The sequence below is a fragment of the Enterobacter sp. J49 genome (assembly GCF_002148625.1).
GTDB classification, from domain to species: Bacteria; Pseudomonadota; Gammaproteobacteria; order Enterobacterales; family Enterobacteriaceae; genus Enterobacter; species Enterobacter ludwigii.
This window is the reverse complement of sequence record NZ_MWPY01000031.1, coordinates 1-57671: the sequence shown is the minus strand read 5'-3', so window position 1 is coordinate 57671 and position 57671 is coordinate 1. Positions and strand designations below refer to the sequence as shown.

General features: G+C 50.5%; 51 protein-coding genes and 7 pseudogenes (1 of these 58 running past the window's edge). 14 read left to right on the top strand and 44 right to left on the bottom strand.

Annotated features, from left to right (window positions below):
• The 19 genes from traD to BJP35_RS11985 all read right to left on the bottom strand — a co-directional run.
• A protein-coding gene (gene traD / locus BJP35_RS12075) for a type IV conjugative transfer system coupling protein TraD (protein ID WP_086463177.1) crosses the window boundary here: on the bottom strand, positions 1–758 show its 5' end (the start). Its footprint begins 1318 nt before the window's first position; only the first 758 of its 2076 coding nucleotides appear in the window; the start codon lies at positions 756–758; the stop codon falls past the left edge of the window.
• 495 nt (positions 759–1253) lie between these two features.
• The gene (traG, locus tag BJP35_RS12070) at positions 1254–4118 is read right to left on the bottom strand and encodes a conjugal transfer mating-pair stabilization protein TraG (protein ID WP_086463176.1); all 2865 of its coding nucleotides are present in this window, start codon (positions 4116–4118) and stop codon (positions 1254–1256) included.
• Entirely contained in the window at positions 4118–5485 is a 1368-nt protein-coding gene (gene traH / locus BJP35_RS12065) for a conjugal transfer pilus assembly protein TraH (RefSeq protein ID WP_086463175.1), read from the bottom strand. The genes traG and traH overlap by 1 nt, the downstream gene beginning before the upstream one ends.
• Before the next feature lie 108 nt (positions 5486–5593).
• Entirely contained in the window at positions 5594–6139 is a 546-nt protein-coding gene (gene trbB, locus BJP35_RS12060) for a type-F conjugative transfer system pilin assembly thiol-disulfide isomerase TrbB (protein ID WP_179193660.1), read from the bottom strand.
• Between the two features lie 27 nt (positions 6140–6166).
• Positions 6167–6952, bottom strand: a complete 786-nt coding sequence (gene traF, locus BJP35_RS12055; RefSeq protein ID WP_256971751.1) for a type-F conjugative transfer system pilin assembly protein TraF — start codon at positions 6950–6952, stop codon at positions 6167–6169.
• Positions 6949–8808, bottom strand: coding sequence for a type-F conjugative transfer system mating-pair stabilization protein TraN (gene traN / locus BJP35_RS12050; RefSeq protein ID WP_086463174.1), 1860 nt, complete (start codon positions 8806–8808; stop codon positions 6949–6951). The genes traF and traN overlap by 4 nt, the downstream gene beginning before the upstream one ends.
• A complete protein-coding gene (gene trbC, locus BJP35_RS12045) occupies positions 8805–9368 on the bottom strand; it encodes a type-F conjugative transfer system pilin assembly protein TrbC (protein WP_086463173.1) in 564 nt (187 codons plus the stop codon). The genes traN and trbC overlap by 4 nt, the downstream gene beginning before the upstream one ends.
• 9 nt (positions 9369–9377) lie before the next feature.
• The gene (gene traU, locus BJP35_RS12040; RefSeq protein ID WP_086463172.1) at positions 9378–10367 is read right to left on the bottom strand and encodes a conjugal transfer pilus assembly protein TraU; all 990 of its coding nucleotides are present in this window, start codon (positions 10365–10367) and stop codon (positions 9378–9380) included.
• 93 nt (positions 10368–10460) lie between these two features.
• Positions 10461–11087, bottom strand: coding sequence for a type-F conjugative transfer system protein TraW (traW, locus tag BJP35_RS12035; RefSeq protein ID WP_046889144.1), 627 nt, complete (start codon positions 11085–11087; stop codon positions 10461–10463).
• Positions 11088–11225: 138 nt separating this feature from the next.
• Entirely contained in the window at positions 11226–11666 is a 441-nt protein-coding gene (trbI, locus tag BJP35_RS12030) for a type-F conjugative transfer system protein TrbI (protein WP_086463171.1), read from the bottom strand.
• On the bottom strand, positions 11642–14245 hold the full coding sequence (gene traC / locus BJP35_RS12025) for a type IV secretion system protein TraC (protein ID WP_086463170.1): 2604 nt from the start codon (positions 14243–14245) through the stop codon (positions 11642–11644). Before traC ends, trbI begins: the two co-directional genes overlap by 25 nt.
• A complete protein-coding gene (gene traV, locus BJP35_RS12020; protein WP_179193659.1) occupies positions 14242–14685 on the bottom strand; it encodes a type IV conjugative transfer system lipoprotein TraV in 444 nt (147 codons plus the stop codon). Before traV ends, traC begins: the two co-directional genes overlap by 4 nt.
• Positions 14686–14846: 161 nt before the next feature.
• Entirely contained in the window at positions 14847–16187 is a 1341-nt protein-coding gene (locus BJP35_RS12015; protein ID WP_086463168.1) for a TrbI/VirB10 family protein, read from the bottom strand.
• Complete coding sequence (gene traK, locus BJP35_RS12010) at positions 16174–16944, bottom strand: type-F conjugative transfer system secretin TraK (RefSeq protein ID WP_086463167.1); 771 nt, start codon at positions 16942–16944, stop codon at positions 16174–16176. The genes BJP35_RS12015 and traK overlap by 14 nt, the downstream gene beginning before the upstream one ends.
• Positions 16925–17497, bottom strand: coding sequence for a type IV conjugative transfer system protein TraE (gene traE, locus BJP35_RS12005; protein WP_086463166.1), 573 nt, complete (start codon positions 17495–17497; stop codon positions 16925–16927). The genes traK and traE overlap by 20 nt, the downstream gene beginning before the upstream one ends.
• 21 nt (positions 17498–17518) lie before the next feature.
• Positions 17519–17824 carry a type IV conjugative transfer system protein TraL gene (gene traL, locus BJP35_RS12000; RefSeq protein ID WP_086463165.1) on the bottom strand — a complete coding sequence of 102 codons (306 nt, stop codon included), beginning with the start codon at positions 17822–17824 and terminating at the stop codon, positions 17519–17521.
• 17 nt (positions 17825–17841) lie between these two features.
• Positions 17842–18246, bottom strand: coding sequence for a type IV conjugative transfer system pilin TraA (locus BJP35_RS11995; RefSeq protein ID WP_086463164.1), 405 nt, complete (start codon positions 18244–18246; stop codon positions 17842–17844).
• 550 nt (positions 18247–18796) lie between these two features.
• A complete protein-coding gene (locus tag BJP35_RS11990) occupies positions 18797–19534 on the bottom strand; it encodes a helix-turn-helix transcriptional regulator (RefSeq protein ID WP_179193658.1) in 738 nt (245 codons plus the stop codon).
• Positions 19535–19576: 42 nt separating this feature from the next.
• The gene (locus BJP35_RS11985; protein WP_086463162.1) at positions 19577–19957 is read right to left on the bottom strand and encodes a relaxosome protein TraM; all 381 of its coding nucleotides are present in this window, start codon (positions 19955–19957) and stop codon (positions 19577–19579) included.
• Positions 19958–20342: 385 nt separating this feature from the next.
• On the opposite strand from BJP35_RS11985, the gene BJP35_RS11980 reads away from it, so the two are divergent.
• Together BJP35_RS11980 and BJP35_RS11975 are read left to right on the top strand one after the other, a co-directional pair.
• The gene (locus BJP35_RS11980; protein WP_086463161.1) at positions 20343–20807 is read left to right on the top strand and encodes a transglycosylase SLT domain-containing protein; all 465 of its coding nucleotides are present in this window, start codon (positions 20343–20345) and stop codon (positions 20805–20807) included.
• 471 nt (positions 20808–21278) lie between these two features.
• Positions 21279–22175 (top strand): LysR family transcriptional regulator, encoded by an 897-nt coding sequence (locus tag BJP35_RS11975; RefSeq protein ID WP_086463160.1) that lies wholly within the window; start codon positions 21279–21281, stop codon positions 22173–22175.
• A gap of 90 nt (positions 22176–22265) precedes the next feature.
• Here the strand turns inward: BJP35_RS11975 and BJP35_RS11970 are convergent, their stop codons facing one another.
• Complete coding sequence (locus BJP35_RS11970; RefSeq protein ID WP_086463159.1) at positions 22266–23222, bottom strand: ArdC family protein; 957 nt, start codon at positions 23220–23222, stop codon at positions 22266–22268.
• A 356-nt stretch (positions 23223–23578) separates the two neighbouring features.
• Between BJP35_RS11970 and BJP35_RS24235 the strand changes: the two are divergent.
• Positions 23579–23710, top strand: a pseudogene (locus tag BJP35_RS24235) (transposase); the annotation flags it as partial.
• Positions 23711–24105: 395 nt separating this feature from the next.
• Here the strand turns inward: BJP35_RS24235 and BJP35_RS11965 are convergent.
• From BJP35_RS11965 to BJP35_RS11940, 6 genes are all read right to left on the bottom strand, one after another.
• A complete protein-coding gene (locus BJP35_RS11965) occupies positions 24106–25410 on the bottom strand; it encodes a type II toxin-antitoxin system HipA family toxin (RefSeq protein WP_086463158.1) in 1305 nt (434 codons plus the stop codon).
• A complete protein-coding gene (gene hipB / locus BJP35_RS11960) occupies positions 25410–25679 on the bottom strand; it encodes a type II toxin-antitoxin system antitoxin HipB (RefSeq protein ID WP_086463157.1) in 270 nt (89 codons plus the stop codon). Before hipB ends, BJP35_RS11965 begins: the two co-directional genes overlap by 1 nt.
• 249 nt (positions 25680–25928) lie before the next feature.
• The gene (locus BJP35_RS11955; protein ID WP_179193657.1) at positions 25929–26651 is read right to left on the bottom strand and encodes an ABC transporter ATP-binding protein; all 723 of its coding nucleotides are present in this window, start codon (positions 26649–26651) and stop codon (positions 25929–25931) included.
• Entirely contained in the window at positions 26638–27648 is a 1011-nt protein-coding gene (locus BJP35_RS11950; RefSeq protein ID WP_086463155.1) for an iron ABC transporter permease, read from the bottom strand. The genes BJP35_RS11955 and BJP35_RS11950 overlap by 14 nt, the downstream gene beginning before the upstream one ends.
• A gap of 34 nt (positions 27649–27682) precedes the next feature.
• Positions 27683–28804, bottom strand: a complete 1122-nt coding sequence (locus BJP35_RS11945; protein ID WP_256971748.1) for an ABC transporter substrate-binding protein — start codon at positions 28802–28804, stop codon at positions 27683–27685.
• Complete coding sequence (locus tag BJP35_RS11940) at positions 28804–30213, bottom strand: MFS transporter (protein ID WP_256971747.1); 1410 nt, start codon at positions 30211–30213, stop codon at positions 28804–28806. The genes BJP35_RS11945 and BJP35_RS11940 overlap by 1 nt, the downstream gene beginning before the upstream one ends.
• Before the next feature lie 538 nt (positions 30214–30751).
• Here BJP35_RS11940 and BJP35_RS11935 point away from each other — a divergent pair.
• The 3 genes from BJP35_RS11935 (at position 30752) to BJP35_RS11925 (ending at position 34225) form a co-directional block, all read left to right on the top strand.
• On the top strand, positions 30752–32029 hold the full coding sequence (locus BJP35_RS11935) for a porin (RefSeq protein WP_256971746.1): 1278 nt from the start codon (positions 30752–30754) through the stop codon (positions 32027–32029).
• A 225-nt stretch (positions 32030–32254) separates the two neighbouring features.
• Positions 32255–33067 (top strand): N-acetylmuramoyl-L-alanine amidase, encoded by an 813-nt coding sequence (locus BJP35_RS11930; RefSeq protein ID WP_086463153.1) that lies wholly within the window; start codon positions 32255–32257, stop codon positions 33065–33067.
• Between the two features lie 108 nt (positions 33068–33175).
• Positions 33176–34225 carry a porin gene (locus BJP35_RS11925; RefSeq protein WP_373419694.1) on the top strand — a complete coding sequence of 350 codons (1050 nt, stop codon included), beginning with the start codon at positions 33176–33178 and terminating at the stop codon, positions 34223–34225.
• A 132-nt stretch (positions 34226–34357) separates the two neighbouring features.
• Here BJP35_RS11925 and BJP35_RS11920 read toward each other — a convergent pair.
• From BJP35_RS11920 to BJP35_RS24230, 3 genes and pseudogenes are all read right to left on the bottom strand, one after another.
• Positions 34358–34656 (bottom strand): annotated as a pseudogene (locus BJP35_RS11920) (integrase core domain-containing protein); the annotation flags it as partial.
• Between the two features lie 16 nt (positions 34657–34672).
• Positions 34673–35749: an IS110 family transposase gene (locus BJP35_RS11915; protein ID WP_086463151.1), complete on the bottom strand. Its 1077-nt coding sequence runs from the start codon at positions 35747–35749 to the stop codon at positions 34673–34675.
• A 326-nt stretch (positions 35750–36075) separates the two neighbouring features.
• A pseudogene (locus BJP35_RS24230) lies at positions 36076–36197 on the bottom strand (IS3 family transposase); the annotation flags it as partial.
• A 15-nt stretch (positions 36198–36212) separates the two neighbouring features.
• On the opposite strand from BJP35_RS24230, the pseudogene BJP35_RS11905 reads away from it, so the two are divergent.
• Both BJP35_RS11905 and BJP35_RS24225 read left to right on the top strand, forming a co-directional pair.
• Positions 36213–36672: pseudogene (locus BJP35_RS11905) on the top strand (DDE-type integrase/transposase/recombinase); the annotation flags it as partial.
• Positions 36673–37248: 576 nt separating this feature from the next.
• A complete protein-coding gene (locus tag BJP35_RS24225; protein ID WP_143349625.1) occupies positions 37249–38145 on the top strand; it encodes a hypothetical protein in 897 nt (298 codons plus the stop codon).
• A gap of 38 nt (positions 38146–38183) precedes the next feature.
• Here BJP35_RS24225 and BJP35_RS11895 read toward each other — a convergent pair.
• Positions 38184–38584 (bottom strand): annotated as a pseudogene (locus BJP35_RS11895) (transposase); the annotation flags it as partial.
• Positions 38585–38605: 21 nt separating this feature from the next.
• On the opposite strand from BJP35_RS11895, the gene BJP35_RS11890 reads away from it, so the two are divergent.
• From BJP35_RS11890 to BJP35_RS11880, 3 genes are all read left to right on the top strand, one after another.
• Entirely contained in the window at positions 38606–38794 is a 189-nt protein-coding gene (locus tag BJP35_RS11890; protein WP_143349624.1) for a hypothetical protein, read from the top strand.
• 1113 nt (positions 38795–39907) lie between these two features.
• Positions 39908–40267, top strand: a complete 360-nt coding sequence (locus tag BJP35_RS11885; RefSeq protein ID WP_086463148.1) for an SMR family transporter — start codon at positions 39908–39910, stop codon at positions 40265–40267.
• Positions 40267–40584, top strand: a complete 318-nt coding sequence (locus BJP35_RS11880; RefSeq protein ID WP_086463147.1) for a multidrug efflux SMR transporter — start codon at positions 40267–40269, stop codon at positions 40582–40584. Before BJP35_RS11885 ends, BJP35_RS11880 begins: the two co-directional genes overlap by 1 nt.
• Before the next feature lie 293 nt (positions 40585–40877).
• On the opposite strand, the gene BJP35_RS11875 is transcribed toward BJP35_RS11880, so the two are convergent.
• From BJP35_RS11875 to BJP35_RS11820, 12 genes are all read right to left on the bottom strand, one after another.
• A protein-coding gene (locus BJP35_RS11875; protein ID WP_143349623.1) for an IS3 family transposase occupies positions 40878–41998 on the bottom strand; the annotation gives its coding sequence in 2 pieces (ribosomal slippage) (positions 40878–41740 and positions 41740–41998; 1122 coding nt in all).
• 134 nt (positions 41999–42132) lie between these two features.
• On the bottom strand, positions 42133–44052 hold the full coding sequence (locus tag BJP35_RS11870) for an FKBP-type peptidyl-prolyl cis-trans isomerase N-terminal domain-containing protein (RefSeq protein WP_086463146.1): 1920 nt from the start codon (positions 44050–44052) through the stop codon (positions 42133–42135).
• The gene (locus BJP35_RS11865) at positions 44049–44420 is read right to left on the bottom strand and encodes a hypothetical protein (protein ID WP_086463145.1); all 372 of its coding nucleotides are present in this window, start codon (positions 44418–44420) and stop codon (positions 44049–44051) included. Before BJP35_RS11865 ends, BJP35_RS11870 begins: the two co-directional genes overlap by 4 nt.
• Positions 44411–45013, bottom strand: a complete 603-nt coding sequence (locus tag BJP35_RS11860) for a LuxR C-terminal-related transcriptional regulator (RefSeq protein WP_086463144.1) — start codon at positions 45011–45013, stop codon at positions 44411–44413. Before BJP35_RS11860 ends, BJP35_RS11865 begins: the two co-directional genes overlap by 10 nt.
• Before the next feature lie 173 nt (positions 45014–45186).
• Complete coding sequence (locus tag BJP35_RS11855) at positions 45187–45714, bottom strand: fimbrial protein (RefSeq protein ID WP_086463143.1); 528 nt, start codon at positions 45712–45714, stop codon at positions 45187–45189.
• A 61-nt stretch (positions 45715–45775) separates the two neighbouring features.
• Positions 45776–46279 (bottom strand): fimbrial protein, encoded by a 504-nt coding sequence (locus BJP35_RS11850; RefSeq protein ID WP_179193656.1) that lies wholly within the window; start codon positions 46277–46279, stop codon positions 45776–45778.
• Between the two features lie 11 nt (positions 46280–46290).
• Positions 46291–46776 (bottom strand): fimbrial protein, encoded by a 486-nt coding sequence (locus BJP35_RS11845; RefSeq protein WP_086463141.1) that lies wholly within the window; start codon positions 46774–46776, stop codon positions 46291–46293.
• Between the two features lie 16 nt (positions 46777–46792).
• Entirely contained in the window at positions 46793–47416 is a 624-nt protein-coding gene (locus BJP35_RS11840; RefSeq protein WP_256971745.1) for a fimbrial protein, read from the bottom strand.
• Between the two features lie 57 nt (positions 47417–47473).
• Entirely contained in the window at positions 47474–48226 is a 753-nt protein-coding gene (locus BJP35_RS11835; RefSeq protein WP_373419690.1) for a fimbria/pilus periplasmic chaperone, read from the bottom strand.
• A 92-nt stretch (positions 48227–48318) separates the two neighbouring features.
• Complete coding sequence (locus BJP35_RS11830) at positions 48319–50838, bottom strand: outer membrane usher protein (RefSeq protein WP_086463140.1); 2520 nt, start codon at positions 50836–50838, stop codon at positions 48319–48321.
• A 42-nt stretch (positions 50839–50880) separates the two neighbouring features.
• On the bottom strand, positions 50881–51420 hold the full coding sequence (locus tag BJP35_RS11825) for a fimbrial protein (RefSeq protein WP_256971743.1): 540 nt from the start codon (positions 51418–51420) through the stop codon (positions 50881–50883).
• An 84-nt stretch (positions 51421–51504) separates the two neighbouring features.
• Positions 51505–52026: a fimbrial protein gene (locus BJP35_RS11820; RefSeq protein WP_086463139.1), complete on the bottom strand. Its 522-nt coding sequence runs from the start codon at positions 52024–52026 to the stop codon at positions 51505–51507.
• Between the two features lie 409 nt (positions 52027–52435).
• Between BJP35_RS11820 and BJP35_RS11815 the strand changes: the two genes are divergently transcribed.
• Together BJP35_RS11815 and BJP35_RS24420 are read left to right on the top strand one after the other, a co-directional pair.
• On the top strand, positions 52436–53215 hold the full coding sequence (locus BJP35_RS11815; RefSeq protein ID WP_086463138.1) for a winged helix-turn-helix domain-containing protein: 780 nt from the start codon (positions 52436–52438) through the stop codon (positions 53213–53215).
• Positions 53208–53696: a hypothetical protein gene (locus BJP35_RS24420; RefSeq protein ID WP_086463137.1), complete on the top strand. Its 489-nt coding sequence runs from the start codon at positions 53208–53210 to the stop codon at positions 53694–53696. Before BJP35_RS11815 ends, BJP35_RS24420 begins: the two co-directional genes overlap by 8 nt.
• A gap of 170 nt (positions 53697–53866) precedes the next feature.
• Here BJP35_RS24420 and BJP35_RS24220 read toward each other — a convergent pair.
• Positions 53867–54697 (bottom strand): annotated as a pseudogene (locus BJP35_RS24220) (DDE-type integrase/transposase/recombinase); the annotation flags it as partial.
• Positions 54698–55354: 657 nt separating this feature from the next.
• The gene (locus tag BJP35_RS11800; RefSeq protein ID WP_143349621.1) at positions 55355–56170 is read right to left on the bottom strand and encodes a hypothetical protein; all 816 of its coding nucleotides are present in this window, start codon (positions 56168–56170) and stop codon (positions 55355–55357) included.
• Between the two features lie 528 nt (positions 56171–56698).
• Here BJP35_RS11800 and istA point away from each other — a divergent pair.
• Positions 56699–57671 (top strand): annotated as a pseudogene (istA, locus tag BJP35_RS11795) (IS21 family transposase); the annotation flags it as partial.

The window sequence follows — 57671 nt, the reverse complement described above, 5'->3', positions numbered from 1 at the left end:
TCCAGCCAGAGATCCCAGTACTCGCAGCGCCTGTCGAGCGGATTCAGTAATCTGTCTGTCGTCGGGTTATAGTGACGTTTTACGAGTGAGCACCCTTTGTCATACACCACCACCATATCCCCGCGCGCCCGCAGCTGGCGGAGCAATTTATTCAGCGCATTCGATTTTCCAGACCCGGGCGTACCGTGCAGGAGCAGATTTTTTAGTTCGCTGTCGCGAACCAGACTCAGTTGATCAATATGCAGCGTCGACGCGTTTCCCGACTGATGCAGCATGCGCGTCACCGATTTCACATTTTCCGTTAACGTCCGCCCACCGGTCTGAACATCCTGTGCCTGGTTCGCCCCAAGCCGTTTAAGCCAGCAATAGACGCCATAGCCTGCCACCAGCACCACGAGACTGGCGAGTAACACGGCGATCCCCAACTCCTGCATAACCAGCTGGCCGGCATAGTTCATATAGGGATCTTTCAGGATCGCACCGGACGTGAAGTGCAATATCTGGCCCTCGTACCTGACGGCATAAACAGGTGGAACCCTAAACAGGGCGTGCTCCCCCTTCGCGGTAATGGATAACCACCAGTACAACGCGCCGTTGCAGATCTCCTGCCAGGGAACCCGCAACCAGAAAATAATTGGCACGAGCAGAATAAAAAGATTACACAGCCAGAAAGCGATACGCCGGTTAACCTGCATAAACATATTCAGCATATAGCTGAAGACCTGCCCCCCCTGCGTTATATGTTTGGTTACACTCATCTCTCCTCCCGAAATATATGCAGTCTTGTCAGTGTTCCTGCAGGCGAGAATTCCCGGCATATTCGCTGCCTGGCCGGGCAAAAACAAACCGTGGCGGAACCGAAACAGGCATACACGATGCCCGGAGAAAAACGCGGTAATATGAAAACGGAAGACTCTTCTGTCTCACGTTTATGGATCCGGCTGACAGGATGAGGCGACAGCTCACCTTTTTGGGTTGGGTTTTCCGGGCCTGTGCTGACTCTCAGTGCGGATCAGGGAAAGTGAGTGCCCGCTCACGTCAGGATGCTAAATATTCGAATTTAAGGGCAACCTGTTCAGTGAAAGCCATCTCAGCATTTATCGCGGACCGGGAGATGTTTCTGGCTGATATACAGTGATTTTAAATCCGGGCGATCACGACGGAGTAAGAGCACTCTTTCAGGAAAACCGAGAGGATGTCATCCGGTATGACGTCGTCATGGACAGTTTATTAATGCTGAATACCCGTAAGGGTTACCCGGCGTGGTTATTTTCGCCTTTGGTCTCATTTAATGTGTCTGGCGCAGAAGATACCTCTTGACGGGCCATTTCCTTTTTTCTTGCTTCATCAAATTCTGTATTCCCGGTCTGATAGGCCTCAGACAGATGAGCCGCGTCAGTCGTTATTTCTGCCTGCCTGGCATTAATAGTCTTCTGGGCAGCCTCAAATGATGTCCGGGATCCATGATTGTGCTCAGTAACGTCAGCCTCCAGACTGCCATCGTCGCGGGCACCCCCAACCGCGGCTGCCTGAAGGATCTCATGCTGGCGCGTGTTGAAATCACGCCTGATTTTCTGCGGGGGCACGCCGGTCGGCGCGGATGAACCCGCCTCTTGTGTCGTTAGCTGCTGCCCCTTCCGGTATGCGGCTTCAAGTTGGGGCATCATTCTTTCCTGCACAAATTGCGCGGCAAGCTGTTCGCGTATTTCACGTGCCTGCGGTGAGGAAACATCGGTCAGAATCGCATCGGCATCCGGCACCCTCTGCTTCACGTACTCCACAAATTCCTGCGTGGCATGGCTGCGTATCGCCGCACTGTGATTTTCTACAAAGCTTGCGAGCCGGGCAGACTCCAGAGACCGGGTTTGTGTGTCGCTGAGCTGGGTTGCCTGAGTGCGAATGTCACTGAACGTCGCGGCCATCTGGTTGACCAGTGAACCGGAAGCATTTTCTGTGTGGCTGCTGTTATCGGTGACGCGGTGGCTGGTGATGACATCCATACCGTGGCGTATATCCCTCAGATCCTGAACGCTGAAATCCTGTGACTGACCCTGGCGATGGTTGATATCGCTGCTGACGCCATGGCTGGTTCCGCGTTGCCCGCTGGCATCCACTCGGGTATGCATATCCGCGCCTGCACTCACCCCGGTGCCGAGACGGGCCAGTTTGCCAAAAATCTCATCCCCGGAGTCAATTTTCGCGTACGCCCCCGCCCCGGCACTGAGTACGAGATGCTGACTTTTCTCCATTGCCTCCCGGAGGGCTTCCGACTCGCTGACGTGATTGTCGCGAGCATAGCGTGAGACCACACTCTGAAGCTGGCTGATCGCCTGCGCATCACTGGTACTGACGCTCTGGTCTGTCCCCTGGCTGACAGTATCGCTGTGACCACGCTGACGTGCCCACTGCGACAGCTGTGATACCCCTGAGTTAATCGTTTGTCCCAGCGAGGTCGTCAGATTGTGCAACTGCCCCTGCGCCTCACGCTCCTGGCGCTGAAATCCACTCACCGCAGCGCGATCCAGCTGAATATCGACAGGCAGACGCGATATCGCGGTACTGGTATCGTAGACTGCACTGCCGTCCGGGGTCTGGCTGGCCATCGCGCCATTTGCCAGCTGAGTGGTCGTCATCCCGCTGCGTCGGGCAAAGTTCGTATCCCATTTATTCCCGGCAACATTGTCCGTTTGCAGATTATTGAATGCCCATATACCGTCACCGGCACGCGCGGCTTCAGATGAGGCGGTGCTGTTCATGGCCGTCCCCAGGTAATTGCCCGCCTGTGATACGACGCTGCCCAGCCCTTTGACCAGCCCCATAGCCAGAAACGGGATAGACAGCGACAGCCAGCCGGCAATGGCACCGATATCAGCATGAGTCTGCTGAATAACGGACAGATTTGCCAGGCAGAAACTGAGGGAGTGGGTTTTACTGGTCAGCCATGCACTGACGGCATAGTTCAGGATGGCAAACATAGGGCCCCAGGCCTGGAGATAAATCAGGGTGAAGAGAAACCCTTTAAGAACCTGAAGTGTCAGAGAATGAAGGGTCGCCAGCAGAACAATCACCGGAAAGAGGCCGATCACCATCGCCAGCAGGACGGTGTTCATCAGCGGCAGATACGTCGTGGCGATACTGCCGGAGGTAATCTGACTCAGACGCATTTTGGCGTAGGAAGACTGCGTGGCGAGGTTAATCAGCCCGGCGGCATCCCCGTTATGCGCACTGTAGGTTGAAATACCCTGTTTAAGGCCATTCATCACCACCGCAGACCGCATGATCTGACTCGCCGTTGCCCCCCCGCTGTAATAGTAATTGTAGCTGTCTGCCATCAGCGTACCGAACAGGGCGCTGCTGTTCGCTCTGGCGCCGGTAATCCGGGAAACGTAATACTCCCAGGTTTTACCGCCTGACAGGGTATCGGCATTCAACTGGGGTTTCAGCACACGACTGGCCAGCTCCTCACAGGTCCAGAAACCTTCCCGGTTTGCGAGTGTATTACCCGCAGGCACCATCACGCCGCGCAATGGGCTGGGCTGGCTGAAAATGAGCGCATAGGGATCTGTGCTCGTCATGAGCGCCTGAAAGGAGTACTTGTGGTTAAGCAATATATCACCCACCACGCAGTTTCGGACATAGTCTGTAAACAGTTCCGCCAGATCACCGTTGCGGAACATGAAATCCGTGGCCGCTCCCACCAGATTTGCGCCAAACAACATGCCGGTTTTACTGTACGTCACCGAATCCGGGACGTGGTATACCGTCTCAAACGCCTCTGTCAGTGCCGTCCCCAGAGTTGTGATAAATTTTGCGGGTGCGGCCAGCCCGAGCGGGACATGCTCAACGGTATGAATACTGGAGGCATCCGTACGATCGATGATTTGTACCGTGCGTTTAGGGACCATCAGAATGCTGGTCAACAGGATAAACGCCGCCAGAAATTTAATGACCTCCAGCGGATCCTGCCCCCGTAGATAGAAGGAGAATAACACCATCGCGGACATCAGCGCGGCGATCCGAAACATGGAGGACCACTCTGTGGTGCCCATCAGCGTCGCGACACCGTTAAAAACAGTCCCGAGGAACTCTCCTCCGGTCAGGACATAGACCGTATCCATCAGAGTCCCCCCTGATTCCCGGTGAAACGATAGTTCTGCTGATAGCGTTCCAGCAGCTGACTGGACGTTGCCTGCCGCAGGTAGTTCATTTGCCGGTCCAGGTCGATGAGCGCATCGGCTTTGGTCTGTACCTGTTGCTGAAGGGCCTCCACCTGGGCCGAGGCTTCGGTGACATTTTTACGCAATGCCGCCATCTGGGGGTCGGGATAGTTTCTGCTGCTCATCTGCATTCTGGCCTGATCGACAAGCTCTTTCAGGTACTGCAGAAGCATGTCATAGGCTATGTAGTCTGAGAGTCTGGACAGCATATTCACATTGAGATCCAGCTGCATAGGATCGATGAGGTAGCGCATTACCGGCACTGAGGTGCTCTGGATGAACCCCTTTTCTGTCTCTGTCAGTCCTTCATCCGTGCGCAATTTGTCGCGGATCCCCGCAATCAGGGTCTCGACCTTTCTGACCAGCGCGTTGTTTGCACTGACCGTGACGTACCCGGTCTTCGTTTTCAGACAGTCACCCTGCGAAACACACCGCTGGATCTGAACGCCACCGCCATACATAAGCGCCCGGATCAGGTCAGGATGATCGACCAGAGGAACCAGCACAGAAGGCATCCCGTTACCATCGTAAATGAGGGTCCCGGTCAGGTTCATCACCAGCTCCTTCAGCTCAGGATCGTCGCCGAACATGGCATTGCTGCTGAGAATTTCCCACATCAGATTTTTACTGCGCAGAACCTGATCTTTCTCCTGGGGGCTCGCGTTATTCATGACGTGGCCCATCTCTCCGCCTACGGTGCATCCCTGACGGGAGGCCGCCCAGTCTGCAAATAAATTATGATCGCCGGCGATATCCTGGCAGACCTTCTGTTGCGACACCTGTGTGCGTGGCCAGAGGCCGCCGATGATTCCCTGTGCTGCCTGGCAGCTGGAGATATTCATACTGTTGAGGTCAGTTGCGATCTTTTGCAGATAGTCTTTGGCGTCTTTGAGTTCCGGCGCCACCGTCTGCAAGGCAAGATCGAAAAAATACCCCTGCGAATTGGCCATCAGGTTTTTCACAAACTGCTGTAGCTGATCGCTGTTAATAAAGGAAAATGCACCGAGGTAAGCATCAATCCCGCCACACCCCGCCGTCAGTGATGGCGGAGACAACGACATCACCTGAATCTGTTTGACCTGGTTACGCAAAAACAGATTCCCTCCCGTGACGTAGCCTGCGGCCTGACCCTGCCAGGCTGCAGCCCCGGTTGCATTCCCCTCAAACCCCAGTTTATTGAAGAACGTATTCAGATCACTGTCCACGCTGGCAAAGGCGGAAGCGCTCGCGGCAACGATCAGTGATCCAGCGAGAAAAATTTTCAACATGATGGTTATCTCTGGTGCATGAGAATCGACGATGGCATAGCGAAGCATGGCCGCAGGACGTAAAGGCAACGCTTAAATCCGCTATCGATAAGGGATAAGCGCGATCGGTTAGTCCGGCGAAGCGTTGAGGATCTGAGTAATACGCTGTTTTACTGCAGGCATGTCTGCTATGCCGAGCGCCAGCGGCCAGGCCTGAAGGGTATTCACGTTCACAAGGAATGTCGCCGGCGTCACGACGGGTTGTCCGACGCCATAGAATGCCTCAATCACCGTCTGCGAAGCCGGAATAGCCCGGGGAAAACTGGCATCTCCGAGACCGTCCAGGGTATACGGGAATACTTTGAGCCCGGTTTGCAGGGACAGCTGCGCCAGTTGCGGATCGAACTGCTGACAGAAATGGCACCTTCCCTGCATAAACAACACAATCTGGTAGTCCCTCTGAAGAGGCTGAGGATCGAGAGCATCAGGCTGTGGACCTTGCCCCTCATCACCGTAGCGTATGACGTCAGGGCTGAGGGGAAGTGCGCTCCGCTGCGCGGATTCGGCGTTTCCTGCCTCCAGCATCCGGCGCACATCCCGTGTAGAGGCATGGAGACAACATGCGCCACTTGTCAGGATCAGGAGGGCCATTTTGCCCCATCGGAATAACACCATTCACCTCCTTTCTGTTCCAGAGAGTGTTCAGTACTGTGCCTTAAAGTCCGTTGCCACATCGAGAAAACGTCGGGCGAGATCGTCCTGCGTCATAAAACCGTATACCAGCGGCTGAACATTCCCCTTCTTTGGGTCAACCAGCAGGACGGCAGGAAGATAACTGACCCCCAGACGACGCGCTTGTCCACTGTCCGCTCGCGTCTGAGGGAGCGCCTCGCTGCGCGTGCCATCCACACTCACCGGGATAAGCGACAGGCCGTACTGCGTGGTAAATTCTTTCACGCTGGCGGCCATGAGGCTGTCGATCTGATTATGCCCGCGATAAAACAGAAAAAGCCCGTAGCGCTGACCCAGCGAATGGATGGCCATTCTTTGCCTCTGGTGACTCTCATTTTGCTGCAGAGTGGCCGTGCGGTTATAGCGACTGTGCTCAAGGTTGTAATCCAGCGCCGGGTAATCCAGCAGGGCTTTTTTGGCCGTCTGCGTGAACTGGCCGGAAAGACGTATCAGATAAGCCTGCAGACGCAAAAAATCTGCCGCGTGCTGTTCCGAAGGTGAAAGAATTGCGCGGTAAAGTCGCTGTTGCGTCAGCTTTTTCAACAGGGCCATCTGCAGGGTCGGAGAAAGGCGGCTGAGGGGAATGTTCTCCTGAGTGTCCGCCTCGTCTTCAGGGCGGGGTTCGTTGTACCAGTGCCAGCCAACAATGGGTCGTTCAACATAGGTATTTATCGTGGCAAGCCCCATGGCGGTGTCCTCGCCCTTCGCAACAGGGACGATCACAAAGATAAGCAGCCCAATAAAAAAGACCTTCACTGAGCACCGTCCTTCATTTTGTCTGTGATTTGCTGTTTTATCCGTTCGATCAGGAACTGGTCTTCCGGAAGCGTGGTGCCATTCTCAAGATCATCATAAAAATCAGCAAAGTTAAGGGCACTGAAATCAAGGTGCTGTAGCTCAGCCACGCTCAGCCCCCGGCAGTCGGGTGATTCCCCGCGCCCGAATCCTTTCCCAAGCTGCCCCCTTCGCCCCTGCTCCTGAATGATTTTTGCGAGCTTACTGTCAAACTGGCAATACCCTTCTTTCCTCTCGGTGCAGACGCCCAGCACCTTGTGCGCGCAGTATCCCCCGACATAGATGGTCAACTTCCGTGCTTTTGCCTGTCCCAGCGCCTTTTCCTCGGAACTGCAACTGGCAAGCCCCGTATCCTGCCCCCAGCCGCTATCCCTGCAGCAGTTACTGAATCCAGCCATGGCTTTACGACAACTAATGGCCTTGCCGGTGAAGGCCGACACGTTCATGCTGTTCAGTTGAGCCACGTCCTTTCCTGCCGCGGCCAGTGCCGCAAGACCAGATACGGCGGAGCGAAAATCAGCGTTCGGCTTGTTTTCTGCGTGATCGCAGCTGCCGTCAGCACACACCAGCTCGCCCCCACACAGGTGTGCGGTGCTGTGGGTGTGTTTTTCACAGGAGAAGACCACATGTTCACGCAGACAGGTATCACTGAGCGATGCAATGCAGGCAATACTGCCCACAGTGCAGGCGGGATTTTTCATGTAGGATTCGCAGGTACCGCTATCCGGCGATTGTGAAATATAGGTATCGGTGTACTGCCAGCAAGCGCTGTGCAAGGTAACTGGTTGTCCGTTAATGATAAAGGTGCGGTTTCCGCCCGGCAAAGTACACACGCTGCCGGTTTTGACCTGCTCAGACGGATCAAATGGACAGGTCTCCGTCCACACCACGTCCGGCACCCACTTTTTCTCTCTGACCTGCATCTCGAGCGTGAGGCTCATTTGACCGTCAGAGCCATTTTTCAACCAGTTCAGGGTCTTCCGGGCATAATTCTGGCAGCGGGACGGATTCCCGCGCAGACAGTTTTGATTTTCAATCTCTCCAGCCGGGGAGAATCGATCTTGACTGAGGGTTGCCCCCGTCGCACCGATTAAGACCCATGAGTTCTCCTTTTTCGCCACGGAATCTTCGTTCACTCCCCACCAGCGCATGCGGTAGGAGAGATTTCTGTCAGTAAAATGCAGGGTAAGCGTGGCACGGATCACCGTTCCTGATGCGGGTGCACGAAACTGAAATGTCACGCGTTTGTCGCCATCGTAGCGGTAGACAAAATCGTTATTGCTCACGCTGAACGTTTTCGTGATGACGATATCTTCGGCGTGTCCCCCGCCCGGCCCGGCATTTCGGGTGCAGGTAAGCTCTACAGCAGGCGTGCGCTCACAGGTAAAACCGGTAATCTGCGTGTTATTGATCTCGACGTCGCGACACTGCGTGTCGGTGTCCTGCGTCAGGCTTTCCGCCTTATCCTCAACCTCCAGCGATCCGTGAATAAAGGGGGCATCCGTTGAAATCCGGTCTGGTGGACGATGCTTGATCACATCCAGCAGGGTTTTGCCTGCCTCAGTGTGATTCATCTCCCGGGTACCCTCACTGTCAAGCGCACTATTCTGGTCTGCCGTTATCCCGCCATACAATTTCGACTGTTCCGGGCTATCCGTAAAGCCGGGGATTAATGCCGCCGGATCGGCATTTTTCAGGGTGTCCAGTCCTTTTCCCTTTTCACCGTTGGCGTAATGGGAGGCTTCGTCATACTGCGTATTTGCCAGAGCGCATGCGCAGTAAAGTATGCCAGTAAGGACGCTTAATAGGAGTTTCATTTGTCCTCCCGTATTCCAGCCAGAAACTGCCGGGCAACGTCGCGACACTCTCCTTCTTCAGCAATGCGTGCCAGCGCCTCCTTTATCCTGAGATTACCGGTTAAGCGGTCATACCCTGCCTCACAGGTCACTACCAGGGCGGGCACCGCGCTGATGTCATAACGTTCAAACAACAGGGGGTCAATCTGAATACCGCCGGCATTTTCTGTCCGTATGAGTTCAAAAAGCACCCGTACCGTTTCGTGAAAATCATTATTGATAAGACCATTGACCAGCACGGGAACATGAAGATGGCTGGCCTGCGCAATCATTAGCTTCAGGCCATCGCGCGGCACAGAAAAAGAGAGAAAATACAGTATCTGGCGCGCATCTCCCTCAGCGGCTGGCCGAAACGGTTTCCCGGCGACGGTCGTATTTGGTGAAAAGACAACGGGTGGTCGGAGAGCCCGCGCCTGTAGGTTAGGATGGGGTAATCGCAGGGATTCGTCCAGGCTCAGAGCCTGTGCACAGGTAGCGGTCAGCAGCCCGCCAGACAGCAGGATAACGATCATATTTTTCATGAGGAGATCTCAAAGAAAAACGCAGTTGCGTTTGCGCCAGATGAGGTAACCGAAGTTCTGCCGGCTGGCCGGTGTGGCATGGCCGGCTTCCCAGGCCATCACGGTTCGGCCAAAGGGGTGACACCGTGCCGAATCGGGGTACATATTCACCATCTGATACCGGAAGCGGTCTTTTGGCATGACCGGAGAGGGGTATTCAAAACACACTTTATTGTTCTGACCCACGCTGTTCATGATCATGCCCTGCCGGTGCAGTTTGTATGCCATGCGTTCTGACAGCAGCACACTGGCTGCCTGCGGGCTGGCCTGGTCAGGAACAAATCCCGTGAAAGGATAAAGACTCCCGTGTGAACCGGCACACCAGAACAGAGAGTTGAGGGGCATGGATACCGCGCTGGCCAGGGCATCCGCAGCACAGGCCCCCTGAGCGACGGGGTTCGCAAACAGAAACGCCTCGGGAGACAGTACCGATGCGAGCGAACTGTCATTCCAGGTGGGGTCCAGTTCGGAAAGATACCCGATGTCCATATCGCCCCCCTGCATACACCCGAGATCGGTAATAATATTGAGCCACCAGGTCAGCGGGTATTTGTACCAGTGGACGTGATAAAACGCGGCAGTATCATCCCCACCCTGACGTTTTCCACCACCACTGCCAAGTTTGCCGGCAGAGATACTGAATCCGCCCAGATTCACCATACAGTAAGGGGCCCGGGTCACGTCGGTGAGAGCAAAGGGTTCCCAGTACCCAATCGCAATACCAATACGGTAAAGCTCACTGACCGGGCAGATCTGTACAGGACTGGACGGATTCTCGGTATCTGGTTCATTGCCGGCCGCCACCGGTACATTGCCAATCGTCAGAGGGAAAAGGCACCGCCAGCAGATATCGGTGATCGGATTGACAAAATGTCCCTGACACTCCGGTGCAGAAGCCCGTACTGTCGCTCCGGCACTGAGTAATGCCACCAGCGCCAGGACGGATAATGTGTCTTTCATTCGCGTCTCCTCTCGATTTGAAACCTGACGAGGTCAGGATGCTACAGACGTCCTCTTTCCTTGTTCCGCTGCGCGACGATCAGGGTGTTTTTTTCATTCCTTCGGCAGTGCGGCGGAGGTGATTTTCAGACGTCGTCCGTCCTGTACTACCCGGGCCGGGATATACGTTAACTGCAGCCTGCGGGATATGACGCCCTGCTGATCGAAGTAAACCCGTGAAGACAGGCTGTCCGACGCCTCCCGCACGTTTCCGTTCACCAGGATGATTTTGTAATGGGGTGTGGAAGGTTTCTGAGCCTTCATCCAGGCGATCTGTCGCTTATCATCGCCATCGATAAAATAGAGCGTGAGATTCAGGGAAAGCGTGTCGAGGGGATTGATGCGATCACCCTGATGAACGAAGACGTGATTTCGTGCGTCCGCGATGTCCTGCTCCGCGGTAAAAGTGGGATCATACCAGGAGACATGTTCCCGGGAGTCTGCTTTCAGGCCAGGTACCGGAACCGGACGAAGTGCATGTGCTTCCACCCGCTGCGCAAACTGGTGCTGCAGAGCAGAGAGCGTGCCGTCGTTCATCATTGTCGCCAGTCGCGTCTGGATAAACGCGAGAAAACTCTGTTCCGCAACCGGCCAGGTATCACCCCAGGTCCCCAGATCTTTCGCCTGAGACTGTGGCGAAAGCCCAACCAGTAAAAATACCGCGATAAGGCTGTCTCTCATCGAAATTCTCCTGATTGCCCGGCTCCGGACTAAGGGCCCTGAGAGTAAGCTCACGATTGATGACGTGAACAGGCTGGTTCATAACCGGTAACGCAGTTATTCGTTAACTGTGTGATGACAAAAAATTCGCCGTTGTCATTAACGGAGCAGGTCTGGCTTTCTCATCATGGGCGCTGACGCTGCCGACATGCGTTTCGCCACGTCTGCCTGAATCTCCGGTGTAATATCCGGTGCGCCGGCGACCACCGCCGGTGCCACCAGGATGATCACGTCGTGATGTCGTTGCCAGTCAGTTAGGGCGCCGTTGAGCGCGGCACTGAAAAGGCCCGTGGTTTTTTTTACCCTCTCCTCTCCGGGGTGTTGATGGCTTAACTGGGCCATAAAGCTGTTTACCGTGCCCTGCATATCAAAGGTCACCACCTCCTGCTGTCGCGAACAAAAAATGCTCACCATAAGCCACAGATTCAGGAGGAGCAGAATGCCGCTGACAGCCGCCACTGATGTGGCGATACATCGCCAGCTGCGTTCCCGGCGTCGCGACCGTATGCATTTTGTTATCGGGATCTCTGTTGCGTCCATTTCAGAAGTAACTCCATTTCATCAGGATACCTATGGCAGGCCAGACGCCAGACCGTCTCGGCAACACTGTTCCCCTCCCGCAGACTCTGCTCCCGATATTCAAAATCTTTGCCATCGGAGGAGGACATCACCCGACTGAGCGGGTCGAGAAGCAGACGGTGATAAGAAACCTGACCGGCGACACGCAGCATAAAGGCACTAAAGTGGGCATCTTTGGCAGACGGGAAACCTTCAATGATGCTCTGTTCAGCAGGGCTGAACTGCCCTTCATTTGTCTGGTTATATTTGCGAAACGCTTCTAGATTCTGACGCAGCAGGATCTTGAAGGATGAATTCGACCAGGCCGCTCTGGCTGCGATACTGGCCTTGTCACCATCAAAATCTTCGATTCCCTGTGTGATGGTGATATAGGCGCCGCCGTATTTCCTGGCCGTTCGGTAGCCATTTTCAATAAAGTCGCCGATAAAACCGCTCTCACTTGCGAGCAGTTTCCAGGCTTCATCAATGATGGCGGCCTTACGTTCACTCCTTGGCGAGAGGAACATGCGCTGTTCGACATAAATCATCATGGAAAACATGATGGCGGCCAGAAGATCGGGTTTGTTCTTGAGTTTGCCCATTTCCAGTACACAAAACCGAACCGAATCATCCAGCGCCGGGTTTGGGCTGTTGAAATACTCCCCGTATATGCCGCCGGTGGTGTATTTGTGCAGGGATACGATAATTTCTTCCATCCGGTTTCGTACGGTATCGGCTGTACGATACTGATCGGATACAACCAGGGTCTTAAGATGCGCGACGACATCATCGATTAGCGCCGCATTTCTTTTTTCCATCCAGACGCTTTGCACGGCGTTCAGAAGAATGGATTTGGTGGTATCGCCAACACCCCCTGACGGGCATGACAGAACCAGGAGTAAATCGCGAATACTTTCCGCCGATTCAACAATATTCACGACCCCTGCAAAGGGGTTAAATTTCAGCTCAGTGGCGTCGACATACATGCCCCCCACATTGGCACACAGTGTTTTATAGGAATCTCCCATGTCGAAAACCCATGCTCGTCCTTCGCTCTCGAGGAGCTGGCGAATAAGGGTTTGCATGAGGAAGGATTTACCGCCACCTGACGTCCCGCATATACCCAGGTTATAGTTGTCATTACCCAGCCCGGAGTCACTGTCAAACAGATCCAGAAACGAGAGCTGGTTGCGATAAGAGGGGATCGGCACGCCTCTGGAGCAGATCCGGTTGTCCGCGACAACGGGCATCAGATTCGCCACATTGAACGCTTCTGCCCTCAGCGTGGCGCCACTGCGCTTCATATCACTCCATAACCCTTCCGGCATCATGAAGGGAAACAGCGCGAGGTAATTACGCATCTGCATAAACGTAGGCGGGCACAACACAATCCCGTTGGCACGAAAGGTATTGTTTAATGCCAGCTCGCACATCAATGCTTTTTCGTCATCATCCTCACAAAACAGCGTGACGCTCAGGCTGTAACGCGCCAGCGCCGACTGTCCTTTCGAGAGGCGGGAGCGCAACCCATCCCATTCCCGGGCCGCCGCTTTTACACCGGGTACCCATTTTCCGAAGGGAGAGTTTGCACGTTTGTCGTTAGTGGCAAATTTCCGCAGCGCTTCGTTCTGACTCTTTGCCTGAGGCTCCAGCTCTGTTGTCAGGGTTATGGCGAAGGGACAGGGTACGGTTGATCCGGGATCCAGGAGGTTACTGAGGTTATTTCCCGCCTGCCACAAGGCAAACTGTTCCGGGTTTTTCTCCGGCATGAAACTCATTATGCGCGTGGAGATTCGTTGGCCATTGGCCGCAGAGAGGCTCTGGCGAAGACTGTCTGCCCTGACTTCAAGCGTGATTGAGGGTTCAACACATTGTGCGTTCAGTTCTTCATAGGGATCCACCTGACGGGACGGTGGCATGACCTGGTCGTGACGATAATTGATTAGCTCACGTACCAGCCCCAGTAATCCCCCATCATTAACCAGCATGGAATGCAGGCGGACAGCAAAGAGAGATTGCTGAAGGATACTCAGCGTTTGGCCAAGCGAGCTGAAGACGCGGTCATCGAGACGACGACATTCTTCTGCGTAGCTGATAAACAGACGGTAATTACGTAGCGAGAGTGGATATCCTTTGTTATTTGGCAGGCCATAGAGGGCGCCGCGCTCATAAAATGCGCGGGTTATGCGTGCAAATTTGTCCGCATGTTCACCCCGCCAGCTCATTCCCGTCAGGCCCGTATCCAGCATATCACTGATACATTTACTCCCCAGAAGCAGCACGCTGAGGGGTCTTTCACGGGGAAGTTTGTTGCGCAAAAAATTGTCCAGCGCATCCACAATGCTCTCATTCGCACCGATGAGCGGTATACATTCGAGAACAAATCCGACGGTGGCGCTGTTGATGAACATACCGGTTTCAGGGTCGAAATGCCGGTAGGGAAGCATGCTGAGCAATGAGGGATAGTCCATCTCCCTCAGCACTGCGTCCGCTTCCGGTGCTCCGTCCTTGATGTGCCAGCCGGTAAGCATGCGTCGGAAAAATTCATTATAGAGGGTCATTTTCTGTACCCCATCCAGTGGTCAGGTACCGCAACGAATGAGACAACAGAAGGGGCATGATAAACGTCTTCCTCATCCACCCAGGCCGCAATCCACAGGCGCGCAACAACCGGGCCGGCTCTTCCGGGCAGCTTCGCTCGGGTCTGCGTGTTTGAGGCCATGAATGCGTCTGACCCGCTGGGTGAATACCCTCCCATGCCTGCCAATACAGTACGGGTGAATGAAGATGGCTTTGACGATGGCATGTCAGAGAACGCCGGTATTCTGGTTTCCCCTTTTCTGCTGGCTTCAGCTGGCAGGTGCCGGGCTATCTGGTTGGCGTCCTCCATGGTCAGGCAGCGATCGTGAGCCAGCGATTGACAGTCAAAATCCGTATTCATTCCAGCGCAGCCTGAAAGCAGGCAAATACCTGTAAACAAAGCTGTCAGATTCCTGGTCATAGCTGGGTCCTGTGGGCTGAGAAAGGTTGTGAAGAATGGGGGGAGAAATCGCGTGAAGGTATGGGAAGAGCGCGGACTTTCCGGCATCGCATACAGCCCATTGGGATCCGCATCCGCTCTTGTATTACCATGGTCGTGAAGTGGATCTTCGGATAGCAGCCTTATTTCCATGTGGCCGGTGACGGATTCGCCGTTCCAACGGCGTCACCCAGTTTGAGCTCGTTTAACACCTCTTTCGTGATGGTGATACCATTATCTGAAGATGTTTCAGGTGGTGTCTGCCGGGTTGATTTTGCTTCCTCTCCATCGACATACCTGAGCTGAAAACCTTCCTGAAACACAACAGAGACGGAGACGCCTGCCCCGACAGGGATGACGGGGTGATATTGCTCAGCACGCTTGATGAAATATTCCGACAGGGTCTTCCCTGCCTGGGAGGTCCCCCCGCCCAGACCCGCGCGAGCAACTTCTCCACTCGTTACGCTGTGTGAGGAGCCAAGACCGACCGTCGTTGATCCGACGCTGGACATGGCGCCTCCCATGGCATCAATGGCTCCGCCGGCAAAAGCAAACCCGACTATTTTACCGTTACGTATCACGGGCGTCGCACGGATGCCGTTTTTGCCCATAAAAGAGATATGACCTTTGATTTTCTGATCGATGATCCGGTTATGGATGCGGCATGACAACCGATCGGTGCGCAACAGCGCTCTTTCGCTGGAGATGTCGCCATACGCGGCGGCCGTCACGAAGCAACCGCGCAGATCGTATTCACCGTCATTCGGGAGTATCACTTTCCCCGTCAAACGAAACTGCATGGGAGAGGAGGCACTCTCCCCTGTGACCGATGCATTCGCATCAGCGCCTTCAATCACCGTCGCTGGGGCAAAACTGCCAGAAGGGATATAAGGCAGAGAGTGACGTTTATCGTTGTTACGGCTGTACGCGACGGTCATGGTTGACAGCTCAGACGAGTGCTGCGCACGGTCTGAGGTCACCGTCTGGTTCATCGGGGGCTCCGGATAAAATGCCGTTGGGGGAGGCACTGATGTTGGTAAGGATGTGCCGACAGGAAGTTGAGGTTCGGCCCTGTCGCCCCGCAGTTTGAGTGTATCGGCATGATGTTCTGAACGCAGTGAGTCCATCTGCGTCTGAAGATGTTTTAATGCATCGTTTTGCATCTGGACCGTTTTCCGGTACACCTCATTTTCTCCGGTGATCTTCGTCAGCTGCAGCTCAAACTGGTGCAGTTTTTTGTCCACCTCAGATGCCGTGTGCTGCAGGTCAGCGACTGCGCTTTCACTGACCTTTTTGCCAAAGGTAGTAGAGGTCACCGCCCCGGTCATATCCGGTACAGGTTTAGCTGGCTGTTTTTTTCCGGGCGCAGACCGGGAAGGGGATCCAATGTACCAGGCTACAATACCTGCGCCTGCAAGACCCAGTAATAGTGTCACCAGCAAAGCCATCTGCTTGTTGCGCGTCATCTCGTTAATATTGGTCACTATGCGCCTTCCCATCCTCATTCTCACTCGAGGCGGTCATCCATACAGAGGCAGCTTCGTCAGGCATTAATCGGGTTTTGAAAGGAAAAATCATCACGGCGCGAACGCCTTGTGCCTGAAATAGCGTCTCAGTGAACGCCACCACGTGATGGTCTGTATTGCGGACATTCAGCCGATAGAGACGCAGCTCTCCACCGCTCCACATGTCCACCGGCTCCACCTTGAGTCCGTTAGTTAACTGAAGCCGTGGCAGGGCGACGACCGGAGCCTTCAGAAAACCCTGCGGTGTCTTTCCCTTCAGAACAGCCTTCTGTATATCGGTCAGCAAATGGAGGTAAGGCTGCGATCTCTCCCATTGACGGGTGGACTCATTCTGCGCAGGTGTACCGGAGATGAAATGCAGCACCCGGCCCTGTCTTTTCTGCGGCAGGCCGATAACCGAGACCGTCAGTCCCCCTGCCGTGCGTAAGTAAAATGTGAAGGGCCTTGTTTGCGTTGTCATGAGCACAATCCCCCCGTTCGCCTGTCCCTGGACCTTGTTGGCATTGACAAACATGCCCTGGACACTGTCGACAGCAATAATACGGTCTCCCGGTACGACAAATAGATTGGGATCTGTGTTGCTGATCGCGATTCTGACCTGGCTGTCAGGTCCGACGGGAATATCAACAGGGGGGAGGGATACAGGCCTGGCAAGAACCTGGAAATTCCCGCTGGCGGCTAAAAACAGCCCGAACTTAATGTAACGCAGACACATTTGCCTTCTCCCTGAATGCTTTGATGGTGACCATCCCTCGTCGATAACGGAGTTCCAGTCTGAGAGTCTTCTCTTCAGGCGGTTGCTTACGACTGCCTATCCATTGCTGAACAGTGCCATGAATATCCACCATGCCTGCGGACGGGTAAGTATCCAGGCCTGAGAGATAGAATGCCGAGGTGACGTTATTATCAATGACCCGCTGGGCTTCTTCCTCCAAGACGTCCTGCATGGCAGGACGTGTCTCATTGTCGAAGAATCGCAGCAATGCCTGATGATTGGCCTTAACCGATTCAGGAGAAACGTTGTAGCGAAGCAACACTAACGATTCGGCGGTCTGCTCGAGATAGCTCGCATCGGTTCGGTTGCGGGACAGCGTAAAGGATGCATCCAGTCCCATCGGAATATAGGTTTCCTCATGACTGTCAATCAGGGCATCGATCTGTAACCAGGCCAGCGTATTGCCACTCAGGGAGATGACAAGCAGCCCCAGGAGCATGACAAATGCGAGCGAGGTGTAACGCCCCATAACGCGGTGCGCCTTCAGTTCCACACTCTCCCTCCTAAGGTTTACTCAACGAAGCCACAACCGGTATGACGAATCAGGTATTAATTTGTATCTGCCTTTGAAAAGCATCGAAGGAAAAGACCAGTAGCAAAGGTTAAATAACCAGGTGGAACCTTTACCCTTTTTGAAATGTTTTAATCCCGTCCAGAGTATGACTGACATGATCAGGCCGGTTAGATATTGTCCCGTATAAAAGCCCCATGCCATGGGGCAAAAAACTGCGAGCGTTTCGTCTGTGGGTAATCCCACGGGACCTGACCGTTCATTCAGGGTCTGGGGAAAAATAAAGCGAGCAGCACGCGTTTCATTCATGACGGTTGCCCAGCTTATCAGCCACCCGACCGGGCGGAGATAATGGCAAACACCACTTTTGTCACCACGATGAATACCGGTATAAAAAGGAAAGTAGCCGGATTGTGGTTACGCAGATAGAGCAGAAAAACCAGTACGGCTTCAGCCAGCATGAAGTAGTACATCATAGTGGAATCCGGACCAAACGTATCCTGAGCGTCTGCTTTGCCTGCAGAAGTCAGATCTTCAGCGTGCACCATGCCCCGTGCGGCAAGCCAGAGCAGTAGCGAAACCGCAAGATATTTTAACATCACTGGCGCCAGACGACGGTTAGGCCACCTCGGGAAAAGGGTCACCACCCCAGCCATACCGCGTAAAAACCAGAACCTTTCAGGCAGCCAGGCTAAACGCTCATCACGCTGTTTATGCAACGTCTTAACCATATTTCTTCCTCAAACAGGATTAACAGGAGATCAAATTTCTCTCGTCATGAAAGTCATTCTGGGCAAGTCTTTTGCTCGTGGACGCTACCGCCCCAGGATGTCAAACCTGTCGTGGGGAGAACACACCCGACAACTCCTGCGACAAAAGAATTCCCCTTTTCCTGAACGCATCACGTGATGCCAGAAAAAAACCTCTCCGGATATAATTTAAGCCCAGGTAATCGACGTGTTTTGCACTAAATACTAAAACCGTCACCAAGGCTTATTCATTATGATAAAAAAAGTTCGGATAAAAAGTTAGACAGATGTCGAGTGATAATAACCCCATAGTGCCTATAATTAAGCCTGAAGTTAACGCGTCCTCATATCTTCGTTATTCGTAGTGAGAAAAATCAATATACTCACTTAAAAACCATTTTCTTTATTATAAAAAACATTCCTTATTCAATAACAATCATTCTAAAAGATGTTGAATCGGAGAGGAGGCGTTTTTAACGGATGAGTTTTAAGACAGGCTACAGACAGCCACAATATGAATGGAAAAGGTTATTCATAGTCTGATGATGGCAGGTGATGAAATCAATTTTTCTGGAATACGATTGATCCATTTATGTTCTTCCGCCGCACATAACAATCCCTCCCGATTAAAAACACCTAACTTTGCATAAACATTTCTGGCTTTGTTTTCCACAGTTTTAGGGCTTACACCCTTATAAGCCGCAATTTTTCTGATTGAGCATCCGCAAATAATCATCCATGCTGTTTCCCATTCTCCTGGCGTGATTCTGGCCAGCGCTTTCTGTTCGGATAACGTTATCAGACTGGTCCTCTTCCTTGTCGGTAATGCTCCGGGCAACAGAGACGAAAACCAATCTATACGTTGATTACATTCCGCCAGATCGGCCAGAAAAACCATCAAACCTCCCCTGTTTTTGTATTCGCAGGGCATTAAGGTCATGATGAACGCTCTGACGCCGTTTACATCGCAGAAAATGTTCCAGACCAAAAGATTGATTGTCTTTTTTTGTTCAGTAACCAGTGATTCAAAACTTTGTATAATTTCACTATTTCTGCCCGCATTTTCTGTTACGTAATACTCAGGAAGATCAGAATTAAAAGTGATTCCAGGTGGCAGGAAGCGAGAATTAAATCCCTCGCTGACATCGACAATGTGATGGCAGGAATCTTTAATGTACCAGCATTTTATGGAACGCTTGTGAAAAAAATAAATATCACGATAAAGCTGTTGGGCTTCGGTTTCATCTTGTGGGTCTTTCTGCACCTGCATATTCGGCTCCTCAAACATCGATAATGACAACGCCACTTTTTGCTAATCATCACTTAATATCATTCTAATCCGTGTCTGTGCCTGTGATTTCAACCAGTCAATCAGGCTGGCGTAATTATTTCGGGTATCGGCCTTGATATCCTGAAGATCAAACATAAGTTTTAAAATCTGCTGGGCCACAAGCCGTGACTTGACGGCCTCCGTCATGATTTCCTGCTGAATTTTATCCTGCTGAGAAAGTGTCTCATCCTCTCTTTTTGCTTTAGCACTGCGATAGACCCTTATCCCTAATTCGAGCATTTCTGAGCAAACGCTTGAGATATTTGCTTCAGCATGAGTGTCACCTTCCTCGCGTCGCTCATTCACAATCGCGAGAATGCTATTCAGGGTTCTCTGTTTCATATATACATTTTGCCGTGGCATCACCCTTACCTCATCAGAGAAAATGCACATAAATAAGGTTCGAAAGGCGTCATAGAACTGACAATTGCCTCATTCACAGTAAAACAAATGTATCACTTCTGCAGTGCTATCGTATTTATCCTGACACTTTAATTTTTATTAATTAGCCATTATAAAACCACACCCCGGCACTCTATAAGCGATTATACAGCCCTTATTCGGCCAATATACTGAAGAATAAGGCTTTGCTTCAAAGCATAATTTTTAAGCTGATGAATGCAAATGTTAATCTCGAAAATCATTTATTTGCGTGGGGTGTGCTGTAAAGTGAATGAGGAGCGCCATACACCTGAGTAAGTGTTCGGGATGGTTTACACCCTCCCCTGATAAGAAGAATTGAGGAAAAATGGTCAGAGCAACTGCATTCATCCTGTCAGTCCTTCTGCCGGGTCCCCTTTATGCTGGAGACTGTTTCGAGCGTGCCGGAAGGGATTACAAAATAGATCCCGACCTTATCAGGGCGGTAGCCTGGAACGAATCTCACTTCCATAACAGCGTAACAGGAAGGAATCCGGTTTCGGGTTACGGTTCAGGCTTAATGCAGATAGATTCCCAGCATTTTCCTGAACTGAAAAAATATGGCATCTCCCCACAGCGACTTCTGCAGGATCCGTGTCTTAATGTCTACACGGGAACCTATTATCTGGCAAAAGCGTTTCAGAAATGGGGAGTGAGCTGGCAGGCTGTCGGGGCCTACAACGCCGGTTTTCAACATTCGGCCCGACAAGCGATGCGGCGATACGCGTATGCCAGCAGGATAGCAAGAACCTACAGAGTCATAAAGACCATGCGGTCGGACGATGACGAATAAGAATACTATCTGAAAATAGCATTCCGTTCTCCGGAAGATTGACTCAGCAGTAATTAGCCCGATAAGAAAACCAGGCATATGGTCCTCAAATGAATATCTCACAACATCAGGAGGCTGTAAAAAATCGCCCCCTTTTTTTCATTACAATTGCAGAAAAAAATGAGCGCTGGCGCCCCAGGAAATTACGCATTCAGCAAAAAAATCCCATATTTAGTGAGCGGTAACTCATTAATATTTCGTTAATGAAAAACCCCTCATTTCTGTGCGACACAGGGTATTTCTTATGCAAACATACAGGATAATATGTCCGTGCATTGCGCAGACGCGCCAGTGATTTGTAAAGATCAGGCGAGTTGTAACCATTATTCTTCACGATGATGAATACTTTTCCAGCAAAAATACTCCTCCAGTACTCAGCAGACGAATGATGTTTAGACGCGCGCCAGGACTCATTTAAAAGGCCATTGCCAGATGAAACGTAATCTCACCAGTTTACTGTATTTTGTCACGGTTGCCCGCGAGCGAAGTTTTACCCGTGCGGCGGCACATCTCGGTGTCAGTCAGCCCGCATTGAGTCATGCGATTGCTGAACTCGAAAAGAGCACCAATATTCCCTTGCTCTTAAGAACAACCCGTCGGGTTACGCCGACCGAAAGCGGCCAGTGTTTACTGCATGCTATCGGATCACACGTTGATGAAATACAGTCAGAACTCAGTAAACTCAGCGAATTCCACCTTCAGCATGACCGAACGGTCAGGATCAACTGCGCCTCGCTTTTGATGAGTCCCGCGCTGATGAGGAAGCTTAATCACTTTATTATGGCAAATCCGGAACTTCGTCTCGAGTTAGGCGATACGGATCGTCCCGAAGCGTTCGCCGGAGAAGCGTTCGATGCTTACCTCAGACTGGGGCCGGGTAAGCGTAAAGAGTGGAACAGTCACCCTGTTAGCCCCCCTGTCAGAATGGCGGTCGTGGGTTCGCCAGCGTATTTTGAGCGTCATAACGAGCCCGAACGGCCGCAGGACTTGTTTGCACATCACTGTATCAGGCAGATACAGCATGGCGAGAAACAAACCAGCCGGTGGATTTTTAAAAAGGGAGACAACCAACAGGATATTCTTGTCGACGGCTCGATAGGGTGTCAGTCTCCGGCCCATCTGATTACCGCCGTCTTATCCAATGCCGGACTGGGGTATCTGCCGGAGGGTGACGTCCTTCCCTTTATTGAGAAAGGAAAAATGAAGAGGGTTCTGGAAGACTGGTGCGAGCCTTTACCCGGCTACCATCTTTGCTATTCGGCATATAAGAAGGCATCAGAGCCTTTGTTGAAGCTCATCGACTCGCTGGTTGAGAAGTCGCAGAGTTAGGCATTAGCGTCGAACGTCCGGCGATGACTGTCGGCACTGTAAATCCTGCAGCCAGAGCTGGTGAAGCCCTGTATCGCAGGGCTTTACCTCTTAGCACGCCATCAGGAATCGATGTGCTTTACTGGCGGCGCTGGCCGCCTGAAAAATATAGCGTTTATCGTCCTTCAGCGATTTCAGCCACGACGCAATATAGCTTTCGTGCTGGACCTCTCCACTCACGCCCAGGTCAGCCATCAAAAATGCGCAGCCCAGCTCAGCGATCAGTTCTTCAAACGCATAGCTCTCTGAACCAAATTTGCCCCCCTTCTCACGGTCAAGGCGGCTTTTTGTGCCCGTCCAGTGAACCAGCTCATGCAGTCCAGTCGCGTAAAAGTTCGCGGCATCTGCGAACAGATGGCGTTCAGGCAGCCAGATTTCATCTGTTGAAGGCTGATAATACGCCCGTTGGCCGCGTTCGTTAATATTCGCGCCAGTACGCTGAAAAAGCGCTTCAGCCTCTGGCAGTGGATCAAACCCGGTCACTGCCTGCGGGCTGATTTCGTCGTCCAGGTTAAGCCCGTCTGTCTGCTCGATGTTGAACACGGTGAAGGTTTTCAGCATCGGGATCCGCTCCAGCTCGCCGGCATCGTTTTCTTTCTCCAGCGTCTTATAAAAAATGCCGGTTGTGCCGGTTTCACCCTTACGAACCCGTGCGCCCTGCTCTGTGGCCTGATGGTAAGTCAGCCAGCGTGGATCCTGAAAGCCATGTTTTGCCGCACTGCACCACAGCAACATGATATTCATCCCGGTGTAGGCCTTGCCGGTACTGAAATTCGACGGAATACCCGACACTGCGCCGTTATGTTTCCACGGACATACCCAAGGCTTAACCCCCCTTTCCAGGGCCTCGATAATGCTGTTGGTTACCGTCTGGTATACATCCGTTTTTGTTCTGATTTTGTCTTTACACCCTTTCGTTTTTGAGGAGCCTGACGGCTCCAGCGGGGATACGCTGGTCGCCTGTGCGGCAACAGGGGCGGTTGTTTGGGTATGCAGGTTCATCGTCATGGCAGTTTCTCCTTTAGTGTGAATTTCGTCTTCGTATCGCCTGACGGTTCGTCTTCCCCGGAGTCGTTCTGGTCCGCAAGGGCGCGTAGCGTGCTATTTACCCTTGCGGGCCGGGTTGAGACGGGGGACGATTACCGGAAGCCTGATACGAAGGAGAAAGGCAACACAGGAGAAAATGACGGGATGCATACCCGGGCTTACCGCCCCTTATGCTGCGCGGGTGAAATGTGATTCATCCTGATGCTGATTCAGGGATGGCCGCCCAAAGGGCCGAGATACGAAGCAGGTCGATGCGCACAGAACGCAAGCAAAAAACGGAAACGCTGCTGCCCGAAAAACTGATTGGTTAAAAAGACAACGATGGCGGGTCCGACGCAGATAAGAATGTCGCCGAAAATGCCCTGCGGATGGTCTGTTGGGGTCGTAAAAATGTCCTGTTCTTCGGCTCTGACCAAATGGTGAGCGGGCAGCACTATTGTTGAGGCTGAACGGGAGGAGCAAATGCGACACAGAACGCTTTCTCCGCTATGTGCCTGATGGCATAAACCGATTCAGCGAGCACCGGCTTCGGCGCCTCACACGGCCAACGGGATAAGGCATCTCCATCCTGTACGTTGACCTTTATCTTCACCATGAGAAGAGGTTGAGGTGTTCTCACGCTGGCCAGGCCCGTCCCCCGCCACGACGATCATGTTGCTGCATGGTGGTGACGCTTGTATGGCCCGTTGCACCTTTCACCGTAACGCATGGTTTTATCCCTTACCGGGGATACAGCTGACTTTATCCCCTCATGGGGATAATAAAGGTTATATCCCTGGTAAGGGATATAACCTTTATCTGTTTGCAGAGAGTCAAACCCTCATCCATTTAGCGCAACGGGCGGTTAAACCAGACGTGCATGTAGCTTAGTCATGGACCGGGTAATCGACTCAACAACCTCAACTGAAAAACCGTCGGGCAAAGATTCTGTTACCCTCTGTAAAGCCGCAGGCACGTTCGTTGCAAAGAAGTTCAGGATCTCATCCATTTCACTTTTCCGGAAGTTCACTTCATCCGCTAAGGCGAAGAAGTGTCGGGGGTAGATCTGGTTGATTTCATATTTCCTTCCCCTGGTTGCTTTGAGACTCATTGCAAGTTTGAGGTCGCCAATATGCAAACCGCGTCCACCCAGCACGGGGAACGCAGAGATAATGTCGTAAAAAGGGGTTAGCCGGTAACTTCCGCCTGCCTCAATAAAAACAGAAAAATTCTTGGCATGCCCGTCAGTCGCACCAAGCAGCCACTGGAAGACCTGAAATTTCATAAAACTGAAACGGTCCTTGAGTGCATTACTCGAGCCAAGCAGGAACGCCATTATCTCAGGGATCCCCGGACCACCATCGGATTCATATTTTACCGAGGAGGGCAGACCGAACACCTGACACATATCCTCTTGGGGAAGACGCAATAACATTGTGCGTTCTCTGTTCCACCGCCGATCAAAACGCTCAACGGCTAATGCTCTTACACGGCCTGCATTGATGATTTCGGCATCCGGAACGTCAATGCCCAGCGCCGCGGCTAACGCGAGACAAAAGTACTCATTATCAACGCTTTCACTCAGATCGAGGGTTGCGCTGGGCTGGTGTATTTCACCAATGGGTAATTTGATGATATGGCTGGTTGGGGTGATCCCCCTCGGAATACACCACTCCCTGTCGATTTTGAGAAGGGCGGTTTTTTCCTGTGCGCCTGCAACGGATATGCGAAAATCGTCCTCCCCGTTAATCATACCGAGGGGAATATCGGACTGATACGAACTCAGAATTTCTTCAAGCCGGGTCTCATTCAACCTCTCCCATGACATCACCGGCGCCGGAGTGTGTTCTCCCTGAGGAAGCAATGTGACGGCCCCGACGCTGTCACGCCCGATCTCGGCTAACAAATCGAACGGCTGCCTGGATGATGTCTGATAGCGTCTTACGATGCGGTCCCGGATAGCAGGATTATCGGGGAGCAGATTATCGAAATAATTGATGACTGCGTCGGAAGTAATCGTGCCAAACTGTAAGGGGAGGGACAGTGATATAGGCCTGGCATAGCGGTTGTACAGCCATTCCCGGTCATATCTGAATGTATGCGCCCCGTTCGCGAGTTTCGTGAGTTCTCCGACCCGTTCGTTATTCATCCATGTTGTGAGCACAGCCATTACCAGTCCACCTCCTTCTGGCGGGAATGAGGATCCCCATTCTGTATGTCGTGCTTTTCATAGAGCACCAGAGACATTTCAAGCGCCTGAATCAGTTTAAAAAATGTTTTAATCGTTGTTTTATCAGGATTATTTTCAAAATTTGAAATCGTAGCCTGCTTGATGCCGATTCTCGCGGCCAGTTCAGTTTGAGTAAGTCCATGTTTCTGGCGGGTTAGTTTGAGGTGATTAGCTAATTGTTTGGGGCTGTAAATTGCGAGTGTATTCATGGTACCGCTGCTCCAGTAAAATTATCCCCACAAACGGATAACGTAATGTTTATCCTTTGGTGGGGATAAAGTCAACGGTGAGTTAACCCGCAAAAAGACGCAACGCGTCAAAAAGCCAGACCTTATTGACGTGGGCGGTTTTTGTACGCCCTGATGAATGACGCCTCGTTTATCTCGTCTGTCGCGGGTAAGGGGGATCACATTTTTTACTACACACACGAGAAGCATCAGCGACCACCCCTGTCTTTTTCAGGAAACTGGACCGGTCGCGGTGCGAATGGATACCCCGAAATAGTGGCTAAGCTGAATGTCACTGAGCATGTGGTCTGCCGGGCCGCAGGCATAGCATCCCGGCCGGAGCAGTAAACACTGGTCGGCCACCTGACTGGCATGACTGATAAAGTGAGTGTTCATGATGATGGTCTTCTGCTCCTTCTTTGCAAGATCATGCAGCAGACTGATGATGCGATGCTGATATGTGAAATCGAGACTGGACTCCGGTTCGTCCAGAATAAGCACATCGGGGTCCGGGGCAATTGCTTTCGCGATAGCACAAAGCTGAAGCTCGCCACCGCTGATCTGATTGACATGCTTGTCTCTCAGATGCCCGGCACCTAACCTGACCAGCACAGCTTCAGCCCGGTCATAATCATCAGGTGTGGGCCTCCTCAGATAACCTTTATCCCCTCCCAGACCAAACGTAATAAAATCCGCTATGGAATAGTTAAAGGGGATATGTCGGGTCTGTGGTACCCAGGCCAGGCAGACCTTTTTGTGGTCAGGGCGCTCAATGATGCAACGTCCTGAAAGCGGACGGAGGATCCCGGCAATAACTTTGAGCAAGGTGGTTTTCCCTGCACCGTTGGGGCCAAGAACACACAGCACTTCTCCCTGCCCCAGCCGGAAGCTGAGATTCTCGAAAACCGGCCGTTGATCCTTAAAGCCATAGGTCAGGTTCTCAGCGATGATCATGGGAGGCTCCTCTGACATACAAAAATGCAAATAACGGTGCCCCTGTCAGGGCGGACAGAATACCGACGGGAATTTCCGCATAGGTGAGCGCGCGGGCAAGTGTGTCAATCACAAGCAAGAAGAGCGCACCGCATAACGCCGTAACAGGGATCAGTTTTCCATGATTGTTTCCGACCAGGGCTCTGACAAGATGGGGGATCACCAGTCCCACCCATCCCACCACGCCACAGATAACGACGGACGCCGATATCATCACAGAGGCTGAGACCAGCAGTATTATCTTCAGTAACAGCGGATGTAAGCCCTGAATTTTCGCCTCATCGTCGCCCAGAGAAAGAATATTCATCGTCCACCGTAGCCTGTAAATGATGTAATAGCAGAGCATAAAAAGCGGGATCAGGCTGAAGACTTCTGTTTTGATCAGCGAGGAAAAACTGCCCATCAGCCAGAATACGATGGCGGGCAGGGTATCCTCCGGATCGGCCAGATATTTCAGGACAGAGACAAAAGCGACAAATACCGAGGCGACGATAAGACCCGAGAGGATCGTCACGATTGCCTCCTGGCTTTGCCGTAGAAAGCAGAGGCCGAACACCAGAGCGAGGCTCAGCATCCCGAAGATAAAGGCACATCCCGTGGAAACCTGATAAGACAACCCCATCACGATCCCCAGCGCTGCGCCGAAAGCTGACGCCGAGGAGGTGCCGAGCACATCCGGGCTGGCCAGGGCATTTTTCAGCACGGCCTGATACGTCGCGCCCGCGACAGACAGTCCTGCCCCCACCATCACGGCAGCGAGGATACGCGGCAGGCGCAGATCGACAATCACCGCCGCTTTTTCTTTGCTGTACTCCGCGTGGGGTGCCCCCAGCAGGATATGCACCACATCCTGCACCGACAGAGAATATCGGCCGATAAACAACGAGGCCAGGATCATGAGAACCAGGCTGACACACAACAGGACCTGCAGCTGACGGTAGGTTTTTTGTTCCGGCATAACGTTCTCGGGAATGGCTGAAAAGGGACGTCGCTTAACGCTGGCTGAGGACTTCATTCAACAACCGATCGGGGATCGCGTAGTCAAACATGGTTTTGTAATACGCCCTAGTCAGGCCTCTCATATCCGCATCACTCACAAAGTCCGGCTCCAGCTTGCTGACCATAAACAAGGGAAGCAGGGGCGTTTCAGCAGACAATCCGCCCCAGTTGTGTAATCCCACTGGCGTTGAGTAGATCCGCTTGTTTTTCCAGGCGCGTGTCCCCTGCCACATCTGTCCGGGATTGCGGTTATCGAGCAAAGCCCGGGCACTCCCAAACACAACGAAAATTACATCCGGGTTCCATGCCATGATCTGCTCCATCGAGACCGTAATGTACCGACCGGCATCACCGCTGACCTGAAGGTGTCCGGCAACATTCTCCATGCCGACCATATTGAGGTAGGTGTCGCCGAATGTATGGGGACCACTCACACGCAGGGTCTTACCGTCACTTTGTTCGAGGTATAATGCCCTAACGTGCTGCTGACGTATCCGGTCGGCATAGGGCTGGATGGCTTTCCGGGTCGTCTCCCACGCCCGATGAAATTTGTCGGTCCGGGGCAGTCCAAGCGCATCCTCAAACATGGTTTCCCAGTAGCTCTGCGTCGCTTCGGGATCATATTTGGCACTGCCGCCAGTATCCAGATTGATGACCGGTACCCCCGCGCGTTCCAGGTGGTCATTCTGGCTTTGTCCGTAATAGAAAATCAGATCCGGATGAAGCGTCAGTAATGTTTCCAGGTTAACGGAATAATCGTCGTTGATAAAATGCGTGGTGATCCGTCCGATGTCAGGCTTCATGTCCTTCAGAACGTTCATATCAGCATGCAGGAATGCCCAGGGGCCCACCCCGACCACCTGACGGTAAGCCAGCGGATTGGCGAGGATCACACCGAACGGGCAGTTGCCGGTAATAATGATTCGATGATGTCTGATGGGCTCATCCATCGCGGCATGAACCACCACCGGAAACAGGCACAGGGCCAGCAACAGCGTGTACAGGACGTGCAGAACTTTCAGCATAAAGGAGTGCTCCGGGTACGTTAAGAATGAGAAGGTTCGTCCCGACAGGCCATACGGGCTGTCAGACGCGTTTTCGGTCGTGCGCGGCATCAGCGTCTGCCGCCGGGATGCCTGTCATCGTCGGGCACGGAGGCGCATTTTCTGACGTGCGCCTGCCTGAGCCGCAGACAACTGACCCCCAGTGATAAAAGAGAGAACAGGGCGCCGGCCGCCATGCTGGCACGAATGGCCCCTCCCCCGAAGACATTGAACATGACGGCAACCAGGGCTGAACCGATGATTTGCCCGGCCAGGCGGGACGTTCCCAGCAGGCCGCTTGCTATATTGTTTTGCTCAGGGCTGACCGAGGTCATAATCAGCAAATTATTGGGGGACTGGAACAGACCAAAACCAAACCCGCAAAGGACCACGCGCCACAGGATCTGCTCGTCCGATGGCGAAGGAGGGAGCCACGTCATCAGAAGCATGCCGGTGACCAGCATCCCCAGGCCTGCTATTGCTACCCGCTCGGCGCCAAATCGTGTACAGAGCTCGCCGGCAATCAGTGAGGTCATCATGGTGGCTAGCGGCCAGGCCGTCAGCATCAGGCCGGCCTGCACAACGTCACGGTGTAGGACGTTATGAAAATAAAAAGGCAGCGCGACATAGGCCAGCAGTTGCGTGCTGTAGGAAAGCAGGGACATAGACAGAGAAAGCGAGAAAACCGGACTGGCGAACATTGCCATGGGGATCATGGCTTGCGCCTGCTTCGTCTTCTGATTGATAACGAGTTGTCTTCCCAGAAACAGGAGGACAATAAAACTGGCCGCCGCAAACGATGCATGGTTGCCTGTCACGCTCAGCGTCAGGCATGCGAACGTCAGGCAGGTCAGAAAGACCAGACAGGCACCGCCGCGGTCAAAGGGTTTTGCTGCACAGTGCGCCGATCTTAATGTGAAGCAACCTAAAATGAGTGAAAGACAGGCCACCGGGATATTGATCGTAAAGAGCCAGTTCCAGTTAGCCAGCGACAGGATGCTGGAGGCCACAGAGGGCCCTGCGGCGGCCGAAACCGAGACGACCATGACGTTGATGCCCAGCCCCCTGCCAAGGAGTCGTGGCGGATAAATCGCTTTGATCAGAGCAGCGTTCACACTCAGTATGGCGGCCGCGCCGAGCCCCTGAATGATGCGAAAAAGCGTCAGCATATTCAGGGAGATCGACAAGGAACACCCCAGTGAGGACAGCGCAAACAGGATGACACCTACCATAAAGATCCGCGTATTACCCAGCGTTCTCCCCAGGGCTGAAAAAGGAAGGAGTGTCGCAATCACGGCGAACTGATAGGCATTGATGATCAGAATCGACGCGGATTCGGACACCGAAAAATCTTTTGCAATAAGGGGAAGCGCCACATTCGCAATCGTGCTGTCCAGCATGGCAATGACCGTACTGAGCGAGACCGCCAGCACGGCAATCATACTGACCGGTTTAGTGTCTGTATCCAATAACCCGCCCACATCCCCTCCTGTACCCTGCCCACCGCGATGAAGACGTTATAACATAACACGATAATGATAATCATTATTCTTTGAAAGGATAATTAACAAAATATGTCGTCCGGGATACATTCTTCCGCACGCAATAATGCGGCGGAAGAAGATTGCGGGTAAAGACGGCATCGTCACATTTTAATGACCAGCCTGTCTGTTTCTTTCCACATTCATAGCCAGACGATTCAAAAATACTGCGAAATATAAATAAAAAAATAAGTCCGCTTATAGATCTATTTATAAAAAATATTATTAGCGCATTTATATAATAAACCACAAATCAACATAACGCGCATTTCTGCGCACAACACAGGAAAAATAAATACGCCATATTTCATTTAGTTAGTCATGGTGATAATAAATCTGCTGAATAGCCGCCCTTCTTTTCCTTATCGAACCTGACACGGTCTCAGGCGCATCGCCGGAGAACCGCTTTGCTTTCACCAGCAGTGGAACTGACACACGTCAGGAACGGCAAATAATGTTTAAAAAAGGAAACAACAAAATGAATAAATTTATTCCCACGGCGATAGCCGCCTCACTCAGCCTTATTCTCAGCGGTTCTGTTATGGCGCAGGATAGCCATTCTCTGCAGGCCGCACCGGGTTATACCGCCACACAAACCAAGGGGGAAACCCTCTGGAGCGATAATGACAACGCGATCGGCGTGCTGGGTTCGCTACGTCTGTTCGGAAAGACCGATTCTGCGCACACGCAGCAACACGATATTCAGAACAACGATTCCCGACTGGGGATCGCCATGCGGCATAACCTGAGGGCCGGTGAGAGCGATACCTTTGCGCTGGGATACTACGAAACGGGCATTCACGGACTGGATTCCTCAACGGATGGCCTCAGCAACAACGTCTATACGCGTCAGGCTTACGCCGGGGTGGGCAGCGAAACCCTGGGTATCCTCACGTTTGGTAAACAGTATGCGCCGACGGACTGGGGGCTGGGGGTGGATACCACCTATGCCTGGGGCGGCAAAGGAAAACACGATCAGGCCGGCATGTCGACGGATATCGTCAATTCAGCGGGCATCTGGTACTACACGGACGATCATCTTACCGTGGGGGTCATGGCGCAGGGGAATGACAACGTCGACAAGATTGGTTTTGCCGACTACGGAAACGGGCCCGACCTGCACAATGCCTTTCGTGACGGCGCCGCACAGGTTCACAACGGCGCGGCGATGGCTGCCCGCTATCAGTGGGAGAATGGCCTGGCGTTGTCCACGGCAGCGGCTTACAACCACTATACGGTGAATACCGGCCTCAGTCAGGGCTGCACGCCTTTTGGCTCGGACAGTCACTGTTACCCCTGGACCGAAACGGACGGACAGCCCTATGACGGGAACACCTATTCCCTGGGGATGAATGCCAAATACACGACAAACGTGGGGGATCACGCCTGGTACAACGGTGCCCAGGCCACGTGGTACGTGAATAAAGTGGATAACGTCACCTCAGCGACCCGGGGGCAGTATCGTCATAATCCTTTGCGGGCAGAAGATCAGGAGACCATCCTGGGCCTCGAATACGATTCCCGGCTCCATTTAACGGACAACTGGAGTGTCTACGCCGATGTCAGCTGGCTGCGCGGAGGCGATGCCATGGAAGGACAACATCTTGAATCGACCGTACTGGGAACCGACTACTGGCTGGGTAAAAATGCGGTCACCTACGTGGAATACAGCTATCAGAAAGCCTGGGGCAACGCCAATGACGACTGGAATAGTGACGATCATCTGGGTGCAGTAGGGCTTCGCGTCTTTATTTAGGCGACAACGTCGACGTGAGTCCGGGAAGGGCAACGCCCCCTTCCCGCTCAGCGTCGTTGCCCACGTCACTGCGGTTATTCAGCATGGAGAGGGGGCGCATGTCCCCGCCCAGTCTTTGTTCATCCCGGTATACCAAAAGCGACAAACGGTAACACTGTTGAGATCGGCACGAGAAATGATACGTTATATCATAACATTTATAATTTATCCCAGGAGTAACAAGGTATGCGCCTACATACGACGCGCCGTCAGCTCATCCTTACCGGGCTTGCAACGCTTCTCACCAGCACGATGAGCCCTGTTTCATACGCTTACCCGGTACCTCATAAGAAGGCCAAACCTCGTTGTATGCGTAAACCCAGGGTAATGATAGATCCGGGACACGGAGGAAAAGACCCGGGAGCCACAGGGTATGAAGGTACAGAAGAGAAACACGTTGTCCTTGAAATCGCGAAATATCTTCAGGCCATGCTGACTATGAATGGCGTGGATGCCCGCCTCACGCGTTCAGAAGACATCTTTGTTCCCCTGTATGAACGGGTATTGAAGGCACATCATCACAATGCGGATCTGTTGGTTTCTGTCCATGCGGATGGGTTTACCAGCCCGAGCGCGCAGGGAGCCTCCGTTTTTGCCCTCTCGACCCGGGGAGCGACGAGTGCAATGGCCAGGTATCTGTCAGACAGTGAAAATGCTGCCGATATAGCAGCAGGTGAAAAGTCCAGTGCCGGAGACCGGTATCTGCAGGAGGTGATCTTCGATCTGGAACAAACGGAAACCATCCGGGAAAGCCTGGCGCTGGGCTCTGAGCTCATTCATCATATTGCCCCTGTCCATACGCTGCACTCCCCCACAACGGAACAGGCCGCTTTTGTAGTACTTAAGTCTCCTTTTATCCCTTCCGTGCTGGTTGAAACGGCCTTCATAACCAATCCTGCCGAAGAGAAACTGCTCAGCACATCGTCATTCCGGTACCGCATGGCCAGTGCGCTGAATGACGGAATACTGAAGTACCTGAACACTAAAAAATTATTATAAAAGAATATTACTACTGTAAGCGTGTAGAGCAATGTCCCGAGGGATCTCTGTGCCCCCAGCCGGCTTCAGGAGATCGTCACTTATCCGGAGGACACATACGACATGTCAGTGCCTTTATTCTCAACGCGTCTCTTCACCACAGTGATATGGTCTGTACTTTTCTCATTCAGCAACCTTGCCAGTGCAGCCTCTTTATCCCGGACCAGAGACCACTCTCTGGATTTTTACGGCACGCTGGTTGCAAGAAGGTTCATGAGCCACAAGGCCAGTGATGATGGCGATCGGACATATCTTTATTTCGGTTTAAAAGGGACGCAATGGCTCAGTCAGGACTGGCAGGCTTACGGGCAGTGGGAATACACCGTCAGCGCGGAAGACGCGTCACGTAATGCCACACGTCTTGCTTATCTTGGAATAAAACAACAGACGCTGGGTAGTCTGGATGTTGGCAGAAACTGGGGCGTGCTGTACGACGCCACCTCCCTGACCGATCGTTCTCCCCTGTTTCGGGAAATGTCATACAACTATGTGGACAACGTGATGCGCGGCCGGGCTGAGGACCTGCTGACGTATCGCCAGTCATTCAACCTCGCCCGTATGCCCGTGCATCTTGCGCTGCAGTATCAGTTTCCGGGTCACCAGACAGATCGCCCGGTGATGAAACGATACGGAAAGGGGCTGGGGGCATCTCTGGGCTGGTCTCTGACTTCCCGGTTCAGCGCTATTATCGCAGCCTCCACCTCTACCTCAACCCGGTCACAGAGGAAGAATGCGAACTATCGGAATCAGATCCGCACGCTGGCAGGCGGTCTGCGATATCAGACACCGGCGCTGTACCTGGCGGCCGTGTCGACCCGCAGCAATAATGCCATTCATCCGGAACCGGCTGCCAATTCGAGCCCCGCGTACAGCGAGGAAGTGCTGGTGAAGGTGATGTTAACCTCCAGATTGCAGCCGCATGTGGGTTATACCCGTTTACGTCAAACGGAATCAGGGTATCACCAGGATATTCTGAACTATGAAGAGGTGGGATTGACATACTATCTAGGTAAGAATATGCAGATTTTTATGGATTATAAGCTGAATAATCTGAGACACCGCAGCAGTCAGCCAGATGTTGCCAACAAGGCAGAGATCGGCCTTAGCTATCACTGGTAGATAGCCCGGGTAATGAAATATCCGGGACACGGGAAAAGCACGTCGTTCTCAAATGGCAAATTATCTGCAGGCCATGCGGACCATTAATGGTGGGGATAGCCTCGATACTCACAGTTCACTGCATTGAAGTGTTCAACTAAAACTGGCCACCTCGCTAGAGTTTTTCCAGTATCGATTTTCCGATTCGTTTGGGGGCAACCCGCCGTTATAGTCATGCGGCCTGAGCGGGCTGTAATACCCAGCGATACAGCCCGTGATTGCGTGGACTGTATCGCTGAAGCCGTCACTGGTACCCATTCATTCTTCAGACTCCGGAAGAAGCGTTCTATTGGACTATTATCCCAGCAGTTTCCACGTCGACTCATACTCTGCCTGATCCGGTATCACCACAGTAACTGCCGGAATTGCCTGCTTGCGTAATGGTTTCCCTGGACGCCCTTCTAAGAGTCAAGCCATTATCGGGATGCTGTTGACCTGCCTATTTTGATTTCGCAATAATGTATAAACTTCGCGTGAGATATAGCGCTTAAGACAGCGTATTGCTTCCATTTTTGTATGTCCTTCGGCTACTCGCCTGGCAACATATTCCTTCGTTTTATCGTCAGTTCGTAAACGTCCGATAGCGATGATGTGAAGTGCACTATTTGCAGCACGATCTCCACCCCGATTAAGTCGATAACGGTTCATTTTTCCAGAAGAGACAGGAACCGGGCTGACACCACACAGTGCCGCAAAACCTGATTCGGATCTTAACCGTTGGGGATTGTCTCCGGCAGTGATCAGCAACTGTGAAGCGCTTTCGTATCCAATAGCATTACGTTTAATCAGTTCAGGTGCCAGCTCATCGACAATTGCCGCAATCATGACATCCAGATCAGCGATTTCGTCATGTAATTCGAGATAGCGTCGGGCAAGGGACTTTAATGAAATGCGATAAACGTTGGTAACATTGCGGTATTCACTGGCATCAGGTCTCCAGGATCCCAGAGTCCTGATGAGCTGCATGCGCGTCATATTTCTGAGCTGTTCACGTAATTCATCCGGAGCAGAGATAATATTGGAATGGATAATCTGGAGAGCGACTCTGCGGGCGGATATCGCTGTTTTTCGGCAGGTTTTTAACACCCGAAGAGACTCAATCATGCCATTGCGCGTTTTGGGTGTGACGGTTCTTATTCCGGAGAATGCGGCATGAGCAGCACACTCAGCATCAATCGTGTCACTTTTACCCCGTTTGCGTCGTTCCATCCGGTCTGGGGCGGTGACTTCAAGAACTTCTAACCCGGCATTCTGCAAATAGCGAAGCAGACCTGATCCATAGGTGCCTGTACACTCAATACCAATTCGCTTTAATGCCCCAAATGAGGTCATCCATGCCAGCATTTGCCGGTAACCTTGTCGTGTTGTGGCGAAATACTGGGTCCCCAGGACTTTATTGTTCTGATCAACGACAGCGGCAACGTGCAGATCTTTATATGTATCCACGCCACCCACAACGGCGGCTTCGGTAACTTTATCAGCCATGACAGAGCTCCTGTGAGGAAACAGAGTTGAATCTCCAGACAGATAACCCGGACAGGACAGTAACGAGACAAGCCGTCAGGCCCTTCTTGAGTCACGCGCATCGGTGAGGAGATGCCTCGCATGAAGGCGCTTCCGGCAACCGACGGGTCCAGGGCAGGACACAAAAGGTCGATCGCTGTGTGAGTCAGGATGAGGGAAGGTCTTCACTGCATCAGTAATCACACCAATCGGGTTAAACGGCAAACTGAGTGGTGGTAAAGACTGACACCGGCATTATTACTATCGCTGTGGAACATTACTCCCACCGGCTTGCCGCGCGTTGCTCATGCCATTTCCAGCTCTTTCATGGTGAGTTTGCTGTCCGGTGAGAACGAAATGCCCAGCCCACTGGTTTCCTTGCGAAAAGGTCAAGAACAACAGCGAGGTACGCCCAGCGCTTAACTGTCCGGAGTAGAGTAAGAGGCAGGGCAGGCTGTATCTGACGGTGGTTATCGATCTCTTCGCCCGTAACGTGGTTGGCTGGTCGATGAAGCCCACTCTCTGACGCGAACTCGCACTGGACGCACTGATGATGGCAGCGTAAATCTGACGATGAGGTTATTGTGCACTCAGAACAGGGCAGTCAGTACGGCAGCGACGATTGGCAGCGCTTCTGTCGGGCCAATAAACTGGCCTCGGACATGAGCCTGCGTGGCAACTGCCAGGATAATGCGGTGGCCGAATCGTTCTTCAGTTCGCTGAAAAAAGAACGGATCAGAAAACGCATCTATAAAACCCGGGATCTGGCCCGGGCCGATATCTACGATTACATTGAAGTCTTCTATCACCGGGCCAGATGCCACAGTCATCCCGGTGGCGTCATGAACAGGCCTCGTCGTGAGGACAGGAAATGTCTACCAATGTGGGGTCAGTCCAGGTTGTAGTAATACTATCAGCTCCCACATCAGCCATCAGGCGAGCAATAATAGCGTTGGTTACCATGCAATGTGAAGACGTTTTAAACTTCATATTTGCTGGCAGGATCCCTTTTTTACGAAGATCATAAAAATTAATAGCACGCCCAGATCGTAAACCATGAGCGTTGGTGGGATATTAATATCCCTACTCCTACCCGACAATCGTATTCCACCAGCGCTCAGGCGAATACGGTCTGTATCATCTCTAATCCATGAGCCTACAACAGCCTGCATTGCGGTTTTTTATGCCCTCAAACAGGGGAGAAACGCTATGCAAAATTTCACCCCGCCAGGCGACTGGGGCATCTTACTTCATTATATCCGCGAAAACTGGCTGGTCCTTCCGGAAACACGAAGTAGTATCGACGCCGTGGGTAAAGCGAGAAACGGGTGTTTGGAAGCAGACTGAATATTAAAGTGTTATTAATCCTAATTTTAAGTACACACTATTGTAATAACTAATTTACCGATCAATGATACCGCACCTATCGACAAAGCCTATTAACCGACTTTTGAGTTGGTTAATCAACTCTTGGTGTTGTTATGATAAATATCAGAGCGGTATATATGATATTCCTGTTAGTAACAGGAATGAATCATGCTAATGGAGCTCAGCTCATCTCGACAGAATGGCTTAGCACCAACGGCAAAGTAGGTGATGAGCGAATGGATAAATGGAAAGTTACAGTTTCATTTGGTCCAGAAGATGTAGAGCCACAATATAGGAACTGGGGATGTCAGAATGGAGCCACCACCCCAAGTAATGCCTGCTATGTAGCATTACAGGGAAAAGCGTGTCGTCGCGGCCCCCCCGTGTCCATGGGTTCGTCTTTAACCCCACCTACCACTGAAAAAGGGTATCTACCTGTTCCTTATCTTGAGCGTTACGGGGGGACATATTCTGGTATACTTGAGACTTGTGCGAACCCGGGAAGCATCTTTTATGGCTCTTTTTCTGCTTTAATGCATGGTTTTGCCGAAAGGGCCCCCTGGATTGCATTCCTTCTTCTGAGTTCTCATGGCGAAGGTGGTGGGACTGTACCGCCAATACGACCTGAACCTTCCCCTATTTCCTGTAAAATAGATGCCGTTAAGGGGGAGTTTGATTTCGGGAATAAAAACGTAAATGAGCTCACGGGAATGGAGAGCTCCCTTTTGGTGAACATCCGTTGTACTGGTGGTGAAGGGAAGACCGGATCCGGGAGACTGAGACTGACCAGTTTAACAGGAGAAAATACTGTAGAGATGAAAAACAGAGACGGGGACATTATCCCGGTACAACTTTTGGTATCAAAGGAAACGGGAAGTAATACTCTCAATTTCACGGCAAAAGATGGCTATTTTGTTGGACATATGCTTTGGGCAGAAATACTACCATTTTCCATATCAACTTACGGCGCATATAGGGGGAGTGCGGTGGTTAATGTTACGGTTGATTAAAAGGAGTGGGCTGGCTCAAGATCAGCCCCCAAGATACAATACGCATCAGAAGATGGACGCTGAACATCATAACGGCAGGTCGACAGAGACAAACCTGTAAGCCTGCAGACACGACGTTGCGACAGACCGGTCGCATCACACATCACCACCACGGCTTCCCGCTTCTGGCCTGTCGTCAGTACTTTCGCCCAAGAGCCACCTGAAGCGCCTCCTTATCCAGCATGGCTTCGGCAAGTAACTTCTTGAATCGGGCGTTCTGTTCTTCAGGCGACTTAAGCCGCTTTACCTCAGGAACTTCCATGCCACCAGACTTCTTGCGCCAGCTGTAGGAAGTGGCGTCTGAAATAGCGTGCTTACGGCAGAGTTCCCGGGCAGAAACCCCGGCTTCAGCCTCACGGAGAATACTGATGATCTGTTCGTCGGAAAAACACTTCTTCATGGGGATGTCCTCATGTGGTTTATGAAGACATTACTGACATCAGTGTGTATTAATCAACAGGGAGCAGGTCACACCCTCTTGATGGGAAGAATGGCAAAAAAACTCAACGGACTGACCGGAATGAAAACTCGTCAAGAAAAGCTGCAATTGAAGACAAAAATCATTGGACTGGATGCTAACACCCTGACGAAAACGCAGCGTGGAGTATAGTTTATAGCGGTTAACATCCATGCGAATGACCTTTCAGGTTTGACTAAGTTTTGCTTTTATTGTTGAAGAAGCATTGTCTTAAAGGAAATCGGTAAGCATTAATATGCTAACAACATTCCACCATTATAGGTTCAAAAAAGTGCCGGTCTTTCCCGGCTGTCTGTTCATGACTCAATCCAGGGCGAGCTTAATGTCCTCGCAAATATTAGTATCTGCATAAACACACCCTGAATTGCCCCACATGATTGATTTCCGCAATAAAACACTTCCCCTCACAAAAAAACTGGTGAATACTTGCAACGGACATCTCAAGGTAATCCCGTCATCGACTTAAACCCAGAGCAAATATCCACCATGACAAAGTCAATCATTCAATACACACGCATCACAATGCACACATGGAGAACCACTTTCCTCGTTGGCAAGTACGTATGATAAATATCTGGGACTGTGTGTAAACAAGATAACCCTATTTTTCGGATAATTCACACTTAGTTTATAATTAAAAATAGACAATGAATATTGTTTGCTTTGCGAAACGCCAGACGGTCTTATTTATTAGCCCCGAGCCAAAAAACCACGCTTACGAAGTGAGTTAGGCGCACTTGGTGCAGACTCGAGGATAAAACCATCCTGACATTAACAAACCTAACACTAACTAATAAACGATTGGTTTCTATGCAAAACCATACTTGCATATGAAAACCTTTACTTTAAATCACACTTACTTAATGGCCTGTCTGGATTATAAAGTGACATTAATCGATATATTGGCTGAACATATATGCAAAGTTAATCCAACGGGTTTGGCGTTTGATATCCCAGAACTAATTAACATATAAAATCCTGGAAAGTTCCTATTTTTTTGCAACTGACATTTCAAAGACCATAAGAGTTAGGTAAGATTTAATGGAAGGGGAAGTAACTTATTTATTAAGTTGCACAATCTATCTTTGCTCTGTGGCTATAGGCCAGCTTCGCCCCTGTAAAGAGGCCTCTTTTTTGGCAAACAATGAATTGCTCATCTACTCTAACAAGGAGATTTCAGAAACTTTCACGTTACAACAGTAATACTAAATTCATTTCATGATAAGACTGGTTATGGAGGATTCAATGAACTCAACAGAGAACGTTAAAAATAGTAGATTACTTTCATGGGCATTCCTTGTATTAGCTATAGTAGCCGAAGTAATAGGTACCTCTTTCATGACCTCCGCAGCACGTAATGGCGGTTACCTGGGGTACATAATCATGGCGCTGGCCTTAGCCATATCGTACTATTTCCTTGCGCTTTCCATTCGAAAGATTGGCGTTGGAGTCGCTTATGCTATATGGGAAGGTGTTGGCCTGATATTATTATCAATTATCGGTGTTTATATTTTCAAAGATAGCCTTACTACAAGTGAATTTGTGGGTATTGTTATCGCCATTATCGGGATAACGTGTGTGACACTCGGCGAGGAGCATGAATAATGACTGCATCGGCAATTGGTTTTGTGATTTTATCAGCAATCATTGATATCTTTGCAAATATGATGATTGTAAAATCCAGGGGTTTTTCCTACGTCAGATGGGGCATGGGTGCCATTCTACTTGTCTGGATAGCATTTGCGCTTTTAGGCCAGGCAGTCAGAACAATGGACCTCGCCGTGGCTTATGCCATGTGGGGAGCTATTGGTGTTACCGGTACCGCAGCTCTTGGCCGTATTTTCTTCGGTCATAAGCTTAAACCCTTGGGTTGGTTTGGAATTGCTGCAATAACGCTTGCTGTAATAATCCTCTCTTTATAAGTATTCAGCCCATTGGTGGTCAAAAGAGTGCCATCATTCTCCAACCACCTGGGCTGTAAAATACATATCGAACTATAAACATTATATTGATAAAACTTTAGAACATAATTATCATTTATTAACGACCAGCAGAACTGAGAGAAATTAACACACTTTGTATTTACTTATACAACCTCCCGCCTTGCTAAAAAGCCGTATTCAAGCTTAAAATAAAAAATCAATAAATTTAACCAACCTCACATATCCATTCTTACAGGCAGATAATGACCTGCCGCAAAGATTAGATACAACCTTCAGCTAGTAATGTCGGTTGTTTTTTCTTCATATTTCCCGTTTCTCCAGTCCGCTGCAAATTCAGCCGGAGTCTGGTAGTTCAGCGAAGAATGTGGACGGCACTCGTTATAATCCAGTCGCCAGTCATTAATCGTTTTCCTGGCATGAACAATATCGCTGAACCAGTGCTCGTTCAGGCACTCATCTCTGAATCGTCCGTTAAAACTCTCAATAAATCCGTTCTGAGCCGGCTTGCCCGGCTGGATAAGACGCAGTTCCACGCCATGCTCATAGGCCCATTGATCCCGTGCGCGACAGGTGAACTCCGGTCCCTGATCGGTTCTTATCGTCGTCGGATAGCCCGGAAACAGCGCGATGCTGTCCAGAATACGCGTGACCTGAACGCCTGAAATACCGAAAGCAGCGGTGAACGTCAGACACGCCTTCGTGAAATCATCCGCACAGGTCAGGAACCTGATCCTGCGACCGTTGGCCAGAGCGACCATAACGAAATCCATCGACCATGTCAGGTTCGGCGCATCCGGGCGCAGAAGCGGAAACCGTTCGGTCGCCAGCCCTTTACGGCGTCGTCTGCGTTTTACGCTCAGTCCATTAAGGTGGTAAATACGGTATACCCGCTTGTGATCGACGTGAAGGCCCTCCCTGCGCAGCAACTGCCAGATGCGCCGATAACCAAAACGTCGGCGTTCAAGCGCCAGTTCAGTGATACGCCCTGATAAATGCGCATCAGAAGATGGACGCTGAGCATCATAACGGCAGGTCGAAAGAGACAAACCTGTAAGCCTGCAGGCACGACGTTGCGACAGACCGGTCGCATCACACATCACCACCACGGCTTCCCGCTTCTGGCCTGTCGTCAGTACTTTCGCCCAAGAGCCATCTGAAGCGCCTCCTTATCCAGTATGGCTTCGGCAAGTAACTTCTTGAATCGGGCGTTCTGTTCTTCAGGCGACTTAAGCCGCTTTACCTCAGGAACTTCCATGCCACCAGACTTCTTGCGCCAGCTGTAGGAAGTGGCGTCTGAAATAGCGTGCTTACGGCAGAGTTCCCGGGCAGAAACCCCGGCTTCAGCCTCACGGAGAATACTGATGATCTGTTCGTCGGAAAAACACTTCTTCATGGGGATGTCCTCATGTGGTTTATAAAGACATTACTGACATCGGTGTGTATTAATCAACAGGGAGCAGATCACTTTTGCGGTTAAGTATATGCGGATCAAAATAAAGATAGCACCCTATGAGTACTATCTTTTTTTCAATTATTCTCTGACGCAGGTGTGATATTCTCAATACGAAGCACATACACCATTGTAGCATCCGGCGGTATGTGAGGTGGATATCCAACTTCACCATAGGCCAGTTCCGGGGGAACAACCAGAGTAATTGAACCATGGTTTTTGAGATAACCAATGGCCTCACGGAACAGCGGAGGAAAATCATTAATGGGCTGAGAAAGGACTTTTCCGCTTAGATCCATATCCTGAATGACCAGCCCATCAGTAAGACTTTCCTTAACGACAATATCCACAGTAGCATGCTCAGGAACCGGCATGTCTCCCTCATAATCAACCTTATACCAGAAGCCGGAAGAAGACTTCTTAACCCCTTCCTGGCTTTCAAAATCCCGAATAAAGGCCTCGCCAGCACTCTGTTGCGTTTTCCTGATCTTATCCCTGGCGCTTAAAACTAGGCGTTCTGATTCAACCAAGGCAGCCTGGTATTCACCCGGGCTGATGCGGAGGTTTCCTTCGATCGTATCAATGATACCTGCCAGCAGGGTGTTTCTGTCGATAGCAATTCCCCAGTTAGTACGTTCTTCCAAAAGATTCAATATATCCCGACCTAACATACTTCCCTCGGCATAATTTCTACGCACAGACTCTTTTTTCAGCGCTTCTGTCGTTATCATTTTTTTCGGCGGTATAGGCTTTTCGCTGCTTTCATTTCTTATTAACTGGATCTGTTTTTCAAGGTCAGATTTTTCAGCATATAATTTTTTTTCCTTTTCTTTAAGCGCAGCCAGCTCACTAATTAAGGCGTTCTCGCTATATTTCAGAAGGTTCAGTTCCGCATTTTCGTTTCTGAGAACTTCTACTTGTTCCTCAAGTAATGCTTTTTCTGATGTAATAGCTTCTGCTTTTAGTTTAAGAACACTAAATTCGTTATCAGTAGCAATCACCCCTTTTTTAAAGGCTACAAGTTCAGCGTTTTCCTTTTTTAATGCCTGTATCTGTTTTTCCAGTATGGGGGTATCCGAGGTTCCGCTTGAGGCTTTACTCGTGACAGACTGACTGGCTTCTTTCAACGCTGTGATCTCACTATCCTTTTGTTGCGACTCATATTCTACCTGTGCGTGGGTAGCCTTAAGTGCATTAAGTGCGGTTTCTAACGCTCTGCCCTGTTCATGAAGCTTAGCATTCGCTTCCTTAATTGTTGTAAGGGCGCGCTGTTCATCCGAAAGCTTCTGACGTAGTTCGCTCACGATAGCTTGCATTTCATTGCTCGCCTGATCCTTGAGAGTGATTTCCTGAATGTTCTTCTCATGACTTTTCTGCTGTTCACGGAGTTGTTTTTTCAGCGCAGCAGTCAACGCCTGACTCTCAGCAAGCTGTAAAGAGAGGTGTTTCTCATTCTCATGAGACGTTAGTACCAACCGACGTAACTCTTTCTCATCGGGTGAACCGGTAAAAGCCTTACGTAAGGTTTGTACAATACGTCCTAAACTCTTTGCGTGGATGTCATGCTCATTATTTCCAGACATCCTTGCTCCTTTTAGTTTCTGCCTGGCCTCTGTAAGTGACTGTTCCTGAGTATTGACAGTTTGCTGGAGAACCCTGAGTTTATCTTCAAGCTGAGCGATGGAGCTTTGCTGTTTAACCAGCCGGGACTGAAGGGCCTTCATCCGGTTTCCTACGTCCTTACGCTCCGGTGCCACCGGCATATGGCTGACAGAAGAACTCGTCCGGGACTTTACCGGCTCCGCCTGGGGAGGCGAAGGTTCTTGTGGCTTTAGTGTAGGAGAAAGATCCCTTACCGGATTTTTCTTCTGATACTCTTCTGCAAACCGGAGTAGCGCAGGTACCCCTTCATCTGCATGTACAGAAGCCCCTATTATCAGCAGTCCCACCAACAGAGCAGGGAGACAGATGCGTGAGTCTCCTTCAGGGCGTTTCATAATGTGCGTTCCCCTCTCTCAGCGAGCCCGGTCAGCATCCTCTGTCCTATCCCAGCACACAACAGGTTGACTTTATAGACATACAGGGCATCGACGGTATAACGGGTTTCACCACCGACGACTGCTCTAAGACTGGAATACTGAGCCGCTCCCTGCATCAACCGATCGAAATCGTGACGGTAGTTATTATATTCCTTCGGCACCACGGTTTTGAGCCCTTCAAGCTCCTTCTGGCAAAGCTGGAGGCGGGCAGATTCTGTCTGCGGCTCACCTGCTGATTGCTTGCCGACACACCCGGTTAACATAAGCAGGAGCGTAGACACCTTTACAACCCGAAGGTATGTTCGCATACGTTTTTTCATCGCCATGTAAACCTCTCAGAAATGGTGTCCAACCCCCCCAGGCGGAACCAGATATACAGCTCATGATCACGAGCAAATCCCAACTTTTCCATTGCACTGCGTTTATAACGGCTAATGCTTTGCACACTGACATTGAGATTACGGGCCATCGTGGCTAGTGTTCGCCCCTCAGAAACGCCCTGTAAGACAACCCTTTCCTTGCTACTCAGTGCTGTGCTGCAACACAGACATCGCCTGAAAGACACGGCATCATCCTTTTTCCCTGCGCACGCCAGCTTTACCAGTCGCAGCAAGACTTCAGGCATGTCGCTCCGGCTGAAGGAACCGACCTCTGTATTGCAGATACGTCGTTTTTCATTTCGTGAGCCATAATCCCACCTGATGGTTATTAGTTTCAGAGGGTTATGTTTGTTAAAACACGGACGAATATCGCGGATCCGTTCTTCGCTGGCGATAATCAAATCGGCATATTCTTTATGTTCAATACTCGTAAAAGAAACTTCCCGCTTCCAGCGATGGAAAAAATTTATTAGTATGTACCTCAGGCCTTGTGATAAATAATTATCGTTATGATCGATTGCAATAATAAAAGGAGACATCACTATCGGAATCCACTATTTGATTATGTAAAAAGTGCGCAGGAAACCCGCTGCACATCTAATATGCAGGCAATCTCCTAACATTTAGTTATGTATTTAAAGGTCGTAGCACCAATATTCAGCGGCGATATTTACGGACCAAACCACTTCAGGCCTGTTACCAAAAACAAATATCATTCGTATTCTAAGGCGAATGTTGCTGTTGCGGAGAAATCACCGAGCGTTATATTTTTACTCATGATTGCCTGAGGCTCACCTTGAATATATACATTAAAAGGAATGACATTACTTCCAGGTTCCAGAGCAAGCTTTGCACCGTATGTGTTGATCGGGAGCTGGATACCTTCAGGCGTCTCTAAACCAACAGCGATCCCACGAGCACTGCTTTTGCCATCGATTGCCAGAAATCCTGGTAATGATGAATTCTCTACCCCCTGAAACATAATTTTGACCGTTTTACCAAGAGACGTGTCGCATTCGGTAAGCCGAATCTGGAATCGTTTCCCGGGCGTCCTCTTTTCAGCATAAAGGTATTTATCTATGATCGCACCAACATCGAGCGTAAACTCTTCTTCTCCAGGTGGGATGGCACATGGTTCAGCCACAAGCACACCTCGATACTGGATATTTATTTCCGGTGCAATTGCATGGCACATTGGTGCCACGCATAAAAAACTAAACAAAGACCACACGCATTTCATATGTATTACTCCTGCGTATGTGATGGTCATTACGATACGCTTTTTATCGAGTCTTGGGCTATTAATAATACTCTAGGCGGAACGAGGCGTTTGCATTGAACTCACCAGCTTCAAGCATAGCACCTTGTTTTTTAACTGGTACAACCTGAAAGTTCATTTGCAGAGCTTCATTCCCGGACATGCTTATGCCTATCCCTCCGCCGATTTTCACTTCGCAAAAATCTTGCCCGTTGCATTGCGCTTTAAGTTTTATTCCTAGCCCCTCAGTTGACGTCTTGAGAGCCGCAGGATCAAAATCGCTGGCCTGCCCATAATACATTAGTCGGAATGGCTCTTCGAAAGGCCCGCCTGGGCAGTGAAGCGGGAATGACAATGCCTGCAGATAGCGCTCGCCATCGATTTTATTCACACCTACATCACCGAAATCGACAGAAAGCGCTTCGGCGTTATTAATCTCACACGGTACGCTATCCAGTAGCGTTCCACGAAAAGCCATCTCCCCAGCAGCACAAGCAGTTTCTGCATATATCAGAAACAGGAGAGGCAAAATAATCATGCTTTTCATCATAATTTCCATCACTGATAAATTATTATTAATGTGGCACCAGCACGGAAATCACCCCCTGTCGGGTTAGAACCTGCTTTTTTTACCGGGATAGCCTCAAGCAATGGCTTATCCGGATAAGTAAAGTTAAACCAGCCATTAACCGGTAATCTCTCGCCGTTCGCCCGAAGTGCAATGCCAAAATCCGTTATATTCGTCATAAGCACAGTGTCATCAAAGGAAGCGGGATTCCCGGTGACTGCCATTTTCATGGCGTTTGTCGTCTGGCTTTTACACTCGAGGGTATAATTAATAGCCTTTTTATATTTTACTCCGTCCACACTGGCCCCCACGACAGTGCCAAAATCCACCTCTATCGTTTTGTTGTCATTTATGACACATGACGCTGGCTCCACTACGGTAACCTTAACGGTGACGATTGTCTGCGCCCACACTGGCACAGGGAATGCGAGCCCGACCAGCGCGCAAAAAATGGACTTAGAGAGTCCAGTGGACATAGTGATTCTCCTGACTTCAGTCGTAGCTGAGTTTGTAATCAATCGCCGCTGAGAAACTACCGGCGACCAGTGGCGCTGAAGTCCTCACCGGTGCCACACTGTAATAAAGTGAGTTCTGCCCTTGAACAAGAATCAGCGGAGCACCTATGTTGTTAGCAAGAACATTGTTCCCGGCCTTGTCAGCGATGCGCAGACCGAGACCCGATGCGCCTCTGACGCTAAATAGATCGGGGATGGTTTCATCACGTGGTCCGCTAAAGCTGACCTTTACCACAGGCTGGAGAAAAGCCTCGACCATATTCCCTGTCCGCCCGTCTCTCACTGTATCGCTTCGAAGGCAGTCACTGAATCCAATCCGGAACAATACGGGCGTCCCGCTATCGCCCGTATTAAGCAAACGTCCGGTGCCGGTGTCTTCAAGTCTGATATCTTGATGCAGGCTGTCCATTTCCAGACGACAGGCACTTTCAGTCAGGGTCCCGTAGACATACAGCAGGCCATTAGAGCCTTCAACCTCCCATGATTCCGCAGCCCGCAAAGCGCCAGAATAAAAGAACAGGAAGATAAGCCACGAAGCCTTTAGCTGCCTGGTCACAGAGCGACCGCGAGACTGTTCAGTTATGTACGCAGGTTGTTTCATCGAGAACAGATCCTTGTGTCAATATGACAAACAGGTTAATGCAGTCAATCAGGGCCGTTAGCTGTTGCTTTTTGAGGACGAGACAGTACAGGTATTCCCACTACAGTTGAATTTAAGTTCAGGACGACCGCCGTAATCATTGATATAAGTTAGTGTCGGTACGTCTGCAATATTAACTCCAAGTGGCGCACTGTCTTTCGGGGCCACCATAACGGGTTCGAATCCTTTCAGGGTTTTACCACTGCTGTCCTTAGCTTCTGCGATAGTGACATAGTAAGGCGTCGGATTATTAACTGTATAACCGCTGCCATCCGTGCGGAGAGTTAACTTTTCCTGGGGTGGCGTAGCATTCTTATCCATTGCAATCGCAGTCGGGCGGTAGAACATTTTTATGCGCGTCTGAAGTGCAATCTGTAACGTGTTGGGTTTATTGCTCTTCGGCGGAATTTCACGTAGGTTGAAGTAATACAACGTTTCCCTGTCCTGCGGAAGCTGCTTGGTAGCTGGAAGCCCCTGAATTTTTATCTGGCTTGGTTTGCCGGGTTCAATACGCTGAACCGGAGGCAGCACCGTAAGGGGGCTGTTGATCTTGTTTCCTTTATCGTCTTCGATCCACCCCTGAGCAAGGTAAGGTAGCTGCTTGTTCTGATTACTGACGCTAAGACTGACGGAGCTTTGCGCCCCTTCAAAGATAACGCGGGTACGATCAAGGGCGATCGCAGCCTGTGCTGACAGCGGTGCGATCAACGACGCCAAGGCCACTGTTTGCATGGCCATTGATGAAATGTTAGTCAGTATTGTCTTTTTCATATATCTCTCCAAAATCCCCATATTAATGACACACAGGGAGTATTAATGCGGCCGGTTTATCGTGAACGACCGTAAATGCGCCGTGGCGCTAATCATTTTAGGCTTGGTGTACAAGGCAACAGCAGATTCTTTAAATGCATCTCCGCAGGCAAAGGAGATGGCATCTCAATCTTGCACTGTTCCTCACCCGACCAGTGTACTGTCATGGTCTCCCCGGCGTTAATTCCGCTGAGATATACACTGCCACCATCGTTAACGATCCCTGTTTCCTGTCTTCGGTTGTTTATTACCGTCGCACCGAAAGGTGGTTCGCTCCCATTAGCCAGTTTAATCACCGCCATCGCTTTTTGACCTGCAATGACGTCGAATTTTCGGTAACCTATCGCCCCTTCCGTTAGGGTTGCCTGGACCACGGATTTAGTAGCCTCTGCGTTATCTTTAAGTTTATCAAGGTCAATACTTGCCTGATTTTTGTAATAACTGTTCACATCAACAATTACAGCTTTACCCCAGCGGTTTGTTTCTGAGGTGTTACCATAACCTCTGACCGGTACCCCTGCTACTCCGCCAGCATCAACCAGCAATCGAGTCCCGCCGGACATCCCGGAGCGGTGCAACGCCCCGCCTTCCGGCGTGACGGTGAGTCCGCCCTGCGCTGAAAGCCCAACTGCACTATAACTGCCTTCCTGATAGCTAGCGTTCGCACTGAGGCGAGCCAGATTGCCGTCGTGACTATAATAGGCGCTGCCATTCATCCCTGAGCGAGAGTTGCCAGCACTAAGCTGATAGTTACTGTGCTCATTAATACGGTCGTAATAGCTCGCGCGATGTGATAATTCATTTTGAGCCATATTCGCTGTATATCCCAGAGTCGAACTATTGCCCCATGGAATGGTTAGTGATAAATAGCCGCCATCATCGGTTTTACCCCTTTGTTTGTCCCGATAGGCTGACATAGACAGGCTGACATTACGTAAATTCCAGAGATCGAAATAATTTGACAAAGTCAGGTTGTATCTGTCATTTGCCGGTCGGTCCCAGTACGTTTTATGACTGTAATTCAGGTAAGCACTCAGCCCCCAGTCGCGGAAATGTTTGTTTACTGTAATAGTGTACATTTCTTTACTATTGCCTTGACGCAAACCTGATTCGCGAGCATTCAGGAATTCATTCATGCTCATGAAATCTTTATCAGAGAAACGGTATCCTGCAAAGGTGACCTGGCTGTCATATTCATCAAAGTTTTTTGAGTAACTCAGCCGATAGGAACCACCCTGAAGCCGTTCTTGGGCATTTGGCAGGCTTGCACTCGACTGGGTGGCGTCAAATGACAGCGCACCAAACATAAGCAAGTCGCGCCCCATACCTACGGAAAGAGCATTATAGCCCCCCCCAATTAGGGCACCACCGTACAGAGACCAGCCGTTACTCACCCCCCAGGAGAATTCGCCAGTGCCAAACCACGGGCCATTCATTTTATGCCGCCAGTCGGACGGCCTGCCGGCAGCAATTTTATAACGTACTGAGCCCGGGCGGGTGAGGTATGGGATATTCGCAGTATTCATCGTGAACTCTTCAACGCTACCGTCCTGTTCTTCCACACGAACATCAAGCTGGCCAGTAACCGAGTCATTAATATCCCGGATACGAAACGGGCCTGCCGCAACCTGTGTATCGTAAAGAATCCGCCCCTGCTGGCTAACAATCACCCGAGCGTTAGTTTTTGCAACCCCCACAACTTCAGGAGCATATCCTCTAAGATTGGGTGGTAGCATATTATCATCAGACACCAGGCTCACCCCGGCATAGCGGAAGCTGTCAAACATACCGGAATCAAGATAGTTTTCCCCGACGCTGAGTTTTGAGCGCAGCGAAGGAATAGCACGGTAGGCGTAATAGCGACTCCATTCGAGTTTTCGCTGAGTAGGCCGCCCGCTGCCAGTCTCATGGTTGACAGAACCCTGCCAGTCCGCGCGCAGGCGCCATGCGCCCACGTTCAGGCCAGCGGTGCCATTACCGCTGGCTGAATACCCACGTTGGCCTTGCTTAAGATGCTTCTGAGTCTGTGCATTCAGATTATAATCGAGTAGCAGCCCAGGGACCCCACTATCCCAGCGCGAAGGTGGTTCCCAATTGTCATCAGTGTATTCGAGATAGGCTTGCGGGATGGTTATGTGCAGGGAGTACGTTGACAGCTCGCCGCGTACTTCCGTACCTTCCAAACTGCTTTCGTCAAGGCACTCTCCGTCATGCCACCATGTCAGATCTTTTAGGCGATCCGACTTAAGACCTAGCTGTTCCGCAAGCCCCCGGTCAATACATACCCGGCTGCTTTTAGAGTCATCAATACCTGGGTAAAACGTTATCTGACGCTCTGGCAATTCGTTTTTGTTAACATGAATGACCATGGCATAAGTTCCCGGCATGATGTAGCCGGCCCGGGAAAATTGGCTAAGGTTGATATTTTCGCGATCGTTGACGTCAAGCACATCGATATTGAACTCGATATCTTCTGCTGCGTGCACTATAACAACGGGCGAACCTAGCGCCAGTGAAACGCATAAGCCCAGAGCTTGGGCGCGGAATAACCTCCCACGTTGGGCAAAAATCATACCTTAACCTTTATTTTCTTGGGCCGAGGATTACTAGTCCGGTCAGAAGTAATCCATTTTGAAACGTATGGCTGAGTGATAATTACCGGGTATAATTCGTTTCGTGTTTTTAACCAGTTTGACGTTGTAATTAAGCGTCATCTTCCCCGGAAAAATATTTGCAGGCGGGAGGGCTTTCCCAGGCCTTGCTATATGTCCGTTCTCATCTGAAATTTCTATAGCCAGGCCTCTTGCGTTACCACTTATCCTGAAGTGTTCACCATCGGCCTCTCCGTCGAAGGTAACCTGGAATTGTTTATTATCAGGATGGCCAGGGTCAGGATGTTTCTGAACGCAATTTATTAGTTCTATTGTTAACCTGCTTGATATTTCCTGACCTCGTCTCAGACTTCCAGTAGAATGCGTACCGATCGCAAGTGTCTGGTCGCGACTTTCTGTTGAGATAGCACATGCTGCATCGATAATACTGCCCTGCATGCTGACCTGCCCTCTGCCCCAGTTATGGCCGTTTGCGTACAATGCGTCGGGGAGAGCCATAATCGCCATCAATATGGATGCATATGTTATTTTTGCCGCGCTCATTCATCCCTCACTGTTTCGTTGAGACACCCTAGTGCTGATGTTTTCTGCACTAGGGTGTCTTACGTCAGTAGTACGAAGGAGTTATTACTGATACGACATCTGGAAGTCTGCCACTGCAGTGAAGTCACCCGGTACTACAGCTGATGCTGAGGTGCCCTGCAGATATGCGTTAAAGGTCAGTTTATTAGTTCCTTCAGCGACAGCTACAGCTTCACTTGCTTTACCCAGTGGCAGCAGCACGCCTGCTTTATCAGTGATAGCGACGCTCGCACCAGATGCTGAGCCGTTGATCTTCAACGTGCCAGCCTGGTTCTCATCTTCTACGCCGGTGAAGGTTACGCTGACGTTGGACTTGTCCTCTTCAATAGAACAGTTCTCCAGGTTAATGGTGAACTGTTTCATGATGGATTTGCCGCCATTTTTCAGCGCAGAGTTAGCCACCTGACCCAGCTCAACGGTCTGGTCTACAGAATCAGGGCTGATAGAGCATGGCGCGTCGATAATAGCGCCTGAGAATGTTACAGCACCAGAGCCCTGGTTAGCGTGCGCTACAGAAGAGATACCCAGAGCGACCACTGCTACAGCCATAATTTGGTTCAGTTTCACTAGTGTTATTCCTTTGTTTCATTTCTTTAATTTGCTTGAACAAGCTAAAGCTTATTTCCCGTTTATGCTTCGGGCTCGGGTGTTACAGTTCATGTCATGCCCGAGCATGCATCCTAGGTTGCGACCGTCCTAACTGTAACGGAGCCACGTTGTCGGAGCAGGGACAGTATTAATCACAAAGGGCCCACTGAAACACATTTAACTAAAAAATATCAATACATAGTTTTTTATTCTGCAACAATTATAAAATAGACCATGAAAAAGAATCTTCTTCTATTAATGGTGGACCAAAAAAGCTATTCGAGTTAATTTATTATTTTCGCGATGTAACAATCAGTGTTTGACATCAAAATTTATTATGTGAAAATTAACCACATGCACTTGCACATAAACATAGAATGCTAACTTTATGATTTATATAATAAACAAAACAGCCGTGTTCTCTTCGGAGTTGAAGAAATTGTCACTTTATTTGGATAGTGAAAGCTACGTCATACTTTCCAATCAGGCTGCAAGACTCATCGTGGAATTAATACAAAACAACGGAATTACACTCAGTCGTGAGCATTTGCTCAAACATGTCTGGGAGGACTACGGCTCGACTCCGTCCAATAACAATCTCTACATGGCCATAAGTGAATTAAGGAAGGCATTCAGATTACTGGGAATGAACGATAAGATCATTTCCACTATCCCCAAAACAGGCTTTTTATTTGAAGGGGATATTGATGTTTCACAGGAGTCTCTACAGCCGACGATGACCATTGCAGAGCGGCCTGAGCCTGTTATGACATCCTTCTCCCAGCGAGTTAAGCCCTGGAAAATGATGATCCTAATCGGAGTTATACTTACTGCCGCAGTTTTGGCACTTTCGTCTATACTATTTCATGCGTATGTACGCAATCCTCTGAAAATGAACACAAATCATTTAAACCCTCACTTTTCGCTCGGCAAATGTACTTTTTTCGCACTGGGTAAACAAAGCGAAGAAGGTAGAAAATGGGTGACGTCGTTTGTGCAGACGGAACAAGTAAGATCAATGCTCAGGATCGACTGTGACAGTAACCAGACGGCTGTTTACTATCGGAAATTACCGCCTCCTGTAAATGAAACCTTTCTCGCCGCGTGTACTGGAAAAACGTCTCCAACATCTGAAAAATGTAAAATCTTAAGAGCTGAAAATGACTGATTTCGTTAAAGATAAATGGGTGATTGTTTCGTTATCCTTTTTAACCCTTCTTTTTATAATTGCAGTATTGTTTTTACTGAAGCCAGTACACCGTCAGGTACTTAGTTGCAGTTTTGATGCGTTTATGTACGACCGTCAGCATAAAGCGATGGTGAATAAAAATACACATCTCTACTTTTACGCAGATGGTAGCGGTTTCAGAACAGAAAGAGGATATATTGATACTGATAAAGGACGAATGTTTATTGACAGAGACGTACGGTATGAATTTAGTGACAAAGACGGAGACGGCATCTTCGCACTTAAGTACACTCGGTTTGACAGACGTATACATGACAACGCACCGGATAATATTTGGGGAACCGAGTCGGCACCAGGCACAACTTATTACATGACTATCACAGTAATCGGGCCCGGGATCTATCTTTTCCGGGAACGTGGAACCCCACTGAGTATCTGTACTTCCGTAACGGGTAGCTGAACCAAAGATGTAATTAACTTGGCAGAATCTGCCTTACAGGCAAGATTTACACTGATATTGTCTTTGAAAGTCGTATTCATTGAAAAATAGTGGCGGCCATTTATGATGACAGGCTTAGAACGGCCTTCGTCCTTCCATGATACATCCCGGTTTACATTAGACAAGCAGTGCTCAATGAAAGCGTTCTGCGTCGGTTTACCCGGCTGGATAAGCTCCAGTTTAATGCCTGTTTCTCTGTCCATTCTGCCAGTGCCAAAGAGATCAAATCCGGGCCGTTATCCATACGAAACACAACCGGGCAGCCATCCTGTCGGGAACACGGACGACTCGCTGGGCTGGCAGATTTAGAACGATTTCAATCGACAACGTCTCTCGGTTAAGTCATCAACGACATTGAACGTACGAAAACGACAGCCACAGACCAGAGCATCATGCATCAAATCGACAGACCATCTCTGGTTAAGCGCTTCCGGCGAGACCAGTGGCGAGGAATTACGCACCGGCAACCGTTGTTTACCTTGACGGCGAAAAATCAGTTTCAGCAGACAGTTTATACGGTGGAGCCTTTTGTGATTCCATTGATATCGCTGACGTCGCAGAACCTGAAAAGTTTCGGAAAACTGTATCGTGGTTATCGCTCGGCCAGTGCTTGCAACGCGACAATAACGGGTTCGTCATTTGTGGTATCAGTGCGGTAATGGTAAACCGTTCTGCTCAGGTGCATACTCCGGCAGGCCTGACAGATAATGTGTCCGAACGTCGTCATCGGATGAGTAACCAGCTCACGGTTACAGGCTGGTTTTAAAGCTTTTTTCGATAGCGTATTTCAGCGCCAGGCTCTGAAACGTCTGTTTGAGGCGTCGGTTCTCATTGTCCAGATCCTTGATCTTTTAATATCGGAAGGCTTCATGCCATCGTTTCTGGACTTCCCCCTGTAAAAGGTGGTCTCATAAATATCGACCTCCCGGCATACATAATTAAAAGCTCGACCGACCTAATATAAGCTGGTACTCAGTAAAACGGGCTTAACGCTTAGCGATCTCCTTCGTTGGCAGGTTGATTATGACGGATGATCTCTAAATGTGAATGGCACGATTATGCGGGGGCTTACAGAAGTACCACTTTATCAATTAAACCGCTCTGTATGGAGAGTGGTGATGATATGTCTGGTACTGAATATCGCCGTGGCCGGGTGCTATGTGCGGCTGTATAACCACCTTTCTCCGCGGGATAAATCTATCCTGTTTGTTTAGGGGGGGTGTGCACGATTACCGCCAGGTTCATGGTGGTATGAGTTTATTCGTGGAGTCCTGTGGTAAAAACCATGTACGCCGTCATATGCAGCTGAACCTGTACCGGGCGCGCCTCTTCCAGGCCGATATCTTCGGTTATATTGTTGTAGTCCATGACAGACCTCTATGCCGCAGACATTTCGACGGCATCAGTCCAGGGGGTTTAGAACAGTGCTTGTTTTGATGGCAGTATATGTCTACTGCCGCTGCGTTAGTACTAACTATTTTTATAGCCGATTTCGGAAGGACCGTTAAGAGGGTTTAGAACGTGTTAAAATCGCTATTGACCGAACCAGGGAGTCGATAAAAATTTTCATATGGTAGGTGTATGAGCTTATTACCATACCCTAAAAATCCGATGCAATGTTACTCATAGGTTGAAATTAAAACAACACTCCCGCTGAAACTCCCGACCCCGCTCCCTTTAAGAACGGAACGTAGCTTTAACACATTGTATCCCTGTGAAAGGTTTAACAAGACCCCTCCTTCTCCTCCCTTATGCAGATCGTGATCATTAAGATAAAGTTTACTTTCTATTTTACCCACACCATCCAGCGGAGGCAATACAATACTTGCACCTGAATCATTCAAATAAAATCGCAATTTTACTGGAACGGGACAGACATATGTTAAAACATTTTCTTTTTTTACCTCACCATTAGATAGTTGGGAAGCAAGTACGATTCCATGATCGATATCAGTATTAGCCTGTGCCTCGCAAGTGGTGGCTTTAGGCACTAAACGGTAACAGCGAGGATCTCTATTTACTGGCACTCCTTGATTGGCATCCTTGATACGCAGATAGGCGCAATAACCCTTCTCCCGTCCAGGCTTGATCTCCTGAGCTCCAAGGGTATGGATAGTCAGCATATCACCCACTTTCCCGGTCTCAGAGAGATAGGCTATAAACTCGCCTACGGTACGCACATTTGCATCATAAAGGTCTCCCTGTAGAGCCACAGGAGCATTGCGTACCGACCAATTTCCTTGGCCGCTCCCCTCCACTATCGACAGGCCCCCATCAAGAGAACAGGCCCTTTTTCTTACAGATTCTGGTGCTTCTCTCCCTGTAGAAAGATAGTCAACATATGGACATCCCAGCCGCTCAGTGGAGTGATTCACACCAGAAAGGATACCCGATATGTTAATTCTGTTGATCTTGCCTGAAGGGGCGGTATCCATGGAGTCGACGGTCGATAATGGAGCCCAGGACGCATGGGTAGTAACTGGGAACAAGAACAAATAGAGTAGTAGCATTCTATACAGGCACTTCAGAGAAACATTCACGATTACCATCCATACTCCCTTCGGGTCTTTACTAACTTACTCATTCTACAATGGAATTCAGTTAAATGAGTCATTTCACGTAAACCCGCCCACAAATAGAATAATACTCCATAAATAGATGAATCAATGGATTTTATATGAAAATATACTCGATCGCACAGCAATAAACAGAATAAAGCTCTAAACTATTTTTTTTTGCGGATTTTCCTTTTTTTCCACCGGGGGACAAGTGGTATTCATACCACGTGCCATTCTGTGACTTCTTTGCGGCATCCTCCCTTGTGATGTTCCATGCAGTGGTAGTCTTCAGAGCTACAATGACCAGATGGTCTGTAAATGTTACCAACGGTGCAAAACTGATCCACCCCAGCGGTTGAAAATTGATCCAAGGGTTAATCTGCTCCTCTGAATACAGGGGAGCTTATGATCACTTTTGAGATTCGTATGGAAATTAAAGTCCTGCACAAGCGGGGAATGAGTATCCGGGCCATTGCCAGGGAACTGGGTATTTCTCGCAATCCTGTCCGCAGCCACCTGAAAGCCAAATCTGAAAAGCCGTAGTATTCACCACGCCCGGCATCATCATCACTGCTCGATGAATACCGCGATTACATCTCTAAGCGGATCAGCGATGCGCATCCCTACAAAATCCCGGCTACCGTTATTGCCCGGGAAATCATGGAGCTGGGCCATCGTGGAGGGCTTACTATCTTGAGAGAGTTCACCCGTTCGCAGACACTCCCCGTACAGGCAGAGCCGGTCGTTCGCTTCGAAACCGAGCCCGGGCGGCAGATACAGGTTGACTGGGGGACCATGCGAAACGGCAAATCCCCCCTGCATGTGTTCGTTGCTGTTCTGGGGTACAGCAGAATGCTTTACATCAAGTTCACCGACAACATGCGCTACGACACGCAGGAAGCCTATCACCGCAATGCTTTCAGCTTCTTCGGCGGTGTACTGCGGGAAGTTCTGTAAGACAATATGAAAACGGTGGTCTCCAGCGAGATGCTTACCAGACCGGACAGCACCGGTTCCATCCTTCCCTGTGGCAGTTCGGCAAAGAGATGGGCTTCTCTCCCCGGCTTTGTCGCCCCTTCAGGGCACAGACTAAAGGCAAGGTGGAGCGAATGGTGCAGTACACCCGCAACAGCTTCTACATCCCGCTAATGACACGCCTGCGCCCGATGGGGTTCACCGTCGATGTTGAAACCGCAAACCATTACGGCCTGCGCTGGCTGTACGATGTGGCCAATCAACGGAAGCATGAAACTATCCAGCCCCGCCCCTGTGATCACTGGGTGGAGGAACAGCAGTCCATGCTGGCACTGCCACCGGAGAAAAAACAGTATGACGTGCAGGTCGACGAAAGCCTGGTGACCTTCGATAGCCAGCCGTT

Coding starts and splice junctions, on each gene's coding strand:
- traG (WP_086463176.1), bottom strand. CDS start 4,118: ATGGATACGGTCTATGTCCTGACCGGAGGAGAGTTCCTCGGGACTGTT.
- traH (WP_086463175.1), bottom strand. CDS start 5,485: ATGTTGAAAATTTTTCTCGCTGGATCACTGATCGTTGCCGCGAGCGCT.
- trbB (WP_179193660.1), bottom strand. CDS start 6,139: ATGGTGTTATTCCGATGGGGCAAAATGGCCCTCCTGATCCTGACAAGT.
- traN (WP_086463174.1), bottom strand. CDS start 8,808: ATGAAACTCCTATTAAGCGTCCTTACTGGCATACTTTACTGCGCATGC.
- trbC (WP_086463173.1), bottom strand. CDS start 9,368: ATGAAAAATATGATCGTTATCCTGCTGTCTGGCGGGCTGCTGACCGCT.
- traU (WP_086463172.1), bottom strand. CDS start 10,367: ATGAAAGACACATTATCCGTCCTGGCGCTGGTGGCATTACTCAGTGCC.
- traW (WP_046889144.1), bottom strand. CDS start 11,087: ATGAGAGACAGCCTTATCGCGGTATTTTTACTGGTTGGGCTTTCGCCA.
- trbI (WP_086463171.1), bottom strand. CDS start 11,666: ATGGACGCAACAGAGATCCCGATAACAAAATGCATACGGTCGCGACGC.
- traC (WP_086463170.1), bottom strand. CDS start 14,245: ATGACCCTCTATAATGAATTTTTCCGACGCATGCTTACCGGCTGGCAC.
- traV (WP_179193659.1), bottom strand. CDS start 14,685: ATGACCAGGAATCTGACAGCTTTGTTTACAGGTATTTGCCTGCTTTCA.
- traK (WP_086463167.1), bottom strand. CDS start 16,944: ATGTGTCTGCGTTACATTAAGTTCGGGCTGTTTTTAGCCGCCAGCGGG.
- traL (WP_086463165.1), bottom strand. CDS start 17,824: ATGAATGAAACGCGTGCTGCTCGCTTTATTTTTCCCCAGACCCTGAAT.
- BJP35_RS11995 (WP_086463164.1), bottom strand. CDS start 18,246: ATGGTTAAGACGTTGCATAAACAGCGTGATGAGCGTTTAGCCTGGCTG.
- BJP35_RS11990 (WP_179193658.1), bottom strand. CDS start 19,534: ATGCAGGTGCAGAAAGACCCACAAGATGAAACCGAAGCCCAACAGCTT.
- BJP35_RS11985 (WP_086463162.1), bottom strand. CDS start 19,957: ATGCCACGGCAAAATGTATATATGAAACAGAGAACCCTGAATAGCATT.
- BJP35_RS11980 (WP_086463161.1), top strand. CDS start 20,343: ATGGTCAGAGCAACTGCATTCATCCTGTCAGTCCTTCTGCCGGGTCCC.
- BJP35_RS11975 (WP_086463160.1), top strand. CDS start 21,279: ATGAAACGTAATCTCACCAGTTTACTGTATTTTGTCACGGTTGCCCGC.
- BJP35_RS11970 (WP_086463159.1), bottom strand. CDS start 23,222: ATGACGATGAACCTGCATACCCAAACAACCGCCCCTGTTGCCGCACAG.
- BJP35_RS11965 (WP_086463158.1), bottom strand. CDS start 25,410: ATGGCTGTGCTCACAACATGGATGAATAACGAACGGGTCGGAGAACTC.
- hipB (WP_086463157.1), bottom strand. CDS start 25,679: ATGAATACACTCGCAATTTACAGCCCCAAACAATTAGCTAATCACCTC.
- BJP35_RS11955 (WP_179193657.1), bottom strand. CDS start 26,651: ATGATCATCGCTGAGAACCTGACCTATGGCTTTAAGGATCAACGGCCG.
- BJP35_RS11950 (WP_086463155.1), bottom strand. CDS start 27,648: ATGCCGGAACAAAAAACCTACCGTCAGCTGCAGGTCCTGTTGTGTGTC.
- BJP35_RS11945 (WP_256971748.1), bottom strand. CDS start 28,804: ATGCCGCGCACGACCGAAAACGCGTCTGACAGCCCGTATGGCCTGTCG.
- BJP35_RS11935 (WP_256971746.1), top strand. CDS start 30,752: ATGAATAAATTTATTCCCACGGCGATAGCCGCCTCACTCAGCCTTATT.
- BJP35_RS11930 (WP_086463153.1), top strand. CDS start 32,255: ATGCGCCTACATACGACGCGCCGTCAGCTCATCCTTACCGGGCTTGCA.
- BJP35_RS11915 (WP_086463151.1), bottom strand. CDS start 35,749: ATGGCTGATAAAGTTACCGAAGCCGCCGTTGTGGGTGGCGTGGATACA.
- BJP35_RS24225 (WP_143349625.1), top strand. CDS start 37,249: ATGATAAATATCAGAGCGGTATATATGATATTCCTGTTAGTAACAGGA.
- BJP35_RS11890 (WP_143349624.1), top strand. CDS start 38,606: ATGAAGACATTACTGACATCAGTGTGTATTAATCAACAGGGAGCAGGT.
- BJP35_RS11885 (WP_086463148.1), top strand. CDS start 39,908: ATGAACTCAACAGAGAACGTTAAAAATAGTAGATTACTTTCATGGGCA.
- BJP35_RS11880 (WP_086463147.1), top strand. CDS start 40,267: ATGACTGCATCGGCAATTGGTTTTGTGATTTTATCAGCAATCATTGAT.
- BJP35_RS11870 (WP_086463146.1), bottom strand. CDS start 44,052: ATGAAACGCCCTGAAGGAGACTCACGCATCTGTCTCCCTGCTCTGTTG.
- BJP35_RS11865 (WP_086463145.1), bottom strand. CDS start 44,420: ATGGCGATGAAAAAACGTATGCGAACATACCTTCGGGTTGTAAAGGTG.
- BJP35_RS11860 (WP_086463144.1), bottom strand. CDS start 45,013: ATGTCTCCTTTTATTATTGCAATCGATCATAACGATAATTATTTATCA.
- BJP35_RS11855 (WP_086463143.1), bottom strand. CDS start 45,714: ATGAAATGCGTGTGGTCTTTGTTTAGTTTTTTATGCGTGGCACCAATG.
- BJP35_RS11850 (WP_179193656.1), bottom strand. CDS start 46,279: ATGAAAAGCATGATTATTTTGCCTCTCCTGTTTCTGATATATGCAGAA.
- BJP35_RS11845 (WP_086463141.1), bottom strand. CDS start 46,776: ATGTCCACTGGACTCTCTAAGTCCATTTTTTGCGCGCTGGTCGGGCTC.
- BJP35_RS11840 (WP_256971745.1), bottom strand. CDS start 47,416: ATGAAACAACCTGCGTACATAACTGAACAGTCTCGCGGTCGCTCTGTG.
- BJP35_RS11835 (WP_373419690.1), bottom strand. CDS start 48,226: ATGAAAAAGACAATACTGACTAACATTTCATCAATGGCCATGCAAACA.
- BJP35_RS11830 (WP_086463140.1), bottom strand. CDS start 50,838: ATGATTTTTGCCCAACGTGGGAGGTTATTCCGCGCCCAAGCTCTGGGC.
- BJP35_RS11825 (WP_256971743.1), bottom strand. CDS start 51,420: ATGAGCGCGGCAAAAATAACATATGCATCCATATTGATGGCGATTATG.
- BJP35_RS11815 (WP_086463138.1), top strand. CDS start 52,436: ATGATTTATATAATAAACAAAACAGCCGTGTTCTCTTCGGAGTTGAAG.
- BJP35_RS24420 (WP_086463137.1), top strand. CDS start 53,208: ATGACTGATTTCGTTAAAGATAAATGGGTGATTGTTTCGTTATCCTTT.
- BJP35_RS11800 (WP_143349621.1), bottom strand. CDS start 56,170: ATGGATACCGCCCCTTCAGGCAAGATCAACAGAATTAACATATCGGGT.